The following is a 56,082-nucleotide window of genomic DNA, read 5'->3' as shown; positions in this document are numbered from 1 at the left end:
CGGCAAACGCGGGCCGCCGAGGATCTCGACGCCCCAGCGGCGCGACACGAACGCACCGAGCGTCGTCCCGGCCGGCATCGCGCCCGGCATCGCGCGCCGGCCGGCGGCCGCGCACAGCAGCCCGAGGCCGAAGATCGCGCCACGATGCGTATTGACGCCGCCGGTCGCGGCGAGCATCGCGTGCTCGGCACGCAGGCCGATCTTGCGCAGCACGGCCATGTCGGCGTCGCGTGCGCCCGCGTCGGCGAGTTCCGCGAAGTACGGCCGCAGCACGGCGGCGCTGCGCGCGAACGTCGCGGCATCCATGTCCGCGTGACTGCCGGTGTCGACGTGACTGACGAGGCCCGGCTTCGGATAGGTGTCGATCTCGAGCACGAGGCTGCGCTCGGCCAGCGCGGCGACGCGCTCGGCAGCCGACGGCACCGCCACGCGGCACGCACTCCGGGCGCTCATGCCGTGCCTCCGATGAATGCATCGGCGCGCATCAATTCGACGGCCATCGCGGTCTTCACCGCGACTTCGGGCAACCGCGCGTGCAGTTCGCGCCAGTTGACGCCAGCGCCGTCGTCGCGCAGCAGTTCGCCGTCGATGCGCATCGGCGCGTGCGCGTCGATCGCCGCAAGACCGTCGAGCAGCGGCGCGAGCGACGCGGCGTCCGGCAGCGGGAACACGATGTCGAGATCGGACGATGCGCTCAGGTACGGCTCGCCGGTCAGCGCCTGCCAGGCGAGGCTGCCGAACACGCGGCCCTGCGCGCCGCAGCGCGCGCCGAGCGCATCGAGCTCGCGCAGCGGCGCATGCCACGCGGCGGGCGCGGCGGCGAGTACGTCCGCCAACGCAGGCAGCGGGCCGACCGTCGCGAGCGCGTCGGCGGCCACGTTCAGCGCGATGCGCCGCTTGCCCGCCGACGGCGGCAGCGGCAGGCCGAGCGGCACGCGACCGGCATCGGCTTCATCCGGCGACGCGCGACGCACGATCAGCGGCCACCCGCGTTCGGCCCATGCGCGCAAGAACGACTCGCCCGCGAGCGCGGGATCGCGGGCAAAGGCCGCGTCCCACCCGGCCGCCGTCAGCGTGACGAGCGTGTGGCGGCGCAGCGGCAGCTCAGCGTGCGGCACGCGCGAGTGCCTCGACGCGGGCGGCGACGTCGGTCGCGACCGGCCGGCCGCGCGCCGCGCGCCGATCGACGCGCTCGGCCGGCTTGCCGAGCCACTCGCCGACCTGTGCGTCGAGCGCGTGGGACGGATCGAGCACGGCGTCGACGGCGCCCATCTTCACGAGGTTGTCGAGCCCCGGCGCGAACACCGCTGTCGAACGCGCCATCTCCTTCAGCACGTCGATCGGCAGCTTGGTGACGCGCGACATCGACGGCAGGTCCATCACCTCGGGCTCGGCGCCCGGCACCGCGAGCAGCGTGCGGGTCGCGAGCGCGGTCGCGATGAACGCGCCCGCGGCCGTGTGACCGTACAGCACGCCGATCGTCCGGTGCCCGGCGAGATCCGCATGCATCAGGCACTTCGCGAGATGCGACAGCCCCTCGTTCAGGCCGAGCAATTCGTCGCGCTTGCTCATCCGCTGGCTGTCGCTGTCGACCAGCACGACGATCGGCGTATCGCCGCCGCGCGCGACCGTGTCGAGCACGCGCGACGCGAGCGTCAGCGCCTCGTCGATGCCGAACGGCAAGCGGTCGGTCACACCGATCACGTCGACGCGCGTGCCGGCCAGTTCCGCGTGGCCCGTCAGCAGGCCACCATTGCGCGCAATCGAATGGCCTCGGGGAAACAGCGAGTTCAGTACTTCATCGAGCGTCATGCCGCGGCTCCTGCAGTTGATCGGCGAGCTTCGCAAATTCGTCGTCGGGCATCCCGGGGATCGCTTCCGGCGCGTCGGCCCCGAGCATGCGCCACACGTCGAGCGCATCCTTGCAGCCGCCGAACCGTTCGACCCGCGCGTCGAGACGCGCCTGCTCCGCGCGCAGCATCGCCGCATCGAACGTCGGCGCGCGATCGATCAGGTCGAGCGCCGCCGCGCGGAACGCGTCCGGCGTATCGGCCACGTACCGATCGGCACCGCCGATCAGCCGCCGGTGCTTGCCGCCCATCGTGCGCCAGATCAGCGCGCGATCCTTGGAGTCGAATTCCTCGACGCCGCGATTGGTCTCGATCACTTCAGGCCCCGACACGCTGATGCGCCCCTGCTCCGACACCGCGAGCGCCGAACAGCACGCGGCGAGCAAGCCGCCGCCGCCGTAGCAGCCCGCGCGGCCGCCGATCAGCCCGATCACCGGCACGCCGGCCGCACGCGCTTCGACGAGCGCGCGCATGATCTCGGCGATCGCGAGCTCGCCCGCGTTCGCTTCCTGCAGCCGCACGCCGCCCGTATCGAACAGGATCAGCACCGGCTTGCCGACTTCACGCGCGGCACGCAGCAGCCCGGTGAGCTTCGCGCCGTGCACTTCGCCGAACGCGCCGCCCATGAAACGGCCTTCCTGCGCGGCGACGAACACCGACTTGCCGTCGAGCCGGCCGTGGCCGACCACCATCCCGTCGTCGAACTGCTGCGGCAGGCCGAACAGCGGCAGGTGCGGGCTCGTCACGCGTTCGGCCGGCCCGAGGAATTCGCCGAAACTGCCCGCGTCGAGCAGCCCGTCGATACGCTGCCGCGCCGATGCTTCGTACCAGCTCGCCGCATTCGCGACGAACGCCGGTGCGTCGTGGATCGTGTCGCTCATCATGCATCCCCCTCGATCGCGCGCACGGCCTGCGCGAGCCGCAGCGACACCATGTCGGGCCGCGCGCCGCCGTCGTTGATCGACAGCTTCAGGCCGCCCGGCGTGCGCCGTTCGACGAAATCCGACACGACCGCCTGCCAGACCGCGCCGAACCCGACGGCCGCGGTGCGGATGTCGATCTCGCATTCGTTGCCCGGCAGCACGCGCTCGACGAGCACCTCGAGATTGCCGGACGCGACCACGCCGACGAGCGCCGCGGCCCGTTCGCCCTTCGCGCGTTCGCGCGCGGTGAAGCGATAGTTCAACTGTTCCATGCCCCTCTTCCTCACCAGTTGCGGAACCGGGCCGGCGGCGCATAGAGCCCGCCCGACCAGTGCACGAGATCCTTGATCGAACGCGCGGCGAGCCAGCGGCGGTCGGCGTCGAGCGGATCGATGCCGAGATCCTCCGGGCGGCGGATCACGCCGCGCTCGCGCAGCCGTTCGACCATCTTCCGGTCGCGGCCGCGGCCGACGTCCGTATAGCCGGCGACGCCGCGGATCGCGTGCTCGCGTTCGTCCTTGTCGCGGCACATCAGCAGGTTCGCGATGCCCTCCTCGGTGACGATGTGCGTGACGTCGTCGCCGTAGACCATGATCGGCGCGAGGTCGAGCTGCAGCTTGTCGGCAAGCTTCAGCGCGTCGAGCTTCTCGACGAACATCGGCACGTTCTTGTCGCCGAACGTCTCGCCGATCTGCACGACCAGCTTGCGGCCGCGCCGCAGCGCCGCCGGCGTGTCGGGGTCGGCTTCCGCGCCGGCCTTCAGCCACGGCTCGCTCGGATGGCGCCGGCCGCGCGCGTCGCTGCCCATGTTCGGCGCGCCGCCGAAGCCGGCGATGCGCTCGGCGGTGACCGTCGACGAATGGCCGGACAGGTCGATCTGCAGCGTCGAGCCGATGAACATGTCGCACGCATAGAGGCCGGCCGTCTGGCAGAACGCGCGGTTCGAGCGCAGCGACCCGTCGGGGCCCGTGAACCACACGTCGGAGCGCGCGCGGATGTAGTCGTCCATCCCGACCTCGGAGCCGAAGCAGTGGATCTGCTCGACCCAGCCCGATTCGATCGCGGGAATCAGCGTCGGGTGCGGATTGAGCGCCCAGTGCGTGCAGACCTTGCCCTTCAGCCCGAGCTTCGCGCCGTAGGTCGGCAGCAGAAGCTCGATCGCGGCGGTGTTGAAGCCGATCCCGTGGTTCAGGCGCTTGATCCCGTACGGCTCGTAGATGCCCTTGATCGCGAGCATCGCGGTGAGGATCTGCGTCTCGGTGATCGCGGCCGGATCGCGCGTGAACAGCGGCTCGACGTAGAACGGCCGGCCGGCCTCGACGACGAAATGCACGCGGTCGCCCGGGATGTCGACGCGCGGCACCTTGTCGACGATGCGGTCGACCTGCGCGATCACGATGCCGTCCTTGAACGCGGTGGCTTCGACGACGGTCGGCGTGTCCTCGGTGTTCGGGCCCGTGTACAGGTTGCCGTCGCGATCGGCGCTCACGGCCGCGATCAGCGCGACCTGCGGCGTGAGGTCGATGAAGTAGCGGGCGAACAGCTCGAGATAGGTATGCACCGCGCCGAGCGCGATCTTGCCGCCGAACAGCAGCTTCGCGATGCGCTGCGACTGCGGGCCCGAATACGCGAAGTCGAGACGCGTCGCGATGCCGCGCTCGAACACGTCGAGGTGCTCGGGCAGCACGACGCCCGACTGCACCATGTGCAGGCCGTGGATCTTGGCGCTGTCGACGTCGGCGAGCGCGGTGGCGAGCAGATCGGCCTGCTTCTGGTTGTCGCCTTCGAGGCACACGCGGTCGCCGGGCCGCAGCACCGCTTCGAGCAACGCGACGGTGTCGCGCGCGTCGACCCGCTTGCCCTGCGCGTACGCCGCGCCGGCCGCGACGCGTGCATCGCGCGCCTGCCGCGCGTGATTCCATCCGGTCATGAACAGTTCTCCGCTTCGATGGTTCAGCGGCATTCTAAGCCTGGCGCCGCCGCCGATTGATGATGTTGCAGAATGCGACTCAGAGGACGCCGCGATGGATGCGGCCCGCACGCGGGCCGCGTCGCATTGCCCTACGCGCCGACCAGCGCGCGCGTCGTGAAGAACAGCAGCGACGGCCCGAGCAGGCAGCCGACGCCGGTGTGGAACGTCGCAACCAGCGCGCCGTACGGCACGAGCCGGCGATCGGTCGCGGCGAGCCCCGCGCTCACGCCGCTGACGGTGCCGGCGAGGCCGCCGAAGATCATCGCGGAGCGCGGCGTCTTCAGGCCCATGAAGTTGGCCGCGACCGGCGTGCCGACCATCACGATGATCGCCTTCACGAGCCCCGTCGCGATGCTGAGCGCGATCACGTCGGAGCTCGCGCCGATCGCCGCGCCCGTGACGGGCCCGACGATGTAGGTGACGGCGCCCGCGCCGATCGTCGTCATGCTGACCGCGTCGGTATAGCCGAACGCGCGCGCGACGCACGCACCGACGATGAACGGCAGCACGGTGCCGAGCAGCAGCGACACGACGCCGACGAGCCCGGCCTTGCGCGCCTCGGTCGGCTGCACTTCGAACGCGGTCGCGACGATCGCGAAATCGCGCAGCATCGCACCGCCCATCAGGCCGATGCCGGCGAACAGCTTGACGTCGGCCAGCCCCTTCTCGCCACCGGTGAAGGCGCCGCCGACGTAGGCGAGCACGAGGCCGATCACGATCGCGATCGCCGAGCCGTGCACGCGGCCGAACGTGAGCTTGCGCGACGCGATCGACGACAGCCACATGATCAGGCCGACCAGCGCGAACGACGCGACGAGCCCGTTGTGGGCGACGGTTTTTTCGAGCATCTGCAGCATGGCGGCCTCCGTTATTGTTCTTCGAATTGCGGCACGCCCGCGAAGGCCGTGTCGTCGCGGCCCGTGCGCGCGAGTACCGCGATGCAGCATGCGCAGATCGCGACCGCGCCGACGGCGGCCAGCAGCGCGACCGGCCCGCCCTTGAGCGCGGCGACGACGTTCTGGTTCGCGGCCATCGCGACGACGACCGGGATATACATCGCGCCCCAGAAGCCGACGCCCGCCTCGGTCTCCTTCGGCAGCCAGCCTCGCCGGTGCAGCCACAGGCGCAGGCAGATCAGCAGCAGCATCGCGATGCCGACGCCGCCGACGTTGGTTTTCACGCCGATCGCGCTGCCGAGCAGGTCGCCGAGGAACAGTCCGGCCAGGTGGCAGAACGCCAGCAGCGCGGTTCCGTAGATGATCATGAGTCGTCTCCAGTCTCTTCGTGACGGGCGCCTGACGCGTGCGGGAGCCAGGCCCGCACGCCGATCCCGGGCGGACTGTGTGTCTCCTGCGGCGGGGCGCCGCGGCCCGGCGGCTCGTCGTGCGAGCGCGTTCTCGGGGTCGATGGGATGATGCGGGTTCGGGCCGGACGCCGGATGGCTTAGACTGATCGATGCAGCCGGCGGCGCGACACGGGCTACGCGTCCGGTGCCCCTCGTTCGCGGAGGCCGCACTGGCGCGTGATCCGATACTAGCGCCGCAAAATCCGGCCATTTATGAAGTTGTCGAAACCGATTCAGTGGATTTAGCAATGCGTCCGTTACCGCCCGAATTGCTGCGCAGCTTCGTCGCCGTCGCCCAGTCCGGCAGCTTCACCGCCGCGTCCGAGCGCGTGAACCTGTCGCAGTCGACCGTCAGCCAGCATATCCGCCGGCTCGAGGAGCTGCTCGACCGGCCGCTGTTCGAGCGCGACACGCGCAACGTGCACCTGTCGCAGCACGGCGACGCGCTGTTCCGCTACGCGGTGCGCATCCTCGAACTGATGGACGAGGCCGTCACGTCGGTATGCGGGCCGCCGCTGTCGGGCAAGGTGCGGCTCGCGATGTCGGAGGATTTCGCGTCGGCGCACCTGACGGCCGCGCTCGCGAGCTTCGTGCAGCGCAACCCGGACGTCGAGCTCGCGATCTCGACCGGACTGTCGGGCGACCTGTTCGACGCGCTCGACGAGGGCCGGCACGATCTCGTGTTCGCGAAACGCATCGCCGGCAGCCGGCGCGGCCGCGTGATCCGCAGCGAACCGCTGTACTGGTGCACCGGCCCCGATTCGCGGATCACCGGCCACGAGGCCGTGCTGCCGCTCGCGATGCATCCGGAGCCGAGCGTGTCGCGCCGCCGCGTGCTCGAATCGCTCGAGGCCATCGGGCGGCCGTACCGGATCGCCGTCGTGAGCAGCAGCATCGCGGTGCTGCGGGCGGCCGCGAGCGCAGGGCTCGGCGTCAGCGCATTCGCCGGCTACGTGATCCCGGCCGGGCTCGCGCGGCTCGACGCGGGGCTGCCGGAACTCGGCGAACTCGAATACGTGATCGATCGCCCGGCGGCCGCGTCGCGCTCGACGCTCGCGCTGGAAGCCACGTTGATCACGGCGGCGGCCGAGCTGTAACGGCACTGCGCGCGGGCGCGACCGCACCTGACAGCTTTGCCCGGAACGCGTCATCGTCCGCGCAGCACCCGCTCGCGACAATGGGCCCCATCCGGACGCACCGCGCATCGCCGCGCGCGCCGGTACCCCGTCCCCTCGATCGGAGCCCGCCATGAACAACGCCCTGCGATTCGCCGTCGCGACCGCTGCAGCCGCCTTGCTGTCCCCCGCCTTTGCCCAGACCGACGCGTCGGCCCCCTCACAACAGGGCCTGACGCGCGCCGAAGTCATCGACCAGCTCAAGCAAGCCTATCTCGACGGCGAACTGCCGACGAACGACGGCAACTACCCGCCGAACGCCGCGACCCGTGCACGCAACCGCGAACTCGTGCAGGCCGTGAGCCCCGCCTGGCTGGCCCACGTGCCGCCCGCCAGCCAGGCGACGTCGCAGCAATGACCGGCGCCGCCGTCGCGCCGGCGCGACGGGATCGGGATCAGGGCAGGAAGCTGCGGCGCCGCGCGTCGATCAGTTCGACGAGCAACCGGTCGCGCTCCGCCGCCAGTTCCTGCATCGAGCGCTCGCCCTGGATCGCGCGCAGCTCGTCGGTCAGCTTGCGATCGACTTCCGGATCGAACGACGGCGCGCCGAGGTCGTCCCACCAGCTCGTGATCGGCCCCGACAGGTGTTCGAGGAAATGCGCGATCCCGCCCGCGCCGCCGCCGAGGTGATAGGTCAGACACTGCCCCATCAGCCCCCAGCGCAGGCCGGGCCCCCACGCGACGGCCTTGTCCGCATCGGCGACGCTCACGACGCCTTCGCCGACGAGGTGATACACCTCGCGGAACAGCGCGGCCGCGAGCCGGTTCGCGACGTGGCCGGTCATCTCCTTGTTCAGCACGATCGTCTGCTTGCCGAGCGCATCGTAGAACTGCTTCACGCGCGCGATCACGTCGTGGGCGGTCGCGTCGCCGCCGACCAGCTCGACGAGCGGGATCAGGTGCGGCGGATTGAACGGATGCGCGATCAGGCAGCGCTCCGGATGCTTCGCGCACGCGGTCTGGATATCGGACATCTTCAGGCCCGACGAACTCGACGCGATCGGCACGTGCGCGGGCAACACGTCGTCCATCTGCCGGTAAAGCGCGCGCTTCAGGTCGAGCCGCTCGGGGCCGTTCTCCTGCACGAAGTCGACGCCGTCCAGCGCGCGCACGAGATCGGCGTCGAACGACAGCCGCGCGGAAAGTTCGGCGGCCCGCTCGCCGAGGAAGGCGGCAAGCGCGTCGCGCAGCCGCGCATCGGCTTGCGGCGCCGGGTCGGTCGCGACGACGTCGAAGCCTTGCGTCAGGTAGAAAGCGGCCCAGCTCGCGCCGATCACGCCGGCGCCGACGATCGCGATACGTCGAATGTCCATGGTTGTCCCGTGTAGTTTGGTCTGCGGATATGCCGCGGCGATTGTCGCATCGAATCCCCCGCGCACGCGTCGACGCGGATTGCATCCTGCCTCTTGAAATGCGCGGCGACGGCCACTAATTAAGCGTCGGCTGGCAGTGCCGCATGCAACGCACCGCCCCCGTATCGACCCCGTGGAGCCACCCGTCGCGCCCGCCGCAGGCGTCGCGCCGTCACGTCTCCCGCGTTCCCTGTTCAGGAGGACCAACATGAGCGGTATCCATCACGGCTATGACCTGTTCGACGAATTCGCCCGCCTGCAGCGGCAGATGACGAGCCTGCTCGGCGAACGTCCGTCCGGCATCCGCGCGGGGCGCGCCGGCACGTTTCCCGCACTCAACGTCGGCGCGACCGACGACGCGATCGAGATCGTCGCGTTCGCGCCCGGCATGGCCGCGGCCGACTTCGACGTGTCGATCGACAAGGATCTGCTGACGATCAGCGGCGAGCGCAAACCGGCGCCGCGCACCGAGGGCGACGACGTACGCACGTATGCGCAGGAGCGCTTTCACGGCGCGTTCCGCCGCGTGGTCGAACTGCCGCGCGACGCGGACCCCGACCAGGTCAGCGCCCGCTACGAGAACGGCTGCCTGCTGATTCGCGTCGGCCGGCGCGAAGCATCGAAGCCGCGTGCGATCACCATTCAGTAATCTTCAGGATACCGACATGAACACGAACCCGACCCTGGCCGAACGCCAACCGAGCACCGTTCACGCTGCCGCCGCCGAAGCCGTGCGCCGGCCCGCGATCACCCCGTCCGTCGACATCGTCGAGGACGCGCGCGGCGTCACGCTGCGGGCCGATCTGCCCGGCGTGCCGCGCGAGAACCTCGACGTGAAGGTGCACGACACGACGCTGACGCTCGAAGCCGCGACGCATATCGACACGCCGGCCGATCTGCGCGTGCGACACGCGGAAGTGCGCGCGACGCGCTATGCACGGTCGTTCGTGCTGAGCGCCGATCTCGACACGTCGAGGATCGACGCGAACCTGCGTGACGGCGTGCTGACGCTGACGATCCCGCGCCGCGAGGAAACGCGTCCGCGCCGCATCGACGTGACGGTCGGCAACGCGTAAGGGTCGACGCGTGTCCTGACGCGACGCGCATGAAAAAGCCCCGCTCCGGCACGATGCCGGGCGAGGCTTTTTTTGCATCGGGCCGTGCGCGCTCAGGCGCGCGGACGGCAGCTTCAATCGAAATCGAACAGATCGAACACCGACTTCTTGCGGCGCCGGCCGTCGTGCCGGTATCGCTCGTCGTGGGAGCGGTCGTCGTGCGAGCGGCTGTCGCGCCCCCAGCCGTCGTCGCGCTCGCGCGGCGCGTGCGCATCGTGTTGCGCCGGCGCGTCGCCGGTTTCGCGGGCGATCAGCTTGTCGAGTTCGCCGCGATCGAGCCACACGCCGCGGCAGGTCGGACAGTAGTCGATCTCGATCGACTGGCGCTCGGCCATCAGCAGGTCGGGCGTCTTGCAGACAGGACATTTCATCGCATTTCTCCTTTCCGTGCGAATGTCATCCGGATTCCGTATGAGGCGCGCGAGCCGCCGCCGCGGCGGCCGGCGTCACGCGCGCCGGCTCAGTCGCGCGCCACGTGCGCGGCCCGCTTCGCCTTCGCGCGCCGCGCCAGCATGTTCATGCCCTCGACGAACGCCGAGAACGCCATCGCCGCGTAGATGTACCCCTTCGGCACGTGCGAACCGAACCCTTCGGCGATCAGCGTCATGCCGATCACGACCAGGAACGACAGCGCGAGCATCACGATCGTCGGGTTGCGGTCGATGAAGCGTGCGAGCGGCTGCGCGGCGAACAGCATCACGCTCACGGCAACGATCACGGCGACGAACATGATCGGAACGTGCTCGGTCATGCCGATCGCGGTCACGATGCTGTCGATCGAGAACACGATGTCGAGCATCACGATCTGGCCGATCGCGGCCCACATCGTCAGGCCGGCCGCGCCGGCGGCCCCGCCCGCGCCGTCGCCGTCGTGCGACACGTGGTGATGGATCTCGGTGGTCGCCTTCCACACGAGGAACAGGCCGCCCGACAGCAGGATCATGTCGCGCCACGAGAACGCATGGCCGAACAGCGTGAACACGGGTTCGGTCAGGCTCGCGATCCACGCGACGCTGCCGAGCAGCGCGAGGCGCATCACCAGCGCGAGCGCGATGCCGAGGCGCTGCGTGCGGGCGCGCTGCGCTTCGGGCAGCTTGTTGCTGAGGATCGAGATGAAGATCAGGTTGTCGATGCCGAGCACGACTTCCATCACGACGAGCGTCAGGAGCGCGGCCCAGACGGCGGGGTCGGTGGCAAGCGTCAGCAGGTAGTCCATGGGATGGGCCGATACGAAAGTGGAAAGCCCGATGATATGACGACCCGAACTTCGGAAAAATCAGCGAGAATCTGAATCCAAGTTCGGTTTTTTCGATATGTCGCGCTCCGATGCTGAATTTTCGCCATCTGTACTATTTCTGGGTCGTCGTGAAGGAAGGCGGCTTCGCGCGCGCGGCCGGCCGGCTGGACATGGCCGTGCAGACGATCAGCGCGCAGGTGCGCGAGCTGGAGAAAGCGCTCGGGCACCCGTTGCTGCGCCCGGCCGGGCGCGGCGTCGCGATGACCGACGCCGGGCAGGCCGCCTTTGCGCGCGCGGAAATCATCTTCGAAATGGGCCGGCTGATTCCCGACGACGTGCGCGCGGCGGCCAGCCAGCCGACCGTGCGGCTCGCGGTCGGCCTCGCGGACGGCATCTCCAAGCTCGCCGCGCACGCGATCCTGGCCCCGGTGCTCGACACGCCCACGCTGCGGCTGTTGTGTCACGAAGGCGAGCACGACGCGCTGCTCGCGGAACTCGCGCTGCACCACCTGGATCTCGTGCTGGCCGGTCAAGGCGCGCCGTCCGGGTCGAACCTGCGCGTGACGAGCGAGCGGCTCGTCGCGTCGCCGGTCGACTGGTACGGGCCCGCGGCGCTCGTCACGCCGGCCGCGCGGCAGCGCTTTCCGCACTGCCTGGCCGAGCTTCCGGTGCTGCTGCCGACCGCGCATTCGGCATTGCGCGTGCGTCTCGACGTGTGGCTGGAAAGCGAGCGGATCATGCCGCGCGTGGCCGGCGAGTTCGAGGACAGCGCGTTGATGGCCGTGTTCGCGGCGCGCGGCCTCGGCGTGTTTCCGCTGAGCGAACTCGGCGCGAACGATGCGTCGCTGCTGCGCGGGCTCAGGCGGCTCGGGCGCGCGGGCGACGTGACCGAGGAGATCCACGCGATCCGCTCCCGGCGCGGCGAACATCATCCGCTGACGGCGCAATTGCTGGCCGCGGCGCGCGGCGCGCCGGCCGACTGAAGCGAGCGCGACATCAAACGAAACTATAATGTCGCCCCGGCCATACGAGATGTGCGCCGCATCAATCCGGGCACTCCCCTTGCGCCGCCTCTCGCCGAGCCTTCTGAAAGACGCCATGCACAACCGATTTCGCCTGTTTTCCGTTTCGTGCGCGCTCGCGGCCGCGACCGTGCTGGCGGCATGCTCGTCGCCGCCCAAGCCGATCTACCAGCAGGAACAGTTCGACGCGGCCACCAGCCCGTACGCGCATACGTTCCACGCGAAATCCGACGCGGCCTGCGAGGCCGCGCGGCGCGCGCTGCTGAGCCAGGGCTACGTGGTGTCGTCATCGCGCAACGACGCGGTCGACGGCAGCAAGAATTTCCAGCCGAGCAACGACATGCACGTCGTGATCGAGTTTCACGTCGTGTGCGCGGACGCGACCGCGGACGGCGCGTCGAGCATCGCGTACGTGAACGCGGTGCAGGACCGCTATACGCTGAAGAAATCGAATACGTCGGCCAGCGTGGGCCTCAGCGTGTTCGGCTCGCTGTCGCTGCCGATCGGGTCGAGCGACGACGCGCTCGTCAAGACCGCGAGCGAGACGATTCCCGCCGGCGTGTTCTATGAGCGCTTCTTCACGCTCGTCGACCATTTCCTGAAGATCGATCCGGCGCGCCGCGACCGCGCGACCGTGAAGGCCGCCGAGAAGGAGCCCGTTGCGCCGCTGCCGGAGCCGGCGCCGACCCCGCAGGGCGAACCGATGAAGATGACGACGCCGGTCGTGCCGACGCCGCCCGCGGCGCCGGTGCCGCTTTCGGCAACGGGTGTCGCGCCGGGTTCGGGCGCGAATGCCGTGCCGGCCGCGGCATCGGCCGTCGCGGCGCCGGCTGCGATGCGCGCTGCGGCGCCGACGACGGCGTCCGGGTCGGTGCCGGCTTCGGGAGCGGCCCCCGCGGCGGCTTCGGCACCCGCGCCGGCTTCGGCTGCTGGCCCGGCGCCTGTGTCGCCCCCTGCGCCGGCTCCCGCTTCGGCTGCTGCGCCGGCTTCGGCGCCTAAGCCGGTTTCCGGTCCGGCAACCGCGCCCGCACCTTCGTCGACCTCCGGTTCGACGGCCGCGCCGGCTTCCGCGCCCGCGTCTGCTTCGGCGCCAGCGGCAGCAGCGGCCACCGTTACGCCGTCCTCGTCCTCGGCCGCGTCTTCGTCAGCGACATCCACGTCCGCATCGACCTCGGCATCGCCGCCGTCAAGCGCATCGCCTGCGCCGGCTGCCGCCAACCCCGTCGCATCGTCCACGCCGTCCGGCGTGGGCGCACCCACCGCAAATTGATCGCGCTCCCGTACCGTTGCGCCCGGCCGCATGCGGCGCGGCGCGACGGTACGTCACCCTTCCGCATGATTCCCTGAGGTCGTTTCCGCCCATCCGGCCGTGCGCCGGCCGCGTATGTCCTGGCGGGATTGACGGTAAGGCAACGTCGACGCGTGACGGTTCGCCATGCACGCGCCAGGCTCGCCGCCACCGCGCGCGACAATCGCAAGCGATCCGCCGTCCCGCGACCGCGCCGCTCGCCGGCGCCCGCGCCTACCGCAACGTCGCGCGCAGCGTCTGCAGATCCTCGACGGTCGTGGTCACGCCGCCGCAGACGATCACAGCGATGTCCGCGGCCGACGCGAGCACCGGCACCGGCCGCTCCAGTGCGGCCAGCGCCGCGCCGCACGCGGGCTCGACGACGATCCTGTGTTCGTCGAGAAACCGCAGCGACGCAGCCACCGCGTCGGCATCGGACACGACGACCGGATGGATCGCGTGGCGTGTCGCCCATTCGACCGCCGCGTCGCACGGCCGCTTCGCGCCGAGCGTCGTCGCGATGCTCGAGATGGCCGCCAGTTCGACCGGGCGCCCCTGCGCGATCGAGCGCGCATAGCAGTCGGCGCCTTCCGTTTCAGCGGCGACGACCGGCACGTCGTGCCAGCCGTTGCGCGCGAGCCCTTCGAGCACGCCGCACAGCAGACCGCCGCCGCCGACCGCGAGCACGACCGCGTCGGGTTTCGGGCCGGCCGCCGCCATCTCGTCGATCATCGTCGCGTGGCCGTCCCACAGCACCCGATCGTCGAACGGATGCACGAACGCGTCGTGCGCGTCGAGCCCCGACTGCGCGAACGCGTTCGCCTCGGCCCAGCTCGCGCCGTGCACGACGAGTTCCGCGCCTTCGACGCGGATCAGCTCGCGCGCCCGCGCCGATGTGCTTTCCGGCACGACGACGCGCACCGGCACGCCGAGCTCGCGGCCGCAGTACGCGACCGCGATGCCCGCGTTGCCGCCCGACGACGACACGAATCGCCGCGCGCCGGCGGCGTGCCGTGCCTCGCAGACGGCGCCGATGCCGCGCAGCTTGAACGAACCCGACGGCTGCAGCGCCTCGAGCTTCAGCCGGATGGACGTGCCGAGCCGGCGGGACGCGATCGGCGAGCGGATATAAGGGGTCGGGATATGAAGCGGCATGGGACGGAACGCAATGAGGACGGGAGGAAACGCACGTGACGCGCGACGACGCGAATGCGGCAATGACGGTCATCGTACGGCAGGCCCGCCATGCTTTCCAATACCATCGGATGGCTTTTGATATGCTTCACAGGCATATCCACACCCCAGGCCCGACACCGCATGCGCCAGATTGAACTGCGTCACTTGCGCTACTTCGTCGCCGTCGCCCAGGCCGGCAGCGTGATGGCCGGTGCCCGCGCGGCCGGCATCGTGCAACCCGCGCTGTCGCGGCAGATCCGCGAGCTCGAGGACGCGATCGGCACGCCGCTGCTGATCCGTCGCGCGACCGGCGTCACGCTCACGGCGGCCGGGACGAGCTTCCTGCGCGATGCGACCGGCCTGCTCGCGATGCTGCAGGACAGCCGCGAGCGCGCGTTGCGCAGCGCGGCCGGCCAGCTCGGCGAACTGCGGCTCGGCGCGCTGCCGAACTGCCTGCCGTTGCCGGTCGTCGCGAATGTCCTCAAGGCGTTTCGCGACGCGTGCCCGGACGTGAAACTGTCGATCGCGCCGATGCTGTCGGCCGAACAGGCGAGCGCGCTGATGCGCGGCCAGCTCGACGCCGGGATCATGGCGTGGCGTCGGGAGGAAGCGCCGCACCTAACGGGCGTGCGGCTGCTGAGCGACCGCTTCGTGCTCGCGATGCCCGCGCCGCCGGGCGGCCGCTTCGTCGCGCCGCGCACGCTGGCCGACGTCGCGAACGAGCCGTTCGTCTGGTTCGATGCGCAGCGCTCCGCCGCGCACCACCGGTTCCTGATGACGCAATGCGAGCAGGCCGGCTTCACGCCGCGCATCGCGCAGGTCGGCAGCGACATCCCGACGCTGATCGGCCTCGTCGCGGCCGGAATGGGCTGCGCGTTCGTGCCGGAAAGCGCGTCGCCGACCTGCCCGCGCACGGTCCGGCTCGTCGCGCTCGACGCGCTCGCGAGCCGCTTCGACATCGAGTTCGTGTTCGACGGCGCGGCGGCGGCCCCGTCGCCCGTCGTCGCGCGGTTTCTCGCGGCGGTCCGCGACGCGGCCGGCGAACCGGGCTGAACGTACGCCGGGCGCATCGGCGCGCGGCCGGGCGACGCGACCGGCAGCGCCGGCCGATGGACGGAATCGCCTTTCCGCCATCTCGCCGTTTTCGCTGTTTTTGCACACTAAACGACACCGCCGTGTCACCGAAAAGTCTTTCAGAACGCCGACGGACGGCGTCACGACGACGCTATTTTCAAATTGACACCCAAAACGGCCGTTTAACGCCGATTCGAATCGTCCTGGCCCGAAATATACTGCCCGCGCATCCAACCCCTCGTGCCAAAGAGAGGATGCGTTTCCGCCCCGGCCACGGACCCCCTGTGGTCGGGGCTTTTTTGCTGTTGCGTGTCGAGTCACGCCCCACACGCCGCCCGCGCGCCGCATTGTTGACATGAAATCAAGATAATTTCGTCCGGATGCGGCTTTTTCCGCAAAAGTAATGCAGGCACACTTCGGGCTGACCTCAATGGCTTCGTGCCGTTGTCCCCCGCTTACAGGAGCCCGCCGCGTGAACCCCACGACTTCTTCTCCGTCCCGCCCGGGCGGCAGCGCCGCGCTGCCGCTGCTGGCGCTCGCCGCCGGCGCGTTCGGCATCGGCACGACCGAGTTCTCGCCGATGGGCCTGCTGCCCGTGATCGCCGACGGCGTGCACGTGTCGATTCCGCAAGCCGGCATGCTGATCAGCGCGTATGCGATCGGCGTGATGGTCGGCGCGCCGCTGATGACGCTGCTGCTCGCGCGCTGGTCGCGTCGTTCCGCGCTGATCGCGCTGATGTCGATCTTCACGATCGGCAACCTGCTGTCGGCCGCCGCACCCGACTACACGACGCTGCTGCTCGCCCGCCTCGTGACGAGCCTCAACCACGGCGCGTTCTTCGGGCTCGGCTCGGTGGTCGCCGCGAGCCTCGTGCCGCGCGAGAAGCAGGCCAGCGCGGTCGCGACGATGTTCATGGGGCTGACGATCGCGAATGTCGGCGGCGTGCCGGCCGCGACCTGGCTCGGCCAGATCATCGGCTGGCGCATGTCGTTCGCGGCGACCGCCGGCCTGGGCCTGGTCGCGATCGCCGGCCTGTTCGCCGCGCTGCCGAAGGGCGAAGCCGGCAAGATGCCGGACCTGCGTGCCGAACTCTCCGTGCTCACGCGCCCGGTCGTGCTCGGCGCGCTCGCGACGACGGTACTCGGCGCCGGCGCGATGTTCACGCTCTATACGTACGTCGCGCCGACGCTCGCACACCTGACGGGCGCCACGCCCGGCTTCGTGACCGCGATGCTCGTGCTGATCGGCGTCGGCTTCTCGATCGGCAACATCGCGGGCGGGCGCCTCGCCGACCGCTCGCTCGACGGCACGCTGATCGGCTTCCTGTTGCTGCTGATCGCGACGATGGCCGCGTTCCCGCTGCTCGCCGCCACCCATGCGGGCGCCGCCGTCACGCTGCTGGTCTGGGGGATCGCGACGTTCGCGGTGGTGCCGCCGCTGCAGATGCGCGTGATGCGTGCGGCCCACGAAGCGCCGGGCCTCGCGTCGGCCGTCAACATCGGCGCGTTCAATCTCGGCAACGCGGTGGGCGCCGCCGCCGGCGGTGCGGCGATTTCGGCCGGGTTCGGCTACGCGGCGGTGCCGCTCGTCGGCGCGCTGATCGCCGCCGCCGGGCTCGCCCTCGTCATGCTGCAGGTCACGCAGCGCCGCCGCTCGCCGGCCGCCGCGAATTCGTAAGCGCGGGCACGTCGGGACCATCCGGAACCGTCCGCACGCATTCTCACGGCCGCGTCATGCGGCCGTTTTCATTGTCGGCGCGCGGTCGGTTCGACGGCCCGGTCAGCGCCGAGCGGCGAACCCGCCGAAGAACGCGCGTGCGTTCGCGTCGAGACTCTCGAGGTGGTAACCGCCCTCCTGCACGATCACCGTCGGCAAGCCGAGCGCGCCGATCGCGCCGCCGAGTCGGCCGAACCCGTCGGTCGTGACCGCAACCTGCGATTGCGGATCGTCCTTGTAGATGTCGAAGCCGAGCGCGAGCACGAGCGCATCGGGCTGGAAGCGCGTGAGCGCGCGCAGCGCGTCGTCGAGCCGCGCGAAGAACGTCGACTCCGGCGCGCCGTGCGGCATCGGCAGATTGAGGTTGAAGCCGTCGCCGGCGCCCGCGCCCGTCTCTTCCTCGTAGCCCGCGACGACCGGGTAGAAGTTGGTCGGGTCGCCGTGAATCGATACGTACAGCACATCGTCGCGGCCGTAGAAAATCTCCTGCACGCCCTGCCCGTGATGCATGTCGGTATCGAGAATCGCGACGCGGCGATGGCGGCCGAGCAGCGCTTGCGCGGCGATCGCCGCGTTGTTCAGGTAGCAGAAGCCGCCGGCCGCGTCGCGGCGCGCATGATGGCCGGGCGGCCGGCACAGCGCGTAGGCTTCGCGTGCGCCGTCGTTGACGTCGGCCGCCGCGGCCAGCGCACCCTGCGCGGACCAGTACGCCGCGCGCCACGTATTCGCGCCCACCGGGCAACTACCGTCGGCGAGATAGCGCGCGGCTTTCGCGAGCACGCCGCGCAGCGGGTTCGGATCGCGCACGAACACGTTCGACATCACTTCGTCGCCCCAGTCGTCGGGCATCTGCTTCCAGTCGCGGTGCGCGTCCTCGAGAAAGCGCAGGTAGTTCATGTCGTGCACGGCCGCGATCGGCGCGGTGCCGCGGTCGGCCGGCTCGCGCACGTCGAAGTCGAGCGACCGGACGGCCGCGACGAGCCGCGCCGCGCGCTCGGGCACTTCCTGCGGTTCGCGCATCCGGCCGCGCGACAGGTAGCTGCGCGGATGGTGCAGCAATTGTTCGGGATGGAAATAGGTTTTCATCGTAGTCCTCGTCGATTCGCCGGATCAGGCGCCATGCGCGGCGGCCGCCGCGTCGACGCGCGCCGCGATGCCCGCGCGCGCCAGCACCGCATGGAGCAGTACGTTCGCGCCGCGCGTCACGTCGTCGGGCAACGCGTCCTCGGCTTCGTTGTGCGACAGGCCGTCGACGCACGGAATGAACACCATCGCGGTCGGGAAACGGCGCGCGAGCAGGATCGCATCGTGGCCGGCGCCGCTCACGATCCGCTCGTGCGTGTAGCCGAACGCGGCGGCCGCCCGCGCGACCAGCCCGACGCAATCGGGATCGAACGGCGTCGCCGGGCTGCGCCAGCAGGTGTCGATCGCCACCCGCACGCCGCGCACGACGGCGATGCGAGCGCACGCATCGCGCAGGTCGCGCTCCATCGCGTCGACTTCGGCATCGTCGTGATGACGCAGGTCGACCGTGAACGTCAGGTCGCCGGCGATCGTGTTGCGCGACGCGTTGCGGATGCCGACCTGCCCGATCGTCGCGAGCCCGCGCGGCGCATGGCCGGCGACGATCCGTTCGAGTTCGAGCGCGATCTGCGCACTCGCGAAATATGCGTCCTTGCGATACGGCATCGGCGTCGTGCCGGCGTGCGCGGCCACGCCCGTCACCGTCACGTCGAGCCAGCGGATCGCCTGCCCGCCGGTGACGATGCCGATCGTCGTGCCGTTCGCCTCGAGCACGGGCCCCTGTTCGATATGCGCCTCGAAATACGCGTCGACCGCGCCGCCCGTTGCGCGCGTGCCGCGATAACCGCATGCGTCGAGCGCCGCGCCGAGCGTGACGCCGTCGGCGTCCTGCTTCGCGAGCGCGTCGTCGAGCGGCAGCGCGCCCGTGAATACGGCCGAGCCGAGCATTGCCGGCGCGAAGCGCGCGCCTTCCTCGTTGGTCCACGACACGATCTCGAGCGGCTTGTCGGTCGCGATGCCCGCGTCGTTCAGCGTGCGCACGAGTTCGAGCGCGGCGAGCACGCCATAGACGCCGTCGAAGCGGCCGCCCTCGGGCTGCGTGTCGAGATGGCTGCCGATCAGCACCGGCGCGGCGTGCGCATCGGCGCCGTCGCGCCGCGCGAACAGGTTGCCGACGGCATCGACGCTCACAGTCAGCCCCGCGTCGCGACACCATTGCGCGAACAGGTCGCACCCGCGCCGGTCGTCATCGGTGAGCGCGACGCGCCGCACGCCGCCGCGCGGGGTCGCGCCGACGCGCGCCATGTCGGCCAGGCTCTGCCACAGGCGGGCGCCGTCGATTTCAAGCAGGTCGTTCATATGGATTCCCGATCGATCCATTCGTTGCGATTCAATGCGAGCCGAGCGCTTCGGCGGCGGCCGGCTGCGCGGCGCGGCGCGCATCGAGCGCGACGATGCAGAGCAGCGAGATGCCGGCGAGACACGTGTAGAACACCGCGAGCGGCCACCATTGGCCCGTGAAGCGATGCGCGAGCCATGTGCCGACGAGCGGCGTCAGGCCGCCCGCGATCGCGCCGCAAATCTGGTACGCGAGCGAGATCGCCGAATAGCGCACGTGGGCGGGAAACACGTCGCTGACGAAGCCCGCGATCACCGAATAGAAACCGGCCATGCAGACGACGGCGAGTGCGATGCCGGCGATCAGCGACGCGGACGTCCCGCCCTGCACGAGCATGAACATCGGATACGGCGACAGCATCGCGAGCAGCGCCGCGAGCTTCAGGAAGCGCGCGCCGCCGATGCGCTCCGCGATCCACGCCGCAAGCGGCTGCGCGAAGAACTGGATGATCGCGACCGCGAACAGGCTGTCGAGGATCAGCGAGCGCGACACGCCGACGTACTGCGTCGTGTACGCGATCATGAACGTGTTCGTGAAATAGACGCCCGCGATGCCGATCGTGTTCGCGCCGATGCAGAGCAGCACGGGCCCGGACGCGGAACGGAACACTTCCGCGACCGGCAGCTTCACCGTGCGGTTCGCTTCCTTGACCCGCGCGAATTCCGGCGACTCGTTCACGCCGAGCCGGATCAGGATCCCGACCACCAGCAGCACCGAGCTCGCGAGGAACGGCAGGCGCCAGCCCCACGCGAGGAAGTCGGCCTTGTCCATCGACGTGGCCGCCCGGAACGCGATCAGCGACAGGATCAGCCCGGCCGGGCTGCCGAGCTGCGCGAACGACGCGAAAAACGTGCGGCGCCCCTGCGGCGCATGCTCGCCCGCCATCAGCACCGCGCCGCCCCATTCGCCGCCGACCGCGATCCCCTGCACGATACGCAGCGCGACGAGCAGCACCGGCGCGAGAACGCCGACCTTCGAATAGGCGGGCAACAGCCCGACGCATACGGTCGCGACGCCCATCATCATCAGCGTCGTCATCAGCGCCTTCTTGCGGCCGATGCGGTCGCCGAGATGGCCGAAGATCACGCCGCCGAGCGGACGCGCGAAGAAGCCGACCGCGAACGTCGCGAACGACGCCATCGTGCTGACGAACGGATCGTGCGACGGGAAATAGAGTTCGCCGAACACGAGCGCGGCAGCGGTCGCGTAGATGTAGAAGTCGTACCACTCGATCATCGTGCCGATGAACGCGGCCGTCGCGGCGCGTGCCGGCTGGCGGGCGGAAGGAAGGGACTCAGTCATGCGGGCTCCTGACGCGCGCCGCGGCGGGCGGCACGCAATATCGTGAGGACGGCCGTCTGTCGCGGCCTCGCGCCGCACCGCTGCGGCGCCCCTCCTTTATCGGTGGCCGCAAATCATTAGTCAAATTTCAAGTTATTATTCACCATATAAGTTCAACTAATGCCCGCTCGCCGCCCGCCCGGAGACCCGATGCGCCCCGACCTCGCCCCGTTCCTCAACGATCGCCTCGACTGGAACCTGCTGCGCACCTACCTGGTGATCATGCAGGAGCGCAGCGTGAGCCGCGCGGCCGCGCGCCTGCACGTCACGCAGCCGGCCGTGAGCCAGGCGCTGCGGCGGCTCGAGGAGACGCTCGAGCGCCGGCTGATCGAGCGGCGCGGCGCGCACTTCGAGCCGACGCCGGCCGGCGAAGCCGTGTACCGGATCGCGAGCGACATCTACGGCGGCATCTCGCGCCTCGAAACCGAAATCGACGACAGTACGGCCGACCTGACCGGCTCGATCCGGCTGCTGACGGTGAGCCGTATCGAATCGCCCGTCTACGACGAATGCCTCGCGGATTTCCATCGCGCGTATCCGCGTATCGATCTGCAGATCGAAGTGATGCGCTCGTCGGACATTCTTTCCTCGCTGCTGCAGAAGACGGCCACGGCCGGGCTCGGCCTGTGCCGCACGCCGCACGACAAGCTGGAAATGCGGTGCTTCCTGCGCCAGCGCTATGCGATCTACTGCGGCCGCCATCACCGGCTGTTCGGGCAGACGCAATTGCGGATGGACGATCTGCTCGCGGAGAATTTCGTGTCGTTCACGAGCGACCAGATCGGCGACAGCCTGTCGCCGCTCACCGTGTTCCGCGACCAGAAGGGCTTCACGGGGCGCATCGTCGCGTCGTCGCCGAGCCTCGACGAAGTGCGGCGGCTGATCTTCGCGGGCTATGGCATCGGCTGCCTGCCCGAGCACATCGTGCGCGACGACATCGCGCAGCAGCGGCTGTGGCGGTTGCCGCCCGACGACGGGCTCGTCGATGTCGACGTGTTCCTGCTGTGGCATCGCGACCGCAAGATGAATGCGGCCGAGCATGCGTTTTTCGACGCGATGGAGCGCTGCATGCAGCGCTATTCGCTCGCGGAGCGGCTGGGGAAATGATGACGCGGGTGCGCCCGATGCACGCGCCGGGCACACGCGGCCCGGCGCATCGCGTGCGTCAGAAGCGATGCACGATGCCGAGTTGCACGCCGCGCGCATTCGCGCCCGGGTACGCGAGCGGCAGGCCGGGGTTCGCCGCGCCGGCGAGCGTGTAGTCGGCCTGGTTGCGGTTGCGCAGGTACGACAGCGCGCCGTAGAAGCTCGTGCGCTTCGACAGGTCGTACTCGTACATCAGCCCGAGCTGGTCCGCGTGATTGCCTTGCGACGACTGGTCGTGCAGGTACGCGTAGCCGAGCGCGATCGCATTCGCCGGGTTGAACTGATATTTGACCGACAGCCCGTACACGCGCGAATCGATTCCGAGGTCGGCCCACTTCACCGCGGAGAACCCGCCATACACGGTGGCCTTGCCGATTGTGTACGATGCGCCGGCCATGATCGTGCGATCGGTCGTGGTCGCCGCGGCGTTCTTCAACCACTGGCCCGCGACGAATGCGCCGAACGAGCCGTGCTCGTAGGTCAGGTCGAACTGCTGGCTGGAGCCGGCCGAGCGCACGCCGCCCGCCTCGCCGAACCCGAAGTACAGGCCGCCCTGGAAACCGGCGATCTCCGGGCTCTGGTACGACAGCGTATTGCTCGTGCGGAACGCGAACACGGTCAGGTTGTCCATGCCGGACGCCTGCGTGACGCCGCCGAACGCATCCTGTCCGCCCTGGTCGTTGAACAGCGGCGAATTCTGGCGGCCCGCACGCACCTTGCCCCACGGTCCCGCGATGCCGACCCACGCCTGCCGGTTGAACAGGCTGCCGGCGCTCGCGAGCGAGCCGTCGTTCGGATTGAAGCCGTTTTCCAGCGCGAACTCGATCTTCTGGCCGCCGCCGATCTCCTCGCCGCCCTTCAGTCCGAACCGGCTGCCCCACTGGCCGCCCGAGTTGATCGCGGCCGTATGGCCGTTGCCCGTATTCACGACCTGCGCGAATTCGTCGATCACGCCGTACAGCGTGACGCCGTCCTGCGCGAAGGCGGCTCCCGAACCGGCGACGCAAGCGGCCGCGACGGCCATCCGAAGACCGGCATGCGCCGGTCGCGCCCGGGTCATTTTCTTAGTCATGCTATTCAATGAAAGGTGAATGGAGCGAGGCCGGGCACGGTGGTCTGCCATGCCGGCATCGCGGATAACGAGGATGATGTGCGGTGCGGTTGCCGGTCGCGCCGGTTCGGCGCTATCGGGCCGCTCAGGCCGGCGGCAGACCGGCCCGCCGAACGACGTGATCCGTCGGTGTCAGACCTCGCCGCGTTCGAGCGGCAGGATCAGGCGCTCGGGAATGCTGCGCCGCGACGCGCGGGCGCCGACGTAATACAGCACGGCCGGCACGACGAGGCCGAGGATCCACGAGATGTCGGTGCCGCCGAGCGCATCGACGAGCGGCCCCGTGTAGATGTGCGTCGACATGAACGGCAGTTGCACCAGGATGCCGACCGCGTAGATCGCGATCGCCATCACGTTCCAGCGGCCGTAGCGGCCGTCGGGATCGGACAGCGCCGGCACGTCGTAGCGCGAACGCGTGAAGCAGTAGTAGTCGACCAGGTTGATCGCGCTCCACGGCGTGAAGAACGCGAGCAGGAACAGGATGAACGCGGTGAATTCCTTCAGGAACGAATGACGGCCCGCGAGCGCGATCAGCGTCGATACGCAGATCATCCCGAAGATGTACACGAGGCGGCTCTTCGACGATACCGCCCCCTTGCCGCGAAAGCCGCTGACGATCGTCGCCATCGACATGAAGCTGCCGTACGCGTTGAGCGCCGTCACCGTCACCTTGCCGAACGCGATGCTGAAGTACAGCAGCGCGGCCACGGCGCCCGTCGAGCCGAGGCCGACGATGTACGCCACTTCATGGTGCGCGAACTGGCTGCCGGCGAGCGCGGCCGCGAACACACCGAACACCATTGCCGCCTGTGCGCCGATCACCGAGCCGAGACCGACCGCGAGAAACGTCGCGACCGACGACGTCGAACGCGGCAGGTAGCGCGAATAGTCGGCCACGTACGGGCCGAACGCGATCTGCCACGACGCGGACAGCGACATCGCGAGCAGGAAGCTCGCGAGCGAAAAATGCTTGTTCGCGAGCAGCGCGCCGATGTCGTGGTTCGCGAACAACTGCGCGAACATGTAGACGAACGCGACGATGCCGACCACGCTCGCGATCCGGCCGACGAAGTGGATCGCGCGATAGCCGAACACGGTCAGCACGACGATCACGGCCGCGAACAGCAGGATGCCGGCCGCGTCGTCGACGTGCAGCAGTTGCGCGACGGCTTGCCCGGCCAGTACCGAGCCGCTCGCGGAAAAGCCGATGTACATGAGGCACACGAGCACGATCGGGATCATCGCGCCATACACGCCGAACTGCACGCGGCTCGAGATCATCTGCGGCAGCCCGAGCTGCGGCCCCTGCGCGCCGTGCAGCGCCATCACCGCGCCGCCGACGAGCTGGCCGAGCAGCAGCGCGACCAGCGACCAGAACACGTCGCCGCCGAGCACGACCGCGAGCGCGCCCGTGACGATGGCCGTGATCTGCATGTTCGCCGACAGCCACAGCGTGAACTGGCTCAGCAGGCCGCCGTGGCGCTCGGCGTCGGGAATGAAGTCGATCGAGCGTACCTCGATCAGTCCGCCGGCTTTTCCACTGGAATTCGTTGACACGGGTCAATCTCCAAAATACTCAGGACCACACATGGTTTGAACGGGACAGGAAGCTGCGAGCCGCCCTTTCGGCTCGGCGGATGCGGGGCGCCGTGGATCGCCGGCATGCGCCACGCACGCACGGTCTGCACGCTGGCGCGCAAGCGGCACGACGTGTGCCGACATTGCCAGCGGATGATCTTGTATATACAACTTGCGAGATATCGGTGATTACCCGGAATCAAGCGATTTTCGAAATCGTCCTAGTCATTGCGGCACGCCGGCGCAGCATTGCCGCAAGCCGGACGTCGGAAAAATGAAAGTTCGGCCTGCCCGGGGACCCGGTCGGGCGCAGCGGTCACCACACGGGAAACGCAGCCGATCAGCCGGACGGGCGCGCCCGCACCGCATCAGACCAGCCGCTCGGATGCGACGACCAGCCGCTCGGATGCGACGACCTGCACGCCCGGCCGTGCGTCGATCGCCGCGTCGAGCAGCGCGCGCGCAATCCGCGACGCGGGATTCACGCGCCACTTCGCCGGCAGCACCGGCGCGGCGGCGCTCAGCGCGAACACGAACAGCCGCTCGCCGAACCGGAACTCGTCGCGGCTGCCGCCGATCAGGCCCGGTCGCACATACGTGAGCGAATCGAACCCGACGCCGGCGAGCGCCTGCTCGACCTCGCCCTTCACGCGGTTGTAGAAGATCCGCGACGCAGCATCGGCGCCGAGCGCGGAATTCAGCACGTAGGTCCGCGTGCCGTGCCGGTGCGCGAGCCGCGCGACCGCGAGCGGATAGTCGTGATCGACGCGCCGGAAAGCCGCCTGCGAACCGGCGGCCCGCATCGTGGTGCCGAGCGTGCAGATCACGGCATCCGCGTGCCACCAGTCGGCCGTGTCGGGCAAATGGTCGAAATCCACTTCCAGCGCGCGCATCTTTGGATGCGGCGTCAACGGCCGGCGCGCGAGGACGATCACCTGATCGATCCGCGCATCGGCCAGCGCGACGTCGAGAACGTGGCGCCCGACGAGTCCGGTCGCGCCGACGAGCAGCAGTTTCATGTCGGTTTTTCCGTGTGGAGCCTGCGTTGGCGGACCGAGGCGGCCCGGTTTCCGGCTATCGACATGATCGTCGGCCGGCGCCACGCCGACAACCCTCCACTCGTCTCGAAAAATTACGGCGCTGTCGGGCGCGATCCCGCGCGAGCGGATGCCGATTGAAACAACATGAAGTCCATCAGACGCCGCAAGCGCCGCCGATACGTGCGTGACGCACCGGCGGCGCCCCGTCAGGCGATTACGTCAGATATGCAGCGCGTGTCCGAGTGCGCGCAACGCCGCTTCCTGCAGCGCTTCGCCGAGCGTCGGATGCGCGTGGATCGTGCCGCCGATGTCCTCCAGCCGCGCACCCATTTCGAGCGACTGCGAGAAAGCCGCAGCCAGCTCCGACACCCCGCGCCCGACCGCCTGCCAGCCGACGATCAGATGATTGTCGCGCCGCGCGACGACGCGCACGAATCCGTCGGTCGCCTGCAACGTCATCGCCCGCCCGTTCGCCGCGAACGGGAACGACGCGCTCAGACAATCGACGCCGGCCGCGTGTGCATCGTCCGGCGACCAACCGGCCGTCACGATTTCGGGATCGGTGAAACACACGGCCGGAATCGACGCGGGCGTGAACTGGCGACGCCGGCCGGCGATCAGCTCGGCCACCATCTCGCCTTGCGCCATCGCGCGATGCGCGAGCATCGGCTCGCCCGCGACGTCGCCGATCGCCCACACGTTGCGCATCGAGGTCCGGCATGTGTCGTCGATCCGCAGCGCGCGGCCGTTGCGATCGAGCATCAGCGACTCGAGCCCGAACCCGTCGACGCGCGGCCGACGGCCCACGGCAACCAGCACGCGGTCGGCCGGCAGCGTCTGTTCGGCGCCATCGGCCGCCTGCACGCGCACCGCGCCGTGCGCGTCCAGGCCGAGCACCTTGTGGCCGAGCCACAGCCGCACGCCGAGCCGCGCGAGCGAATCGGCAACCGGCCGCACGAGTTCGGCATCGTATGCAGGCAGCACGCGCTCGGCCGCTTCGACGACGCTGACGTCGACGCCGAGCTTCCGATAGACGGTCCCGAGTTCGAGCCCGATGTAGCCGGCCCCGACGACGACGAGCCGCTTCGGCAGCGTCGCGGGCGACAGCGCTTCGGTCGATGACACGACGTGCCCGCCGAACGGCATCGATGGCAGTTCGACCGGTTCGGACCCGGTCGCGAGCAACAGGTGCTCGCAACCTATCCGCACCGTATGGCCGCCGCCGACGACCTCGACGGTCTTGCCGTCGACCACGCGCGCTTCGCCGTGCAGCACGCGCACGCCGTTCTTCTTGAGCAGCGCGCCGACGCCGCGCGTCAGCCGGTCGACGATGCCGTCCTTCCATGCGACGCTTTTCGCGATGTCGATCTCCGGCGTGCGCACGCGGATCCCGAGCGCCCCTTCACCGGCATGGCCGCACGCCTGTTCGAACGCGTCGGCCACGTGGATCAGCGCCTTCGACGGAATGCAGCCGATGTTCAGGCACGTCCCGCCGAGCCGGTCGCGCTCGACGAGCACCGTCGGAATGCCGAGCTGGCCCGCGCGGATCGCGGCGACGTAGCCGCCCGGGCCGCCGCCGATGACGAGCAGTGTGGTGTGTTCGTTCTTCATCGGCTCACTCCACGAACAGCAATGCCGGGCGTTCGAGCACTGCGCGCACGGCCTGGATGAATTCGGCCGCGTCCGCGCCGTCGACGACGCGATGATCGAACGACGACGACAGGTTCATCATCTTGCGCGCGACGACCGCGCCGTCGCGGATCATCGGCCGCTCGACGATCCGGTTCACGCCGACGATGCCCACTTCCGGATGATTGATCACCGGCGTCGACACGATGCCGCCGAGCGCGCCGAGGCTCGAGATCGTGATCGTCGATCCGCTCAGCTCGTCGCGCTGAGCACGGTTCGCGCGCACCGCGTCGGCGAGCCGCGCGATTTCCGCCGAGATCGACCACACGTCGCGCGCTTCCGCATGGCGCAGCACGGGCACCGTGAGGCCGCCGTCCGTCTGCGTCGCGACGCCCATGTGCACCGCACCGTAGCGCGTGACCACACCCGCTTCGTCGTCGAAGCGCGCGTTGATCTGCGGGAAGTCGCGCAGCGCGATCACCATCGCGCGGATCAGCAGCGGCAGCGGCGTGAGCTTGCCGCGCGTGTCGCCGTGGCGGCGGTTCAGTTCCGTGCGCAACGATTCGAGCTCGGTCACGTCGATTTCCTCGACGTAGCTGAAGTGCGGAATGCGGCGCTTCGCTTCCTGCATCTTGCGCGCGATCGCGCGCCGCAGGCCGATCACCGGCACTTCGGTTTCGTCGTGGCGTTCGTCGTAGCCGCGCGGTTGCGATGCGCGCGCCGTGCCGCCGCCGGACCCTGCATACGCATCGAGATCCGCGTGCAGGATCCGGCCGGCCTCGCCGGTGCCGCGTACGTAGCGCAGCTCGATGCCCATGTCCCACGCGCGCTGACGCACGGCCGGCGACGCGAGCGGCCGTTCGCCCGGCGCGCGCGCCGCGCGCGGCTGCGCGGCCGGTTCGTCGCGGCGCGGTTTTGCCGGTGCGCGAGGCGCTGCGGGCTGCACAGGAGGCTCGGCCGGCACATCCGCCACCGGCTTCGACGGCGTCGCCGCCGCGACCGGTGCGGTTGCTACCTTTGTTTCCCGCACCGGTGCCGCGGCCTTCAGGTTGCCGTCGCCTTCGACTTCCAGCCGAATCAGCTCGCTGCCGACCGCCATCATCTCGCCGATCCGGCCGCCCAGTTCGATCACCTTGCCCGTCACCGGCGACGGAATCTCGACCGCCGCCTTGTCGGTCATCACGTCGGCGAGCGGCTGGTCTTCCTTGATCGTCTGCCCGACTTCCACATGCCAGGCCACCAGCTCGACCTCGGCGATCCCTTCGCCGATATCCGGCATCTTGATGACATGAATCCCCATCTCACGCCTCCATCACGCGTCGCAACGCTTCACCGACCCGGGTCGGCCCCGGAAAGTACGCCCATTCCTGCGCATGCGGATACGGGGTGTCCCAGCCCGTCGTGCGCTCGACCGGCGCTTCGAGGTGGTAGAAGCAGTGTTCCTGGACCAGCGACACGAGCTCCGCGCCATAGCCGCAGGTGCGCGTCGCCTCGTGCACCACGACGCAGCGCCCGGTCTTGCGCACCGACGCGACGACCGTGTCGAGATCGAGCGGCCACAGCGTGCGCAGGTCGATCACTTCCGCGTCGATACCCGTCTCCTCCGCCGCGGCGAGCGACACGTGCACGGTCGTGCCGTAGGTGAGCACGGTCACGTCGTTGCCGGGCCGCACGACGGCGGCCGTATCGAGCGGCACCGTGTAGTAGCCTTCCGGCACCGCGCTCGCCGGATGCTTGAGCCACGACGTGACGGGCCGTTCGTGATGGCCGTCGAACGGCCCGTTGTACAGCCGTTTCGGTTCGAGGAAGATCACCGGATCGTCGTTCTCGATCGACGCGATCAGCAGCCCTTTCGCGTCGTACGGATTCGACGGCATCACCGTGCGCAGCCCGCACACCTGCGTGAACATCGCCTCCGGGCTCTGGCTGTGCGTCTGCCCCCCGTAGATCCCGCCGCCGCACGGCATCCGGATCGTCATCGGCGCGGTGAACTGGCCGGCCGATCGATAGCGCAGCCGCGCGCCTTCCGACACGATCTGGTCGGATGCCGGGTAGAAATAGTCGGCGAACTGGATCTCGCAGACGGGCCGCAGTCCGTACGCGCCCATCCCGACCGCCGCGCCGACGATTCCGCCTTCGGAGATCGGCGCATCGAACACGCGCGATTTCCCGTATTTGTTCTGCAGTCCTTCGGTGCAGCGGAACACGCCGCCGAAATAGCCGACGTCCTGCCCGAACACGACCACATCGCTGTCGCGCCCGAGCATCACGTCCATCGCGGAGCGCAGCGCCTGGATCATCGTCATCGGCTGCGTGGCCGTCCCTGTCTCGTATTGCGCCATGATCACGCTCCCAGTTCCTGACGCTGACGGCGCAGGTGCGCGGGCAGCTCCTTGTAGACGTCGTCGAACATCGAGGCCGGCGACGGAATCCGGTCGTCGGCCAGCGTCCCGTATTTCTCCGCTTCCTTCTGCGCGACGATCACCTCGGCCTCGAGCTCGGCCGTCAATGCGTCGTGCGCGCTGTCCGACCAGATGCCCTTGACGATCAGGTGACGCTTGAAGCGCTCGATCGGATCGCCGAGCGGGAAATGGGACCAGTCGTCGCTCGGCCGGTACTTGGTCGGATCGTCCGACGTCGAATGCGCGCCCGCGCGGTAGGTCACCCACTCGATCAGCGTCGGGCCGAGGTTGCGGCGCGCGCGTTCGGCCGCCCAGCTCGACGCCGCGTAGATCGCGAGGAAGTCGTTGCCGTCGACGCGCAGCGATGCGATCCCGCAGCCGACGCCGCGCCCGGCGAAGGTCGTGCCCTCGCCGCCCGCGATCGCCTGGAACGTCGAGATCGCCCACTGGTTGTTGACCACGTTCAGCACGACCGGCGCGCGGTACACGTGCGCGAACGTCAGCGCGGTATGGAAATCGGCTTCGGCCGTCGCGCCGTCGCCGATCCACGCGGACGCGATCTTCGTGTCGCCCTTGATCGCCGACGCCATCGCCCAGCCGACCGCCTGGATGAACTGCGTCGCGAGGTTGCCGGAAATGGAGAAGAAGCCGGCTTCGCGGTCCGAGTACATCACCGGAAGCTGGCGCCCCTTCAGCGGATCGCCTTCGTTCGACATCAGCTGGCAAATCATCCGCTCGAGCGGCACGTCGCGCGCGATCAGGATGCTCTGCTGCCGGTAGGTCGGAAAGCACATGTCGCCATCGCGCAGCGCCATCGCGTGCGCGGTGCCGATCGCCTCCTCGCCGAGGCTCAACATGTAGAAGGAGATTTTCTTCTGGCGCTGCGCGATCATCATGCGCGCGTCGAAAATGCGGGTCTTGAGCATCGCGCGCAGCCCGGCGATCAGCCGCGCATCGTCGAGATCGGGGGCCCACGGGCCGACGGCCTTGCCGCTGTCGTCGAGCACGCGCACGAGGCTGCGGGCGAGATTGGCGGTGTCCGCCGCGGCTACGTCGATCGGCGGGCGGCGGACGGCGCCGGCCGGCGATAGATGCAGATAGGAAAAGTCCGTCTTGCAGCCCGGACGCCCGGTGGGCTCCGGCACATGCAGACGCAATGGCTCTGACAGGCTCATCGTGTCGTCTCCACGCTCGATTGTGTCTCACGCTGTTTGGGAACGCGGGGGCCGGTTGCCGGCCCGCGCGCGAGCTGACGCGCGGATAAGCGCATCAACCTTGGAAATCTATGCCTGGCAGCGGCGCACGTCGATGCCCAAGCCGCTCGTTCGTCGTGAGCAGATTTGCCATGGCCGATCGAGGCGTCGCGTGAGTGCGGCGGGGAGTGGGCGCGGGACGGGTTTGCTGCGGTGCAGGGTCGCCGGGCCGGCGAAGAGCGGGCCTCGGGGGCGCGAACGGATCGGCGTGTCCCGATCGTGTGAGGGTACGAAGCCAAAGACCCCGCGAAATCCTGGATCTTCGCGAGGTCTTGCGTCGGGTGCGGGTGCCTGTGCGCGTGGTTTGCCTGTCTGCTGCGACGCGCGATCGATCACGCGTCGGGACGGAAGAGGTCGAAGCGGCTGTCGGGCGTCACGTGCACATAGGCCGACGGGCCGCCCGCGCGAAGAATGATGCCCGCGCCGAACGTGTCGAAGATGCCGTCCTTCAGCAAGTCATGGCGGATATGAACCGCGACGACCTCGCCCAGCACCAGCGTGGCCGGCGTCTCGACACCGTGATGATCGCGCAGCCGGATCACGTCGGTCACCTTGCATTCGAAGTTCACGCCGCTTTCCGCGACACGCGGCACGTCGACGAGCCGTGACGGCACCGCAGTCAGGCCGCCGAGTTCGAACTCGTTTACGTCGTACGGCACGGCGGCGCAGGTCTGGTTCATCCGTTCGGCCAGATCGCGCGTCGCGAGGTTCCACACGAACTCGCCGGTCTCCCGCACGTTGCGCACGCTGTCCTTCGCGGCGGTGCTCGAAAAGCCGATGATCGGCGGCCGATAGTTGAACGCGTTGAAGAAGCTGTACGGCGCGAGGTTCAGCGTGCCGTCGCTGCCGCGGGATGAAATCCAGCCGATCGGGCGCGGGCCGATGATCGCGTTCAACGGGTCGTGCGGCAGGCCGTGGCCTTGCGACGGTTCGTAATAGTGATGGGTCGAGTCGGTCATGACGGGTGGTCTTGCGAGACGCAAACGATGAGGAAGGCTGTCAGCGGAACGCGCCGGCCGTGGCGACGCAGGCGTCCGGTGCGACGTGCGTGCCAGTATCACATGGCGCGGTTTTCCGCGCAGTGAAGCGCATCGCGAGCCGCGCGGGCGTGCCGCTGCATGTGCGTGCGCCCAATAAAAAACCCGCGAGCGCTGCATTTCTCGCGGGTTTTTTACGCCTTCGTCGAATCGAATCGCGTCGCATCAACGCAATCGATGGTGCCGGGGACCGGACTCGAACCGGCAAGCCAGTTAAGGCGGCGGATTTTCGTCACACTGCTTCTTTCAAAGCCGGCGTCGCGGGCGCGAGCCGTTCGTGCGCTGGACTATGCCTTCACCGTCGCGCGCGGGCGTGACCGCTGCCCGTGCGCCTTAGGCGCCCCCCGTCTAGTCTCTACACCTTCCTCGCGGATGCCGCGAGGCTTGGCTCGGCGTTGCCTCGATGCACACATCAGGGGTTTCGCCGAATTTGAAGGGTTCTGCACCGACCGTTTCCGACCGGGCACTCAATCGTTTAAGTCCGCTATGTTTACCAATTTCATCACCCCGGCAAGAGGGCGGACGCGATTCTACCATTGCTTGCGCATGCGTTCCCTTATTCCGCCGCGCCGCATCGCGATACCGGCCGTCATCGCGTCGCTTGCTCCCCGGCGTTCGACGCCGATACCGCACCGACACCCCACGGCCCGCCGATTTCGTCCCGCGCCGCGACCTGCCCCGATACAATCGACCGCGCGTCGTCCGACGACCTCAACCGTCTGACATTTGTGTCGTGCTTTTCGCGAAACAAGCGTCGCGTGCGTCATCGCGAAGTCACAAACGTTTTCGATAATTCCCCGGCCGAAAACGTTTACATCGCATGACTTCATGACCTCGACCATCAAGGACGTCGCCGCCCTCGCGGGCTTCTCGATCGCCACCGTTTCGCGTGCGATCAACGCGCCGCATACCGTCAGCCCCGCCACGCTGCAGACGATCCGCACCGCCATCGACACGCTGCAGTTCCGCCCGAGCCCGCTCGGCCGGCAACTGCGCGGCGAGCGCACGCGGCTCGTCGGCGTCGTCGTGCCGACGCTGTCGAACCCCGTGTTCGCCGACTGTCTGCAAGGCATCGACGAACTCGCGACCGCGGCCGGTTTCAAGCTGATCCTGATGACGACCGAATACGACGCGGCGCGCGAGCGTCATGCGATCGAGACGCTGCGCGAGCAGCGCGTCGAAGGGCTGATCCTCACCGTCGCCGATGCGGACACGCATCCGCTGCTCGACATGCTCGACCGCGACGGCCCGCATTACGTGCTGATGCACAACGACACGCAGCGCCGTCCGTCGGTGTCGGTCGACAACCGCGTTGCCGCGTATGACGGCGTGCAACGGTTGACCGCGCACGGCCATCGCCGCGTGCTGATGCTGGCCGGCTCGCTCGCCGCGTCGGACCGGGCGCGCCAGCGTCATCTCGGTTATGCGCAGGCGCTGGAGGAAGCCGGCGTGGCGCCGCTGCCGCCCGTCGAAGTCGACTTCAACGCACCCGAGCTGCCCGATGCGGTGCTCGCGCATCTGACCGCGCACGCCACGCGCCCGACCGCCCTCTTCTGCAGCAACGACCTGCTCGCGATGGTCGTGATGCGCGGCCTGCGCCGCGCGGGTTTCTCGATTCCCGACGACCTGTCGGTGCTCGGCTTCGACGGAATCGCGATCGGCGAGCTGCTTGCGCCGCCGCTCGCGAGCGTCGCGACGCCGAACCGCGACATCGGCCGCCACGCGTGGCAGCGTCTCGTCGAATGCATCGACGGCGCCGCGATCGACCGCACGTCGATGATCCTGCCGCATGCGGTGCGCGACGGCGCGACGATCGCACCGCCGGCCACCGACCTGCACCTGCGCAAGGCCTGATCGCAACACACGCGCGCCACGCACACCGATCACCACACCACCCCAGCGCCACCCTACTCGCCCGGAGATTCACCGTGTCCTTTCGCCTGACCTCGCTGCTGCGCGCGCTTGCCGCGCCGCTCGCCCTTGCCGCGCTCGTCGCCGGCGCCCCCGCAGCCCATGCCGACGAAACGGCGATCTGCTACAACTGCCCGCCCGAATGGGCCGACTGGGCCGCGCAGATCGCCGCGATCAAGCAGAAGACCGGCATCCGCGTGCCGTCCGACAACAAGAACTCCGGCCAGGCGATCGCGCAGCTGATCGCCGAGCAGAAGAGCCCGGTGGCCGACGTCGTCTACCTCGGCGTGTCGTCGGCGTTCCAGGCGAAGGACAAGGGCGTGATCGCGCCGTACAAGCCCGCGCACTGGAACGACATCCCCGCGAACCTGAAGGACCCGCAAGGCTACTGGTTCGCGATCCACTCGGGCACGCTCGGCTTCTTCGTGAACAAGGACGCGCTCGACGGCAAGCCGGTGCCGCGTTCGTGGGCCGACCTGCTGAAGCCCGAATACAAGGGCATGGTCGGCTATCTCGATCCGTCGAGCGCGTTCGTCGGCTACGCGGGCGCGGTCGCCGTCAACCAGGCGCTCGGCGGCAGCCTCGACAACTTCAAGCCGGGCCTCGACTGGTTCCGCAAGCTGAAGGCGAACGCGCCGATCGTGCCGAAGCAGACGGCCTATGCGCGCGTGCTGTCCGGCGAGATTCCGATCCTGCTCGACTACGACTTCGATGCGTATCGCGCGAAATACAAGGACAACGCGAACGTCGAGTTCGTGATTCCGAAGGAAGGCACGATCGCGGTGCCGTACGTGATGAGCCTCGTGAAAGGCGCGCCGCACGATGCGAACGGCAAGAAGGTGCTCGACTTCGTGCTGTCCGACGAAGGCCAGAAACTGTGGGCCAACGCCTACCTGCGCCCGGTACGCGCGCAGACGCTCGGCGCCGACATCGCCGCGAAGTTCCTGCCGGCGAGCGAATACGCGCGGGCGAAGCCGGTCGACTTCGGCAAGATGGCGGCCGGCCAGCAGGCGTTCGGCCAGCAGTACCTGCAGATCATGCAGTAAGCCGCGGGACGCAACCGATGCTCGACCTGACTTTTCCGCTGCGCTGGCGCATCGCGCTCGTCGCGCCGGCGCTGGCGGTATTCGCCGCGTTCTGGCTGCTGCCGATGGCTTCGCTCGTGCAGGTATCCGCCGACGGCGCCTTCTTCTCGCACTACACGGCGCTGCTCGGCAATGCGCGCTACATGAAGAGCCTCGGCGAGACGGTTGCGCTGTCCGCGGGCGTCACGCTCGCGACGCTCGCGCTGTCGACGATCTCGGGCCTCCTGCTCGCGCGCCGCGAATTCGCCGGCAAGCGCGTGCTGCTCGCGCTGCTGACGTTTCCGCTCGCGTTCCCGGGTGTCGTCGTCGGCTTCATGGTGATCATGCTCGCCGGACGCCAGGGGCTGATCGGCATGCTGTCGGCGAAGCTCACCGGCGACAAATTCGTGTTCGCGTATTCGGTGGCCGGCCTGTTCATCGGCTACCTGTACTTCTCGATTCCGCGCGTGATCGTCACCGTGATCGCGGCCGCGTCGAAGCTCGACGCGTCGCTCGAGGAAGCCGCGCGTTCGCTCGGCGCGTCGCCGTGGCGGATCTTCGTCGACATCGTATTGCCCGCGCTCGCGCCGGGCCTGATCGCGGCCGGCGCGATCTGCTTCGCGACCGCCATGGGCGCGTTCGGCACAGCGTTCACGCTCGCCACCGACCTGAACGTGCTGCCGATGACGATCTATACCGAGTTCACGCTGAACGCGAACATCGCGACGGCGGCCGGCCTGTCGATCGTGCTCGGCATCGTCACCTGGGCCGTGCTCGCGCTCGCGCGCCGCTTCACCGGTCACACCGCCGCCGCCGCGGCCTGAGGATTTACGCATGCAATCGCTTTCCGGCTCTTCCGCGCCGTCGCCGGCACCCGCTCCAGCTCCAGCTCCGTTGCACCCGGCACGCGCCGCCCGGCATGCGCCGCGCGTCGCCGGCGCGCGGGCGATCGCCGCGCTCCAATGGGGCGTCACGCTGCTGCTGTGCGCGTTCCTGATCGTGCCCGTCGTGATGTCGGTGCTCGCGGGGTTGACCGTCAACTATTTCCGCGGCCTGTCGAGCGGCCTCACGCTGCGCTGGCTCGAACAGGTGTGGCAGCAGTATCACGGCTCGGTCGCGCTGTCGCTCTACGTCGCGTTCGCGACGCTCGCGATCGTGCTCGTCGTCGGCGTGCCGGCCGGCTATGCGCTCGCGCGCAGCAAGAGCCGCATCGCGCGTGCGATCGAAGAAGCGCTCGTGCTGCCGGTCGCGCTGCCGGGGCTGGCTTCGGCGCTCGCGCTGCTGGTCGTGTACGGCGGCTTCACCGCGTTCCGGATGAGCCTGTGGTTCATCGTCGTCGGCCACGTCGTGTTCACGCTGCCGTTCATGGTGCGCGCGGTCGCAGCGGTTGCGGCCGGCGCCGACCTGCGCACGCTCGAGGAAGGCGCGGCGAGCCTCGGCGCGTCGTTCGTCACGCGCTTCGTCACGATCGTGCTGCCGAACCTGCGGCCGGGCATCGTCGCCGGTGCGCTCGCGGTGCTCACGCTGTCGATCGGCGAGTTCAACCTCACGTGGATGCTGCATACACCCGACACCAAGACGCTGCCGGTCGGGCTCGCCGATACCTATGCATCGCTGCGCCTCGAAGTCGGCAGCGCGTACACGATCCTGTTCCTGCTGATGACGCTGCCGCTGCTCGTCGCGATGCAGTGGCTTGGCGTCGATCCGTCCGGTACGCGCGCGCTCAAAAAGCGCCCGCGCTGAAATTTTCGCAGACATGAAACTCGATTCCACTCCCATTACCCTGACCGGCTGCGCGAAGACGTTCCGCGGCACACGCGTGCTCGAACCGCTCGACCTGTCGATCGGCGCCGGCGAAACGCTCGTGCTGCTCGGGCCGTCGGGCTGCGGCAAGACCACCACGCTGCGCCTGATCGCGGGCCTCGACACGCCGGACGCCGGCGGCACGATCGCGTTCGGCGACGACGACGTCACCGCACTGCCGATCGAGCGCCGGCAAGTCGGCATGGTGTTCCAGAACTACGCGCTGTTTCCGAACCTGACGGTGCGCGGCAACGTCGGCTACGGGCTGAAGATCCGCAAGACCGAACCGCGTGCGCTGCGCGAACGCGTCGACGAACTGCTCGCGATGATGCGGCTCGACGCACATGCGGACAAACCGGTCGACCAACTGTCGGGCGGCCAGCGCCAGCGTGTCGCGCTGGCGCGCGCGCTCGCGGTGCGGCCGCGCGTGCTGCTGCTCGACGAACCGCTGACCGCGCTCGACGCGAAGCTGCGCGACGTGCTGCGCCGCGACATGAACGCGCTGCTGCGCGAGCTCGGCGTGACGACCGTCTACGTGACGCACGACCAGGCCGAAGCGATGGAGCTCGGCGACCGGATCGTCGTGATGGGCGCGGGCCGCATCGAGCAGATCGGCACGCCGCGCGAGATCTACTACCAGCCCGCGAACCGCACGGTCGCGCAGTTCATCGGCACGCTGAACCGGCTGGCGGGCCGGTGGCGCGACGGCGCGCTCGCAACGACCGGCGGCGCGATCGTTACGCCGCATGCGGCCGACGAGTGGTTCTTCCGCCCCGAGGATGCGCAGCTCGCCGATCCCGCGCATGCGCCGCTGCGCGGCGCGGTCGGCGCGTGCGCGTTCCTCGGCGAACGCACGCGGCTCACGATCGAGCATGCGGCGCCCGACGCGCTCGTGATCGACGTGCCGGGCCGCATCGCGCTCGCACGCGGCACGGCGGTCGGCCTCACGATCGCGCCGGAAGGCCTGATCGCGCTCGGCGCGTAAGCCGTCGATCCGGCATCATCCAGGCAGCACCCCACGCGGCGCACGCCGCCGCGACAACAACCCGACGATTCCGAGGAACGACGATGCTGCTTGCTCAAATCAGCGATCTCCACATCAAGCGGCCGGGCCAGCTCGCGTACCGGCGCGTCGACACGGCGGCCGCACTCGCGCGCTGCGTCGAGAAACTGAACGCCCTCGTGCCGCGCCCCGACGCCGTGCTCGTCACCGGCGACCTGACCGACTTCGGCCACGACGAAGAGTACGGCAACCTGCGCGGGCTGCTCGACGCGCTCGAGATTCCGTATTACCTGATGATCGGCAATCACGACGACCGCGCCGGTTTGCGCCGCGCGTTCGGCGATCGTGCCGAGCTGCAGGACGGCGAATTCGTGCAGTACGCGCTCGACGTCGGCGCGGTGCGCGTGCTCGCGCTCGATTCGCAGGTGCCGGGCGCGAGTCACGGCGACCTGTGCGACGCCCGGCTCGCGTGGCTCGCCGCGCAACTCGACGCCGCGCGCGACCGGCCGGTGATCGTCGCGCTGCATCACCCGCCGTTTGCGTCTGGCATCGGGCACATGGACAAGCTGCGTCTCGCGCCCGCCGCCGCAGCGAAACTCGATGCGCTGCTGCGCGGCCATCCGAACGTCGAGCGCGTGCTCTGCGGTCACGTGCACCGCACGATGTTCACACGCTTCGGCGGCACGCTCGCGTGCGCGGTGCCATCGCCCGCGCACCAGGTCGCATTCGACTTGCGAGTTGATGGGCCGTCCGCGTTTCGGCTCGAACCGCCGGCGTTCGCGGTTCATCGTCATGCACCCGATACGGGGATGATGTCGCATCACGTCTATGTGGACGAAGGCGCGGGACCGTATCCGTTTTACGAGCCGACGGGCGAGCTGGTCGACTGACGACGTAAAGCGCGTACCGTGGCGGGCGGCCGGTTATGCCGGTTATGCCGGTTATGCCGGTTATGCCGCCGGCAGGATTCGCGTCGCTCCGGTATGATCGGCAGCCTCGACCGGCGCCCGGCCTGACTGCGCACCCGATGCGTGCGCCGCCTGCCGCGCCGCCCACTCCGTTGCCGCCGCCATGTCCACCGCCTCCACCGACCGTCCGACCGACGCCCCCTCGCCCCACTATTCGCGCAGCCTGCTGTTGCTGCTCGCGACGATCGCGGGTGTATCGGTCGCGAACATCTACTACAACCAGCCGTTGCTCGACAGCTTCCGCGCGTCCTTTCCGGACGGCGCGTCATGGATCGGCGTGGTACCGACCGCGACGCAGCTCGGCTATGCGGCCGGCATGTTCCTGCTCGCGCCGCTCGGCGACCGCTTCGATCGCCGCGGGCTGATCCTGCTGCAGATCGCCGGGCTGTCGATCGCGCTGATCGCGGCGGCCGCCGCGCCGTCGCTCGTCGTACTCGCGTTCGCGAGCCTCGCGATCGGCATCCTCGCGACCATCGCGCAGCAGGCCGTGCCGTTCGCCGCCGAAATCGCGCCGCCGGCCGAACGCGGCCACGCGGTCGGCACCGTGATGAGCGGCCTGCTGCTCGGCATCCTGCTCGCGCGTACCGCCGCCGGCTTCGTCGCCGAGTATTTCGGCTGGCGCGCGGTGTTCGCCGCCTCGGTCGCGGCGCTCGTCGCGCTCGCCGTCGTGATCGTGCTGCGGCTGCCGCGCAGCTCGCCGACGTCGACGTTGTCGTACGGCAAGCTGCTCGGCTCGATGTGGCATCTGGCCGCCGAACTGCGCGGGCTGCGCGAGGCATCGCTGACGGGCGCCGCGCTGTTCGCGGCGTTCAGCGCGTTCTGGCCGGTGCTCACGCTGCTGCTCGCCGGCGCGCCGTTCCATCTCGGCCCGCAGGCAGCCGGCCTGTTCGGGATCGTCGGAGCCGCGGGTGCGCTCGCCGCACCGTATGCGGGCCGCTCCGCGGACACACGCGGCCCGCGCGCAGTCATCTCGCTCGCGATCGCGCTGCTCGCGCTGTCGTTCGTGATCTTCGCGTTGTCGGGTTCGAGCCTCGTCGGGCTCGTGATCGGCGTGATCGTGCTCGACGTGGGCGTACAGGCCGCGCAGATCTCGAACCAGTCGCGCATCTATGCGCTGAAGCCGGAGGCGCGCAGCCGCGTGAACACGGTGTACATGGTGTGCTATTTCATCGGTGGCGCGCTCGGCTCGTCGGTCGGCGTCGCCGCATGGCGCGCGTTCGGCTGGACCGGCATGTGCGCGGCCGGCCTGCTGTTTACCGCGCTCGCCGGCTGGTCCCACCATCGCGGCGGCCGGCGCGGCTGAGCGCGGCCGGCCGCCGCTGCGTCACGCGTCGGTGCGCGAGGCGGCCGTCTCGGCGGTGGCGGGCGGCGGCGCGAACGCCGGGGCCGGGTCGATCACCGCGGCGGGATCCATCACCGCCGCGGGCGTCGGCACCGCGAGCGGGACAGCGGACGGCGCGAGGATGGGCGTCGCATCCGGCGTGGCGATCGGCTCGGCGACAGCAGAAGCGTCCGCCGTCACCGCCTGCTCGGCCGCCACGGCCGGCGAACTGGCAGCCGCGGCGGCGGCGGCCGGCCGGCGCGCCGGATCGAACACGAACGACAACCCGACGCTGCCGAGGATCGCGACGGTCGCGACGACCGTCGCCATCGTCACCGGCTCGCCCAGCAGCAGCGCACCGAGCGCGACCGCGACGATCGGGTTCACGTACATGCAGCTGCTTGCGATGATCGGGCTCGTGTGGCGGATCAGGTAGCCGTACGCGACGTACGCGGCCATCGTGCAGAACACCATCAGGTACACGAACGCGAACACCGGCCCGACTGCCAGCTGTTCGACGCGTTCGCCGAGCAGCCACGCGACGATCGTCGACATCAGGCCGCCGAGGCCGATCTGCAGCGACGTCGACAGGAACAGGTCGGACGGCAGCTTGAGCCGCGTCGCGAGATGCGCGCCGCCCGCCCAGAATAGCGCGCCGGCCAGCACGCAAATCGTGCCGAGCGCCGAGTTCGAGGCGGCCGAACCGCCCGAATTCAGCACGACGATGCCGACCATCCCGAGCGCGACGGCCGCCCATTCGCCCTTCGTCACCGGCCGCCCGGCGACCGCCGCGATCACGGTCGCGAACAGCGGCACCGTGGCGACCATCACCGCGGCCGACCCGCTGCTGACCGTGCGCATGCCGAGCGCGATCGTGCCGGACGACAGCGCGACGAGCATCGTGCCGACGATCGCCGAGTTGCGGATTTCCAGCAGCGTCGGCCGTTCGGGCTTGCGCCGCAGCGCGAAGATGAACAGGCCGATCCCGCCGAGCAGGTTGCGCAGCCCCGACAGCAGCAGCGGCGGGAACGACTGCAGCGCGAAATGCAGCCCGCTGTAGGTCGAACCCCAGACGAAATAGATGAAGACGAGGGCCAGCGCCACGCGGCCGCCGCGGCTTTGCGGCAGGCGCAGCGGATGGCGGGCGAAGAAATCGAGAAATCGATCGAGCGGGCCCATCGTCAGCCTGCCCGCGCGGCGCGCCGCGTGCCCCGCTTAAAGACGCCGGGACAACCGGCAAATGGCCCGGACGGGGCCAGGACAGCGGGGGCAAGCGTGCGGAACGACATGACAGTGCGAACGGCGACGAAGTAAACCGGCGGGACCGGCGGCAGAGGAAAAAAGTGCGCAACCGCTGCGGCTGCGCACGCCTGGCATTATGGCATCAAGGATTCGAAAGGAAGCGGGCGCCCTGCCTGAAAGCTTGTCGACTGACGTTTCGGCGCGACACCGGGGCCGGCACGGCGCTCGGCTAACGAACCATCTCGACCTGCACCACCGCGCCGCCATCGTCGGCCGACTGCACGGTGATGCGCCGCCCGGACACCGTGTCGACGAGCGACTTGCCCGGCATCAACGGCGCGTCCTTCATGCCGTCCTTGCTGCCCGGCGTCGCATCGACGAGCGTGTTCTGAATACCGCTGCCCGGATAGCGGACGATCCGCACGGCCACGCCATTGACGAATGGCGACGTGTCGGGCCAGTCCTCGTACGTGCCCTTCGCCCCCCGCGGGCGACGAAATTCGAGCAGCAGGTAGGAGCCGTCGCCGCGCGGCAGGCGATAGCCCTGCTTGCCCGGCAGTGCACTCCAGAGCGGCGCGAGGCGGTACGTGCCCGGCTTGACGAGCAGCGGCACGTCGGCCTCGTCAAGCCACCCCGCGAACAGCTGGTAATCGACGGGATACATGCGCCGGCCGCCACCGCCCACCGTATCGGCCGGATCGTCGATGCCGCCCTTCGCGCAGCCGCCGCCGAGCATGACGGCGCCGCCCTCGATCGGGCAATTACGCAGCGAATCGGGATGCCCCGCGCCCAGCCCGTGACCGAATTCGTGCGCCCACATCCAGTACGCGTGGCCCGAGCCGTTCGACAGAATCCATTGCCCCGGCCGCGCCGCCAGTCCGGCGAACTTGCATTCGCTCGAGTACGGGAAATCGACGAACAGGTAGTCGAACGCGCCGGGATCGACGCCTCGCACCCGCGCGGCGGCCCTCGCCCGCTCGAGGATGGCGCCCGAATTGCAGCCGGCCGGGAATGCGCCGAGATCGACGTCCTCCAGCATCCTGCCGCCGAGCGTCAGCTTGCCGCGCGACGCCAATCCGACATAGTGCGCGAGCGAACCGTAACTCGCGCCGTCACCAAACACGGCCTTGCGAATCGGCTCGGCAGGATTCGCCGTCTGGCCCGTGAAGTGCGCGGACATCAGCAGCACCCGGCGATCGCCCGTCACGATTCGCATCGGCGACGGCAATTCGCCATCGTAGGTCCAGTATGCGGCTGGCTGTTCGGCGGCCGGCAGCATGGCGAGCGTGCGGTCCGTCGCTTGCAGCGACGCGCCCCTGCCGACATCCGACCAGTGCTTGTTGCGCATCGTGAACGAGCCGCTCATGTCGACGTCCGCGCGCCACATCCGCGTCGTCGGATAGTCCGTGCCGTCGCACGGCCACATGTTGACCGTGCCCGGGTTCGACGGGGCCGCGCGCAGGCAGACGCCCCGGCCCTGCGATTCGGCGAGCACGTTCTTCACCCTGAAATAGCCGTTGCCGGCCTGCACCATCCGCCAGCGCTGCGCGTCGGCTCCCGAACACGCGTCGAACCCGACATCCGTGCCGTTGCTTGTCGAAACGGACAGGCAAAGGTTCTCACCGGCTGCGTGGTTCCTGATGGCGAGGCTCGTGTCGACCGGTGCGGGCGGATCGGGCGGCGACGGTTCTTCCTTCTCGGGCGGTTTCGGCGCAGGCGGCGCTTCCTTCTCCGGCGGATGAGGTACCGGCGGCGGCTCCGGCGACTGCGGGTACACCGGATCCGGAGGCGCTCCCGGCTCGTCGGATACCGCGACGGTATCCGCAACGACCTCTTGCTCCTGCGGCACTTCCTTTTCCTGCGCGACCACGGCGGGCGAGTCGGAATCCCCCCCTCCGCACGCCGACAACGTCACACTCGCGACCACGCAAAGCAAACTGAACGACCACCCACGCCGAAATACGACAAGACTCATGTTCGATGACCCATTATTGGACAGGGAATCCGCGCGCGAACCGACCAGCCCGGGCACGCCGGCCCGGGCTTCGATTCGCAGTGCATAAAGAAATGGAGAATGCCGCGGCAATGAGCACGGCACAGGCGGCTGGTGCGAACGCGTCGCGACCGCGGAAGGCCAATGCTAGATTCAAGGCACTTCGCGGACAATGAGACATGTACGAAATTCGTAAATATGTACGAACCTCGTTTCGGTATTCCCGCGCAAAGCCACGGCAATCGCGTGAGCTGTCACGAGCGTAGAGCGGCCGCACGGCAGGCATCATCGGCGCCCGCCTTGAATCGCCGATTCTCGATGCCTGCCCGGTAGCGCCGACCGGTCGTCCTGGCGAGCAAGCGGCCCGCGTGCGCGACGCCTACGATCCGCCGAACCAGTTGTAGCCCTGATCGACCCAGTAGCCGCCGGGGAACGTATCGGTCACGAAGATTTCCATGATGTGCTTCGGGTTCTTGTAGCCGAGCTTGGTCGGCATCCGCAGCTTCATCGGGAAACCGTACTCGGGCGGCAGTGGGTGACCATCGTACTCGAATGCGAGCAGCGTCTGCGGATGCAGCGCGGTCGGCATGTCGATGCTTTCGTAGTAGTCGTCGGCGCACTTGAAGCCGACGTATTTCGCCCGCGTGTCCGCGCCGGCGCGCGCGAGGAATGCGCCGAACGGCGTGCCGCCCCAGCGGCCGATCGCACTCCACCCTTCCACACAGATGTGTCGCGTGATCTGCTCGGCGTGCGGCAGCGCGCGAAGCTCGTCGAGCGTCCACACGCGCTTGCCCGTTACACGGCCGGACAGCACGAGGCGGTAGGTCGACTCGTCGACGTGCCGTACTTCGTCGATCCCGTAATACGCGTTGAACGGAAACGGCCGCGTGATGTCGGCTTCGGTATAGGTCGGCGCGAGCTGGTTCGGGTTGAACAGCCACGCCTGCACGCGATCGTTCATGCGCGACACTTTCTCGAGGAACGTGTTGACCGACGCGTCGTCCTGCAGCGTGCAGCCGGTCAGCATCGCGAGGCCGCCGAGCGTCAGCACGCGCCGATTGAACAGCCGTCGCGACGGCATCTCGAGTTCGCGGCGCACGTCGAGTTCGAGCGATTTCCGGTCGAGCGTCCAGCGCGGCTCGCCGCGGATTTTTTCGGATTCCGACATGATGATTTCCTTCGCCCGCCAAGCGGGTCAGCGGCCGCGCAGCATCGCGAGCAGCGAGCGCGGCACCAGCAACGCCATCGCGACGTGGACGGCAACGAATGCGACCAGCAGCGCCATCGCCCAGAAGTGCACGATGCGCGCGTTGTCGTAACCGCCGAACAGCTCGCGCAGCAGCGGAAATTGCACCGATTTCCAGATCGTGAGCCCCGACAGCACCAGGACGACGAGATCGACGATCGCGGTCAGGTACGCGGCACGCTGCACCGCGTTGTAGACGCTCAGGTCGTCGTGCGACAGCCGCCCGCCGAGCGCGGCGCGCACGTCGCGCCACACCGACGCGGGCGTCACGGGCAGCAGCTTGCGTGCGAAGCGCCCCGTCGCGATCGACATCGCGAGATAGAACAGCCCGTTGCCGACCAGCAACCACATCGCCGCGAAATGCCATTGCAGCGCGCCGCCGAGCCAGCCGCCGAGCGTGATGCCGTGCGCGAACGTGAACGACGGATAGATCGGCGACGCGTCGTAGATGCGCCAGCCGGACAGCGCCATCAGGATCGCCGCGAGCGCGTTGAGCCAGTGGCTCGCGCGCACCCACCGCGGATGGATCGTCGGTGCGGGCGGCGGCGCGCTCGTGCGATCCGTGACAGGAACCGTTTGCATGATGATGACTCCCGCAATGGTGCGACGGGACGCGACGCGCGCCGATGACCGGCCGCCCGCGCCCCGCACGCATTCGTCAGTTCGACGGGCTCATGGCGTCCTTCTTCATCGCGTCGCCCTTCTTCATCGCGTCGTGGCCCATCGCATCCTTCTTCATCTCATGCTTCTTCATGCCGTCCTTCTTCATCGCGCCGTCCTTCGCCATCGCGTCGTGGCCCATCGCGTCTTTCGACATCGACATGCCGTCCTTCGACATCGCGTCGTTCTGCGCATGGGCGCCCGTTGCGATCGTGGCGAGTGCGGCGACACAGGCGGCAAGGAATACGTTTTTCATGACATCTCTCCGATACATGGGTTTGGGAGCCGAATAGACGGAGGACGCCGCAGGAAATGACAGCGATGTCGAAAATTTTTTTCGAAGCAGGAAACAACGGACGGAAATGCTGCACCGCCCGCCGCTTCTGTCCCTGGCGACACGGCGGACAGACGGCAGCGCCTGCTGCGGCGCACCGCAATGCGCGTCGGCGTCCGCGCCCCCCGCTGCCCGCCGACGTCGGCTTCGCACCCGGTTGAAACCACCGCCAAGCCGGTGTATCGTGTGCCCTTGCTAACGCGGGGGTCCTGCAATGCGTTCGGTCAAACAACCGGCATTGCGGGTGAGAAATACCCTTTGAACCTGATCTGGATAATGCCAGCGCAGGGAAGCGTACGGATTTCGCCGCCATCCTTCTGACGAAATCCGCCGCCTCACCAAGCCTCGTCTCCTGCTTAGCTCGAGCCCCACATTCGTCAAGGGCTCCGGGCAAGCGCCGACGCGCCTGTCCGGCGCCCGCACAGGAGATTGCATGAACGCCAATCCGAAGTTTCTGTCTGCCGACGCCCATGTCGACGCCGCCGCCGTCGCGCCGCTGCCCAATTCGCGAAAGGTTTATGTAACCGGCTCGCAGCCCGACATCCGCGTGCCGATGCGCGAGATCACGCAGGCCGACACCCCGACCGGCTTCGGCGGCGAGAAGAATCCGCCGATCTACGTGTACGACACGTCGGGCCCCTACACCGATCCGGACGCGAAGATCGACATCCGCGCGGGCCTGCCCGCACTGCGCCAGCGCTGGATCGAAGCGCGCGGCGACACCGAGGTGCTCCCCGGCCTGTCGAGCCAGTACGGCCTCGAGCGCGCGGCCGACCCGGCCACGGCCGACCTGCGCTTCCCGGGCCTGCACCGCAACCCGCGCCGCGCGCAGCCCGGCAAGAACGTCACGCAGATGCACTACGCGCGTCAGGGCATCATCACGCCGGAAATGGAATACATCGCGATCCGCGAGAACCAGCGCCGCGCCGAATACATCGAGAGCCTGAAGTCGAGCGGCCCGAACGGCGCGAAGCTCGCCGCGATGATGGGCCGCCAGCACCCGGGCCAGGCGTTCGGCGCCGCGGCCTTCGGCGCGAACGCGCTGGCCGAGATCACGCCGGAATTCGTGCGCGACGAAGTCGCGCGCGGCCGTGCGATCATCCCCGCCAACATCAACCACCCGGAATCCGAGCCGATGATCATCGGCCGCAACTTCCTCGTGAAGATCAACGCGAACATCGGCAACTCGGCCGTCACGTCGTCGATCGGCGAGGAAGTCGACAAGATGACGTGGGCGATCCGCTGGGGCGGCGACACGGTGATGGACCTGTCGACCGGCAAGCACATCCATGAAACGCGCGAGTGGATCATCCGCAACAGCCCGGTGCCGATCGGCACGGTGCCGATCTACCAGGCGCTCGAAAAGGTCAACGGCAAGGCCGAGGACCTGACCTGGGAAATCTTCCGCGACACGCTGATCGAACAGGCCGAACAAGGCGTCGACTATTTCACGATCCACGCGGGCGTGCGCCTGCAGTACGTGCCGCTCACCGCGAACCGGATGACGGGCATCGTGTCGCGCGGCGGCTCGATCATGGCGAAGTGGTGCCTCGCGCATCACAAGGAAAGCTTCCTGTACGAACACTTCGAAGAGATCTGCGAGATCATGAAGGCGTACGACGTGAGCTTCTCGCTCGGCGACGGCCTGCGTCCCGGCTCGATCTACGACGCGAACGACGAAGCGCAGCTCGGCGAACTGAAGACGCTCGGCGAACTCACGCAGATCGCGTGGAAGCACGACGTGCAGGTGATGATCGAAGGCCCCGGCCACGTGCCGATGCAGTTGATCAAGGAGAACATGGATCTCCAGCTCGACTGGTGCAAGGAAGCGCCGTTCTATACGCTCGGCCCGCTGACCACCGACATCGCGCCGGGTTACGACCACATCACGTCGGGCATCGGCGCCGCGATGATCGGCTGGTTCGGCACCGCGATGCTGTGCTACGTGACGCCGAAGGAACACCTCGGCCTGCCGAACAAGGACGACGTGAAGGAAGGGATCATCACGTACAAGCTCGCCGCGCACGCGGCCGATCTGGCCAAGGGCCACCCGGGCGCGCAGGTGCGCGACAACGCGCTGTCGAAGGCGCGCTTCGAGTTCCGCTGGGAGGACCAGTTCAATATCGGTCTCGACCCGGACAAGGCGCGCGAATTCCACGACGAGACGCTGCCGAAGGATTCGGCGAAGGTGGCGCACTTCTGCTCGATGTGCGGCCCGCATTTCTGCTCGATGAAGATCACGCAGGACGTGCGCGAGTTCGCGGCGCAGCAAGGCGTGTCGGAAACCGAGGCGCTGAAGAAAGGGATGGAGGTCAAGGCGGTCGAGTTCGTGAAGACGGGCGCCGAGATCTACCATCGTCAGTAAGCGCGCGCAGCGGGCCGCGCCGGCTCGTATCGCGATGTGCGAAGCCCGCTTTCGAGCGGGCTTTTTTGCGCATGCCGTGTGCCTGCCGGCCGATGCGAAACAATTGATTACGAAACCGCGCGAGCCTTAACAAGTCCTTACAGCAGCAGCGCGGGACGGCGCGTAGATTGGGGACATGCACGGCCGCCAGCCGGTCGTGCGCCTTCCGTTCACTACCACAAGGACAACGATCATGAATTCGATTCGGCGTTTTGGGGTATGCGCGCTCCTCGTCGCGACAGTGGCCAGCCTGTCGGCCTGCGATTCGATGTCGCGACGCCAGCGCGATACGGCAATCGGAGCGGGTGTCGGCGGCGTGGCCGGCGCGGCGATCGGGGGCAATGCGCTGTCGACGCTGGGCGGCGCGGCGGCCGGCGGCATCATCGGTAACCAGGTCGGCAAGTAAGCCAGCCGACACCGGCCGGTTGGGCATCGTCGCCCAGCCGCGGGCCGGGCGGTCCAACGGCGTTTCCGCGGTGCGGAAGCGCCGTTTTCGTATGTCCTGCCGCAACCGGCGCGGCCGCTCCGCCCGGAAATGATCGGTTACCGTTTTTCATGCCGTGTCATCGGTACTCGGCCTAAGCTACAAGCATCTGCCGATAGCCGGCTCCGCCGGAGACACATCATGAACAGGACCTTCGTCGCCGCGGCGCTTGCCTGCACGACGCTTGCGGGCTGCTACTACCCGTACGGCTATATCCCGGCGGGCTATTACACGGCTGCGCCGGTACCGGCGCAGCCCGCGCCCGTGTATGTCGATCCCGCTCCCGCGTACTACTATCCGGCGCCTGCGTATGCGCCCGCGTGGGGCGGTTATTGGGGCCCGGCGCTGTCGCTCAATTTCGGCTTCGGCGGACGCGGCGGCTGGCGTCATCACTGATTCTGCCCGGCCGCGCCGCACGCGCTCGGCGTCCGCCGCCCGGCGGCAAACCGGCGGAATTCCCGTTTCTTGTCGTTTCATCCGATCATGAAACGACGGGGCGGTAACGCGGTGTAAGATTCCTCGCATCCCGTCCCCGCCCTCGCCGATCGATGTCACCCAAGAACGCTTTCCTGCTGACCGTACTCGCCGCCCTGTGGGGCGCATCCTTCTTGTTCATCCGAGTCGGCGTCGTCGATTTCGGGGTCGCGCCGCTGATGGCGCTGCGCGTGGGCATCGGCGCGCTGTTTCTCGCGGGCTTCGCGCTGACGCGCTTCAAACCCGCCGATCTCGGCGCCCGGCTGCGCCGTCATGCGTGGCCGCTGTTCGTCGTCGGCGCGCTGAATTCGGGCATCCCGTTCTGCCTGTTCGCATTCGCCGAGCTGACGCTGTCGGCCGGCGTGACGTCCGTGATCAACGCGACGACGCCGCTGTGGGGCGCGCTCGTCGCTTACCTGTGGCTGAAGGACAAGCTGTCGCTGCCGCGCGCACTCGGCCTCGTCATCGGGTTTGCCGGCGTGCTCACGCTCGTGTGGGACCAGGTCGCGAACGCGCACGGCGACACGGGCGCCGGCGCGACCGCGCTCGCCGCGGCGGCCGCACTCGGCGCGACGCTGCTGTACGGCATCGCGGCCAACTATACGAAACGCAAGCTCAGCGGCGTCGATCCGCTCGTCAACGCGGCCGGCAGCATGATCGGCTCGACCGTGCTGCTGGTGCCGTTCGCGATCGCGACGTGGCCGGCCGCGCCGGTCGGCGTGCACGCCTGGGGCGCGGTGCTCGCGCTCGGCGTCGCGTGCACCGGCATCGCGTATTTCATCTTCTTCTACCTGATCGCGCATGTCGGGCCCGCCCGCGCGATTACCGTCACGTTCGTGATCCCCGTGTTCGGGCTGCTGTGGGGCGCGCTGTTCCTCGGCGAACACGTGTCGGCCGTGATGATCGAAGGCTGCGTGATCGTGCTCGTCGGCACCGCGCTCGCAACCGGCGTGATCAAGCGGATTCCCGGCGTCCGACCGCGCGGCGGCGAGGCGACCTGACGATCGGCGCGCCGGGCGCGCACGAACCGCCGCCGGTCGCCCGTGGCCCGTGGCCGCCGCGCGGCGATGCCGGTGACGACGCGACGCGGGTTGGCCGGCCCGCCCCCGATCGCACCGCGGCACGCGGGCATTCGTCTCATTCGTCTGACGGCGGCAGCCGGCCACCGGAATGTCCCGTATCGGGCCGCGCATCGCGCGGCAGCAACGCACGGTCGTACCGCCGCGCTGCCGCGGGATCGTCATCTGTCGCCGTCAAGCGCTTCGTTTCGCGACGGTCATGCACCGGACGCATGCACGCGGCGCCCGTCGCCGCGCCGCCGCGTACGGGCGGAATCGCGGTGTACCGTTTGCGTCTGGAGTTACCCTGATACGCGCGCCGCGGCAATCCCGTTACACTCGGAAAACTCATCCGCAGAAGGCGTTTCGATGCCCTACGTTCTTTCGCGTCCGCCTGCGCATGCGGCTGCATCGGCGTGGCGGGGCGTCGGCGCCCCGCCGCCCGCTTCCGGGCACCGTTGACATGAAGCCCGCTCGCGACCTGTCGCTCGACGCCCTGCTCGAACGCCTCACGCCGACACCCCACGGCTGGCTCGCCACCTATCGCACCACGACATTGCGCAGCGTGTTCCAGCCCGTGCTGTCGATCACGCACAAGCGCGTCGTCGGCTACGAGGCGCTGCTGCGCGTCGTCGATGCGAACGGTGCGCTGGTGTCGCCCACCGCCCTGTTCGACAAGACGCGCGGCGACGCCGACGCACTGCTGCTCGACCGGCTCGCGCGCTGCCTGCACACCGCCAACTTCGTCACGCAAGGCATCGGCGACGGCTGGCTGTTCCTGAACGTGACGCCGCGCGTGCTCGACACGGGCCTCGTGCAGCGCGAGTTCGTCGAGGCGCTGTGCCGGCATTTCGCACTGCCGCCAAACCGCATCGTGCTGGAAGTGATCGAACAGCCGGCGCGCGACGAAGCCGCGCTCGCCCGCACGATCGACATGATCCAGCATCGCGATTTCCTGATCGCGATCGACGATTTCGGCACCGGCTTCTCGAACTTCGACCGCGTGTGGCGGGCGCGGCCCGACATCGTGAAGCTCGACCGCTCGCTCGTCGAGCGTTCGACCGGCTCGGCCGACGATCGCCGCATCATGCATCACCTCGTGTCGATGCTCCACCAGGCCGGCGCGATGGTGCTGGCCGAAGGCGTCGAAAGCGACGACGCACTGCAGGCGCTGATGGAAGCCGACATCGATTTCGTGCAGGGTTTCCAGTTCGGCCAGCCCGACGCATCGATCGCGCACGCGAGCGCGGCGGCGCCCGCGATGCTCGACGCCGCATGGCGGCGCTTCATCGCCCGCCGGCACACGCCGGTGGCCGCCGAGCAGCCGGGCTTCGACGCGATCGAACGGCTCGTGCTCGGCGGCGCGGCCGCGTTTTCGGCGAGCGGCAACCTGCAGGACGCCGCGCAACGCGTATTCACGGTGCCGGCCGCGCGTCGCGTGTTCGTCACGGACGAGACCGGCGAACAGTTCCTGCCGTCGATCGGCGCACCGCCCGACGACAGCCAGGCGAGCGTCACCCGTCTCGCCCCGCTATTCCCCGAGACCCACAGCAACTGGTCGCGCCGCCCGTATTTCCAGCGCGCGATCGCCGCCCCCGGCCGCGTCGCGCTGATGGGCCCGCACTTCTCGCTGACGGAAGGCCGCGACTGCTATACGGCTGCCGTCGCGATCCGCGCGCAGAGCCGGCTCGTCGTGTTCTGCGTCGACTTCGTGCTCGACAGCGCGGGAACCGTGATGCGATAGCCGGCGCGCACGGCGGACGTTCGCTCGCCTGCGACAGGCACCGACCCTTCGTTCGTCAGTCGACCACCTTCCCGCGCCCTGACTTCACCACGCTGCGGCGCGACTTGTGCTCGAGCCGCCGCTCCTTCGACGCGCGCGTCGGCCGCGTCGCGACCCGGGCGCGCGGCGTGTACGCGACGCTGCCGATCAGCGCATCGAGCCGAGCGAGCGCGGCCTCGCGATTCTTCTCCTGCGTCCGATATTCCTGCGACTTGATCACGACGATGCCTTCGCGCGTGATGCGCTGGTCGGACAGCGCGAGAAGCCGCTCCTTGAGGACCGGCGGCAGCGACGACGCGCGGATGTCGAAGCGCAGATGAATCGCGCTCGACACCTTGTTCACGTTCTGCCCGCCCGCGCCCTGCGCGCGCACGGCCGTCCATTCGACCTCGGCCGGATCGAGCGTGTAACGGATCATCATCGCGAAGCCTCCATGCGGTGCCGCGCAAGCGCCTCGTCGACGCGGGCCGCGAGCCCCGAATCGCGCTGCGTGCGCGTCGCGACCGCCTGCGCCAGCACACGCCGCGGCCCGATCACCTGCACGCGCGTGCGCGCGCGCGTGACGGCCGTATAAACAAGCTCGCGCGTCAGCACCCGACCGAACGATGCGGGCAACACGAGCGCCGCTTCGTCGAATTCCGAGCCCTGCGACTTGTGCACCGTCAGCGCGAACGCCGTTTCGTGCGGCGGCAGCGCGGCCGGGGACACCGCGCGCGCGGTGCCGTCCGCGCGCCGGAACCACACGCGCAGCACGCCGTGCGCGTCGGGCAGCGCGATGCCGATGTCGCCGTTGAACAGCCCCAGCGCATAGTCGTTGCGCGTGACCATGATCGGCCGCCCGGTGAACCAGTGCGCGCCGACCGCGAGCGGCACGCGCGCCGCATGCCGCACGTGCGCGGCCACCAGCGCGTTGACGTGTTCCGCGCCGCGCGAACCGCTGCGGGTCGCGCACAGGATCCGGAACCGGTTGAGCGCGTCGAACAGCGGCAGCGGATCGGGCACCGGCGCGGCCAGCGCGTCGCGCAACGCGTCGAGGTAGGCGCCGAAGCGCCGTGCGAGCCGCTCGACCGTCGACGACGCCAGCGTGTCGCCCGCATCCTCGTGAAACGACGCGGCGGCCGACTCGTCGGCGGGCAGCGCATCGAGCGCCGCCTGCACGTCGCCGCGACGGATCGCGAGCGACAGCCGCCCGATCGGCGAATCGAGACCGAAGCGGTAATTGCGTTCGAGCCACACGACGCAGTCCGCGAGCGGCGCCGGAGCGGGCGTGCCGGCGAACGCGGCGACGGCTTCGCCGGTCAATGGCGATGCGGCCGCCGTCGCCGATGCAAGCGCCGCGTCGCCTGCATCGAACGGCGGCAGCTCGACGGTGTCGAGCCATGCGAGTTCGTCGGCCTCGATCCAGGCGGGCGCATTGCCGTCTGGTGCGCCAGCATCATCGGCCAGTGCGGACTCCGTGGGCTGCGGCGGCGCGATGTCGATGTCGGCCGGCGACACTTCGTCATCCTGCGGTTCGTCGTCGAAGAGCGACGCCTGTCGCGCATCGACTTTCGACCGACGCGACGATTTGCGCGAAACGTGAGCAGACGCCGATGGCGACGCCGGAGCACCTGCGGACGCAGGAACCGGAGGCCCGGCTGGAACCGCTGCCGGCGGCGCAGCTTCGTCCGGCACCGGCAACGCCGCGACGAATGCCGCCTCGTCGACGCCCAGCGCCTGCGCGATGCGCGTGCGTGCCGCGACGGTGAACGCCGGCCGCGCGCTCAGCTCCGCGAACACGGCGCCGGCCTCGACCGCGGCCAGTTGATCCTTGTCGCCGAGCAACACGAGCCGCGCACCCGGCGCAAGCGCGTCGAGCAGATGCGCGGCGAGCGCGACGTCGATCATCGACGCCTCGTCGACGACGATCAGGTCGTACGGCAGCGGATTGTCGCGATGATGCCGGAAGCCGGCCGCCCCGCCGCTGCCCAGCAGCCGATGCAGCGTATACGACGTGTCGGGCAGGCGCGCCGCGAGCTCGGGCGGCAGATCGCCGGCGCGCGCGTGCAGCGCCTCCTGCATCCGCTGCGCGGCCTTGCCGGTCGGTGCGGCCAGCGCGATGCGCAGCCCCGGGTGCGCGTCGAGCAGACAGGCCAGCACGCCGACGACGGTCGTCGTCTTGCCCGTGCCCGGCCCGCCGCTGACGATCGTCACGCGGCCCGTCAGCGCAACGATCGCCGCGACGCGCTGCCAGTCGACTTCGCCGGTAGCCGGCCCGAAGTAACGGGCGAGACTGTCGCGCAAGCGCTCGGGCGACAGGCCTTCGTCCGGCGCGGCGACGCCGGCCTGCGCGACGAGCGCATCGGCGAGCCGCCGTTCGTAATCGAAATAGCGCGACAGGTACAGGTGATCGAGCCGATCGACGATCAGCGGCCGCTCGTCGCCGCGAGCGAGCGTGCCGAACGCGACCACGCCGCTCGCGGCGAGCGCGGCGCGGACGTCGTCGAGCGGCGCTTCGTAACGCTGCGCGAGCGCGGCGAGCGCGACGCACACGTGCCCACCGGCGGTCGCGCGGCTCGTCGCGAACGCGGCGCGCGCCGCCCAGCGCGCCGACGCGGACGGCGCACCGGCACGCCGCGCGAGGTCGCCAATGCGGCGCGCGAAGCCTTCCGCGAGCGCGATGCCGAAGTCGGCCGGCTCGGGCAGCCGCGCGACGAGACCGCCGGTGAATTCGAGCATGTCGTCGGACGCGGTCATGCGCGCCCCCCTTCCATCATCCGGTCGAGCGCGTCGACGAGCGCGCGGGCGGGCCGCCGCGCATGCACGCCGGCCGGCTCGCCGCCGCTGCGCCAGCCGGGCCGCACGCCGCGCACGAACAGGTACAGGTAGCCCGCGATGTGCGTGTCGTAGTCGTAATCGGGCAGCCGGCCGCGCAGGTAACGATGCAGCGCGACCGTATAGAGCAGCGCCTGAAGGTGATACGCGTGATCGGCCATCGTGACGTCGAGCGCGCGCGGGCCATAGGCATCCGGCGTCGTGCCGAGGTGGTTCGACTTCCAGTCGACGATCCAGAAACGGCCGTCGTGTTCGACGATCATGTCGATGAAACCCTTGATGAAACCGGCGAGCGTACCCGCCTCCAGTGCAACGTCCGGATAGCCGTGCGCGACCAGCAGCCGGCGCAGCGCCAGCAGGTCGAGCGACGGCGCCGGGAACAGGAAGCCCATTTCGTCGAGCCGCTTCGCCGGATCGAGATCGGCGAGCCGCATGCCCGGCACGAGTTCGGTGTGCACGACGTCGTCGACAAGCCGCGCCATCATCGCCGGCAGACGCGTCGCAAGCGCCGGCTCGGCCTCCACCGGCCGGTCATGCAGCGCGCCGAGCGCGGCCTTGTGCCACGATTCGGGCTCCGTGAACCGGCTGAGCTCGAACAGGCGGTGCAGACATTCGCCGGCCGCCGCGCCGCGCGGGAACGCGAGGATGTCGTCGTCCGGCGGGTCGGCCGCGACCGTATCGGCCGGCATCGGTTCACCGTCCGGCGTCACCGCGACCAGCGCATCGTGATCGGGCCGCAGTTCGTCGTCGGGCACGGCCGCGACCCCCGCCTCTTCGCGCGCCATCGACGCGGTCAGCGAGCTGAAGCTCGCCATTCGCCAAGCATCGCGCAGCACGCGCGTCGCATGGCGCGCCGCGAGCGTCTGCGACGCGTCGTGCCCGGCCGCGAGACGCTCGCGGCGCGCAGGCACCGGCAGCGGCGCGACGCTCACGGGGCCGCCCGCAAGCGCGCGCCACGCCGCATCGAGCGCAGCTTCGTCGGGTGGCTCGTCGAGCCACGCATCGAACGCATGGCCGGCGCCCGCGACGAGCCAGTTGAGCACGCTACGCCGCGCTTCGCGCGTCGAGCGCGACGACAGGTAGGGCCCGGCCACGACATAGCAGCGATAGACCGCGCGCGTGAGCGCCACGTAGACCAGCCGCGCGCGCTCCGCGGCCTGCTCGCGCAGCGCCTGCCGCGCCGCGTGCGCGGCCGCTTCGTCGTCGCATCCGTAATGCAGCACCGCATCGCCCGCGTCGTCGTGATACTCGCGCGCATCGGGCAGCGCGGACGACGGCGGCTCGCGCAGCCCGCCGTCGTTCAGGAACGGGCAGA

At 69.2% G+C, this 56,082-nt stretch carries 52 protein-coding genes and 1 riboswitch (2 of these 53 running past the window's edge); of the genes, 21 read left to right on the top strand and 31 right to left on the bottom strand.

Going from position 1 to position 56,082, the window contains the following annotated elements:
* From mdcB to madL, 8 genes are all read right to left on the bottom strand, one after another.
* Positions 1 to 453, bottom strand: the 5' portion of a protein-coding gene (gene mdcB, locus CFB49_RS06200) for a triphosphoribosyl-dephospho-CoA synthase MdcB (protein WP_069617094.1). The gene continues 414 nt to the left of window position 1, outside the view; 453 of the gene's 867 nt are visible here — the first part of the coding sequence; the start codon lies at positions 451 to 453; the stop codon falls past the left edge of the window.
* Positions 450 to 1,118 carry a malonate decarboxylase holo-[acyl-carrier-protein] synthase gene (gene mdcG, locus CFB49_RS06195; protein WP_069617093.1) on the bottom strand — a complete coding sequence of 223 codons (669 nt, stop codon included), beginning with the start codon at positions 1,116 to 1,118 and terminating at the stop codon, positions 450 to 452. Before mdcG ends, mdcB begins: the two co-directional genes overlap by 4 nt.
* Positions 1,105 to 1,812, bottom strand: coding sequence for a biotin-independent malonate decarboxylase subunit gamma (gene mdcE, locus CFB49_RS06190; protein ID WP_069617092.1), 708 nt, complete (start codon positions 1,810 to 1,812; stop codon positions 1,105 to 1,107). The genes mdcG and mdcE overlap by 14 nt, the downstream gene beginning before the upstream one ends.
* On the bottom strand, positions 1,799 to 2,734 hold the full coding sequence (locus CFB49_RS06185) for a biotin-independent malonate decarboxylase subunit beta (RefSeq protein ID WP_089434813.1): 936 nt from the start codon (positions 2,732 to 2,734) through the stop codon (positions 1,799 to 1,801). The genes mdcE and CFB49_RS06185 overlap by 14 nt, the downstream gene beginning before the upstream one ends.
* Entirely contained in the window at positions 2,731 to 3,045 is a 315-nt protein-coding gene (mdcC, locus tag CFB49_RS06180; protein WP_069617090.1) for a malonate decarboxylase acyl carrier protein, read from the bottom strand. The genes CFB49_RS06185 and mdcC overlap by 4 nt, the downstream gene beginning before the upstream one ends.
* A gap of 11 nt (positions 3,046 to 3,056) precedes the next feature.
* Positions 3,057 to 4,703, bottom strand: coding sequence for a malonate decarboxylase subunit alpha (mdcA, locus tag CFB49_RS06175; protein WP_089491423.1), 1,647 nt, complete (start codon positions 4,701 to 4,703; stop codon positions 3,057 to 3,059).
* 131 nt (positions 4,704 to 4,834) lie between these two features.
* Positions 4,835 to 5,602: a malonate transporter subunit MadM gene (gene madM / locus CFB49_RS06170; protein WP_027808885.1), complete on the bottom strand. Its 768-nt coding sequence runs from the start codon at positions 5,600 to 5,602 to the stop codon at positions 4,835 to 4,837.
* Between the two features lie 11 nt (positions 5,603 to 5,613).
* Entirely contained in the window at positions 5,614 to 6,009 is a 396-nt protein-coding gene (gene madL / locus CFB49_RS06165; protein WP_006485307.1) for a malonate transporter subunit MadL, read from the bottom strand.
* 329 nt (positions 6,010 to 6,338) lie between these two features.
* Between madL and CFB49_RS06160 the strand changes: the two genes are divergently transcribed.
* Together CFB49_RS06160 and CFB49_RS06155 are read left to right on the top strand one after the other, a co-directional pair.
* Positions 6,339 to 7,187 carry a LysR substrate-binding domain-containing protein gene (locus CFB49_RS06160; protein ID WP_069617088.1) on the top strand — a complete coding sequence of 283 codons (849 nt, stop codon included), beginning with the start codon at positions 6,339 to 6,341 and terminating at the stop codon, positions 7,185 to 7,187.
* Between the two features lie 151 nt (positions 7,188 to 7,338).
* Positions 7,339 to 7,623, top strand: coding sequence for a DUF4148 domain-containing protein (locus CFB49_RS06155; protein WP_069617087.1), 285 nt, complete (start codon positions 7,339 to 7,341; stop codon positions 7,621 to 7,623).
* A gap of 37 nt (positions 7,624 to 7,660) precedes the next feature.
* Here the strand turns inward: CFB49_RS06155 and CFB49_RS06150 are convergent, their stop codons facing one another.
* Positions 7,661 to 8,578: a 3-hydroxyacyl-CoA dehydrogenase NAD-binding domain-containing protein gene (locus tag CFB49_RS06150; RefSeq protein WP_069617086.1), complete on the bottom strand. Its 918-nt coding sequence runs from the start codon at positions 8,576 to 8,578 to the stop codon at positions 7,661 to 7,663.
* Between the two features lie 247 nt (positions 8,579 to 8,825).
* Between CFB49_RS06150 and CFB49_RS06145 the strand changes: the two genes are divergently transcribed.
* On the top strand, positions 8,826 to 9,266 hold the full coding sequence (locus tag CFB49_RS06145; RefSeq protein WP_069617085.1) for an Hsp20/alpha crystallin family protein: 441 nt from the start codon (positions 8,826 to 8,828) through the stop codon (positions 9,264 to 9,266).
* A gap of 16 nt (positions 9,267 to 9,282) precedes the next feature.
* The gene (locus CFB49_RS06140; protein WP_089490904.1) at positions 9,283 to 9,693 is read left to right on the top strand and encodes an Hsp20/alpha crystallin family protein; all 411 of its coding nucleotides are present in this window, start codon (positions 9,283 to 9,285) and stop codon (positions 9,691 to 9,693) included.
* A gap of 113 nt (positions 9,694 to 9,806) precedes the next feature.
* On the opposite strand, the gene CFB49_RS06135 is transcribed toward CFB49_RS06140, so the two are convergent.
* Both CFB49_RS06135 and CFB49_RS06130 read right to left on the bottom strand, forming a co-directional pair.
* On the bottom strand, positions 9,807 to 10,103 hold the full coding sequence (locus CFB49_RS06135; RefSeq protein ID WP_089490903.1) for a TFIIB-type zinc ribbon-containing protein: 297 nt from the start codon (positions 10,101 to 10,103) through the stop codon (positions 9,807 to 9,809).
* An 89-nt stretch (positions 10,104 to 10,192) separates the two neighbouring features.
* On the bottom strand, positions 10,193 to 10,948 hold the full coding sequence (locus CFB49_RS06130) for a TerC family protein (protein WP_089490902.1): 756 nt from the start codon (positions 10,946 to 10,948) through the stop codon (positions 10,193 to 10,195).
* Positions 10,949 to 11,058: 110 nt separating this feature from the next.
* Between CFB49_RS06130 and CFB49_RS06125 the strand changes: the two genes are divergently transcribed.
* Both CFB49_RS06125 and CFB49_RS06120 read left to right on the top strand, forming a co-directional pair.
* Positions 11,059 to 11,952 carry a LysR family transcriptional regulator gene (locus CFB49_RS06125; RefSeq protein WP_089434808.1) on the top strand — a complete coding sequence of 298 codons (894 nt, stop codon included), beginning with the start codon at positions 11,059 to 11,061 and terminating at the stop codon, positions 11,950 to 11,952.
* A 115-nt stretch (positions 11,953 to 12,067) separates the two neighbouring features.
* A complete protein-coding gene (locus CFB49_RS06120) occupies positions 12,068 to 13,261 on the top strand; it encodes a DUF2242 domain-containing protein (protein ID WP_089491422.1) in 1,194 nt (397 codons plus the stop codon).
* A gap of 252 nt (positions 13,262 to 13,513) precedes the next feature.
* Here CFB49_RS06120 and CFB49_RS06115 read toward each other — a convergent pair whose 3' ends face one another.
* On the bottom strand, positions 13,514 to 14,434 hold the full coding sequence (locus CFB49_RS06115; RefSeq protein WP_089490901.1) for a pyridoxal-phosphate dependent enzyme: 921 nt from the start codon (positions 14,432 to 14,434) through the stop codon (positions 13,514 to 13,516).
* 162 nt (positions 14,435 to 14,596) lie between these two features.
* Here CFB49_RS06115 and CFB49_RS06110 point away from each other — a divergent pair, with 162 nt between their 5' ends.
* The gene (locus tag CFB49_RS06110) at positions 14,597 to 15,508 is read left to right on the top strand and encodes a LysR family transcriptional regulator (protein WP_069617078.1); all 912 of its coding nucleotides are present in this window, start codon (positions 14,597 to 14,599) and stop codon (positions 15,506 to 15,508) included.
* Positions 15,509 to 16,001: 493 nt separating this feature from the next.
* Positions 16,002 to 17,207: an MFS transporter gene (locus CFB49_RS06105; protein ID WP_089434805.1), complete on the top strand. Its 1,206-nt coding sequence runs from the start codon at positions 16,002 to 16,004 to the stop codon at positions 17,205 to 17,207.
* 102 nt (positions 17,208 to 17,309) lie between these two features.
* On the opposite strand, the gene CFB49_RS06100 is transcribed toward CFB49_RS06105, so the two are convergent.
* The 3 genes from CFB49_RS06100 to CFB49_RS06090 are packed head-to-tail and all read right to left on the bottom strand — an operon-like array spanning position 17,310 to position 20,970.
* Positions 17,310 to 18,332 (bottom strand): histone deacetylase family protein, encoded by a 1,023-nt coding sequence (locus CFB49_RS06100; protein ID WP_069617076.1) that lies wholly within the window; start codon positions 18,330 to 18,332, stop codon positions 17,310 to 17,312.
* Between the two features lie 24 nt (positions 18,333 to 18,356).
* Positions 18,357 to 19,628, bottom strand: coding sequence for a Zn-dependent hydrolase (locus CFB49_RS06095; RefSeq protein WP_089491421.1), 1,272 nt, complete (start codon positions 19,626 to 19,628; stop codon positions 18,357 to 18,359).
* 31 nt (positions 19,629 to 19,659) lie between these two features.
* Positions 19,660 to 20,970 (bottom strand): MFS transporter, encoded by a 1,311-nt coding sequence (locus tag CFB49_RS06090; RefSeq protein ID WP_069617074.1) that lies wholly within the window; start codon positions 20,968 to 20,970, stop codon positions 19,660 to 19,662.
* A 189-nt stretch (positions 20,971 to 21,159) separates the two neighbouring features.
* Between CFB49_RS06090 and CFB49_RS06085 the strand changes: the two genes are divergently transcribed.
* Positions 21,160 to 22,116, top strand: a complete 957-nt coding sequence (locus tag CFB49_RS06085) for a LysR family transcriptional regulator (RefSeq protein ID WP_089490900.1) — start codon at positions 21,160 to 21,162, stop codon at positions 22,114 to 22,116.
* A 58-nt stretch (positions 22,117 to 22,174) separates the two neighbouring features.
* Here the strand turns inward: CFB49_RS06085 and CFB49_RS06080 are convergent, their stop codons facing one another.
* From CFB49_RS06080 to CFB49_RS06040, 8 genes are all read right to left on the bottom strand, one after another.
* Positions 22,175 to 23,227, bottom strand: coding sequence for a porin (locus CFB49_RS06080; RefSeq protein ID WP_089490899.1), 1,053 nt, complete (start codon positions 23,225 to 23,227; stop codon positions 22,175 to 22,177).
* 171 nt (positions 23,228 to 23,398) lie between these two features.
* A complete protein-coding gene (locus CFB49_RS06075; protein ID WP_069617071.1) occupies positions 23,399 to 24,823 on the bottom strand; it encodes a purine-cytosine permease family protein in 1,425 nt (474 codons plus the stop codon).
* A gap of 389 nt (positions 24,824 to 25,212) precedes the next feature.
* Positions 25,213 to 25,863 carry an NAD(P)H-binding protein gene (locus CFB49_RS06065; RefSeq protein WP_089490898.1) on the bottom strand — a complete coding sequence of 217 codons (651 nt, stop codon included), beginning with the start codon at positions 25,861 to 25,863 and terminating at the stop codon, positions 25,213 to 25,215.
* 240 nt (positions 25,864 to 26,103) lie between these two features.
* Entirely contained in the window at positions 26,104 to 27,495 is a 1,392-nt protein-coding gene (lpdA, locus tag CFB49_RS06060; RefSeq protein ID WP_089490897.1) for a dihydrolipoyl dehydrogenase, read from the bottom strand.
* Positions 27,496 to 27,499: 4 nt separating this feature from the next.
* The gene (locus CFB49_RS06055; RefSeq protein ID WP_089490896.1) at positions 27,500 to 28,813 is read right to left on the bottom strand and encodes a dihydrolipoamide acetyltransferase family protein; all 1,314 of its coding nucleotides are present in this window, start codon (positions 28,811 to 28,813) and stop codon (positions 27,500 to 27,502) included.
* Between the two features lies 1 nt (position 28,814).
* The gene (locus CFB49_RS06050; RefSeq protein ID WP_089490895.1) at positions 28,815 to 29,855 is read right to left on the bottom strand and encodes an alpha-ketoacid dehydrogenase subunit beta; all 1,041 of its coding nucleotides are present in this window, start codon (positions 29,853 to 29,855) and stop codon (positions 28,815 to 28,817) included.
* Between the two features lie 2 nt (positions 29,856 to 29,857).
* Positions 29,858 to 31,090 carry a 3-methyl-2-oxobutanoate dehydrogenase (2-methylpropanoyl-transferring) subunit alpha gene (locus tag CFB49_RS06045; protein WP_089490894.1) on the bottom strand — a complete coding sequence of 411 codons (1,233 nt, stop codon included), beginning with the start codon at positions 31,088 to 31,090 and terminating at the stop codon, positions 29,858 to 29,860.
* Positions 31,091 to 31,500: 410 nt separating this feature from the next.
* On the bottom strand, positions 31,501 to 32,127 hold the full coding sequence (locus CFB49_RS06040) for a flavin reductase family protein (protein ID WP_089490893.1): 627 nt from the start codon (positions 32,125 to 32,127) through the stop codon (positions 31,501 to 31,503).
* 906 nt (positions 32,128 to 33,033) lie between these two features.
* Between CFB49_RS06040 and CFB49_RS06025 the strand changes: the two genes are divergently transcribed.
* From CFB49_RS06025 to CFB49_RS05995, 7 genes are all read left to right on the top strand, one after another.
* Positions 33,034 to 34,059, top strand: coding sequence for a LacI family DNA-binding transcriptional regulator (locus tag CFB49_RS06025; protein WP_089490892.1), 1,026 nt, complete (start codon positions 33,034 to 33,036; stop codon positions 34,057 to 34,059).
* Positions 34,060 to 34,133: 74 nt separating this feature from the next.
* Positions 34,134 to 35,162 (top strand): ABC transporter substrate-binding protein, encoded by a 1,029-nt coding sequence (locus CFB49_RS06020; protein ID WP_089434789.1) that lies wholly within the window; start codon positions 34,134 to 34,136, stop codon positions 35,160 to 35,162.
* Between the two features lie 17 nt (positions 35,163 to 35,179).
* Positions 35,180 to 36,004, top strand: coding sequence for an ABC transporter permease (locus CFB49_RS06015; protein WP_089434788.1), 825 nt, complete (start codon positions 35,180 to 35,182; stop codon positions 36,002 to 36,004).
* A 10-nt stretch (positions 36,005 to 36,014) separates the two neighbouring features.
* On the top strand, positions 36,015 to 36,923 hold the full coding sequence (locus tag CFB49_RS06010) for an ABC transporter permease (RefSeq protein ID WP_089490891.1): 909 nt from the start codon (positions 36,015 to 36,017) through the stop codon (positions 36,921 to 36,923).
* Positions 36,924 to 36,936: 13 nt separating this feature from the next.
* Positions 36,937 to 37,968: an ABC transporter ATP-binding protein gene (locus tag CFB49_RS06005; protein ID WP_089490890.1), complete on the top strand. Its 1,032-nt coding sequence runs from the start codon at positions 36,937 to 36,939 to the stop codon at positions 37,966 to 37,968.
* Positions 37,969 to 38,051: 83 nt separating this feature from the next.
* Positions 38,052 to 38,876, top strand: a complete 825-nt coding sequence (locus CFB49_RS06000; RefSeq protein ID WP_089434785.1) for a phosphodiesterase — start codon at positions 38,052 to 38,054, stop codon at positions 38,874 to 38,876.
* A gap of 181 nt (positions 38,877 to 39,057) precedes the next feature.
* The gene (locus CFB49_RS05995; protein WP_089490889.1) at positions 39,058 to 40,257 is read left to right on the top strand and encodes an MFS transporter; all 1,200 of its coding nucleotides are present in this window, start codon (positions 39,058 to 39,060) and stop codon (positions 40,255 to 40,257) included.
* A gap of 21 nt (positions 40,258 to 40,278) precedes the next feature.
* Here CFB49_RS05995 and CFB49_RS05990 read toward each other — a convergent pair whose 3' ends face one another.
* The 5 genes from CFB49_RS05990 to CFB49_RS05970 all read right to left on the bottom strand — a co-directional run bounded on the left by CFB49_RS05990 (position 40,279) and on the right by CFB49_RS05970 (position 45,672).
* Complete coding sequence (locus CFB49_RS05990) at positions 40,279 to 41,454, bottom strand: EamA family transporter (protein WP_089490888.1); 1,176 nt, start codon at positions 41,452 to 41,454, stop codon at positions 40,279 to 40,281.
* Positions 41,455 to 41,746: 292 nt separating this feature from the next.
* Complete coding sequence (locus tag CFB49_RS05985; protein WP_256975952.1) at positions 41,747 to 43,366, bottom strand: RICIN domain-containing protein; 1,620 nt, start codon at positions 43,364 to 43,366, stop codon at positions 41,747 to 41,749.
* 523 nt (positions 43,367 to 43,889) lie between these two features.
* On the bottom strand, positions 43,890 to 44,678 hold the full coding sequence (locus CFB49_RS05980) for a molybdopterin-dependent oxidoreductase (RefSeq protein ID WP_089490887.1): 789 nt from the start codon (positions 44,676 to 44,678) through the stop codon (positions 43,890 to 43,892).
* Between the two features lie 27 nt (positions 44,679 to 44,705).
* A complete protein-coding gene (locus tag CFB49_RS05975; RefSeq protein WP_069617056.1) occupies positions 44,706 to 45,338 on the bottom strand; it encodes a cytochrome b/b6 domain-containing protein in 633 nt (210 codons plus the stop codon).
* A 76-nt stretch (positions 45,339 to 45,414) separates the two neighbouring features.
* Complete coding sequence (locus tag CFB49_RS05970; RefSeq protein WP_089490886.1) at positions 45,415 to 45,672, bottom strand: pentapeptide MXKDX repeat protein; 258 nt, start codon at positions 45,670 to 45,672, stop codon at positions 45,415 to 45,417.
* A 270-nt stretch (positions 45,673 to 45,942) separates the two neighbouring features.
* A riboswitch (TPP riboswitch) is annotated at positions 45,943 to 46,059 on the top strand.
* A gap of 124 nt (positions 46,060 to 46,183) precedes the next feature.
* On the opposite strand from CFB49_RS05970, the gene thiC reads away from it, so the two are divergent.
* The 5 genes from thiC (at position 46,184) to CFB49_RS05940 (ending at position 51,914) form a co-directional block, all read left to right on the top strand.
* Positions 46,184 to 48,115 carry a phosphomethylpyrimidine synthase ThiC gene (gene thiC / locus CFB49_RS05965; protein ID WP_060965798.1) on the top strand — a complete coding sequence of 644 codons (1,932 nt, stop codon included), beginning with the start codon at positions 46,184 to 46,186 and terminating at the stop codon, positions 48,113 to 48,115.
* Between the two features lie 232 nt (positions 48,116 to 48,347).
* Entirely contained in the window at positions 48,348 to 48,560 is a 213-nt protein-coding gene (locus tag CFB49_RS05960) for a glycine zipper 2TM domain-containing protein (protein WP_011545020.1), read from the top strand.
* 219 nt (positions 48,561 to 48,779) lie between these two features.
* Positions 48,780 to 49,034: a hypothetical protein gene (locus tag CFB49_RS05955; RefSeq protein WP_089490885.1), complete on the top strand. Its 255-nt coding sequence runs from the start codon at positions 48,780 to 48,782 to the stop codon at positions 49,032 to 49,034.
* Between the two features lie 152 nt (positions 49,035 to 49,186).
* Positions 49,187 to 50,113 carry a DMT family transporter gene (locus tag CFB49_RS05950; RefSeq protein ID WP_089490884.1) on the top strand — a complete coding sequence of 309 codons (927 nt, stop codon included), beginning with the start codon at positions 49,187 to 49,189 and terminating at the stop codon, positions 50,111 to 50,113.
* A 520-nt stretch (positions 50,114 to 50,633) separates the two neighbouring features.
* Positions 50,634 to 51,914: a sensor domain-containing phosphodiesterase gene (locus CFB49_RS05940; RefSeq protein ID WP_069617052.1), complete on the top strand. Its 1,281-nt coding sequence runs from the start codon at positions 50,634 to 50,636 to the stop codon at positions 51,912 to 51,914.
* A 55-nt stretch (positions 51,915 to 51,969) separates the two neighbouring features.
* Here the strand turns inward: CFB49_RS05940 and arfB are convergent, their stop codons facing one another.
* The 3 genes in view from arfB to recB are tightly spaced (each overlapping or abutting the next) and all read right to left on the bottom strand, a layout consistent with a single transcriptional unit that may run on beyond the window.
* Entirely contained in the window at positions 51,970 to 52,374 is a 405-nt protein-coding gene (gene arfB, locus CFB49_RS05935; RefSeq protein ID WP_069617051.1) for an alternative ribosome rescue aminoacyl-tRNA hydrolase ArfB, read from the bottom strand.
* Complete coding sequence (locus CFB49_RS05930) at positions 52,371 to 54,689, bottom strand: AAA family ATPase (RefSeq protein WP_089490883.1); 2,319 nt, start codon at positions 54,687 to 54,689, stop codon at positions 52,371 to 52,373. Before CFB49_RS05930 ends, arfB begins: the two co-directional genes overlap by 4 nt.
* Positions 54,686 to 56,082: the 3' portion of an exodeoxyribonuclease V subunit beta gene (gene recB / locus CFB49_RS05925; RefSeq protein ID WP_089490882.1), read on the bottom strand. It continues 2,308 nt past the right edge of the window; 1,397 of the gene's 3,705 nt are visible here — the last part of the coding sequence; its start codon lies off the right edge, out of view — the gene reads right to left on this strand; the stop codon is at positions 54,686 to 54,688. The genes CFB49_RS05930 and recB overlap by 4 nt, the downstream gene beginning before the upstream one ends.

Origin of the sequence: Burkholderia sp. AU17457, assembly GCF_002223255.1 — a bacterium.
Lineage (GTDB): Bacteria > Pseudomonadota > Gammaproteobacteria > Burkholderiales > Burkholderiaceae > Burkholderia > Burkholderia sola.
This window is presented reverse-complemented; position numbering and strand designations above follow the sequence as displayed.

Excerpts from the sequence above, each read along its gene's own strand:
- mdcE (WP_069617092.1), bottom strand. The coding sequence starts at position 1,812 with ATGACGCTCGATGAAGTACTGAACTCGCTGTTTCCCCGAGGCCATTCG.
- CFB49_RS06185 (WP_089434813.1), bottom strand. The coding sequence starts at position 2,734 with ATGATGAGCGACACGATCCACGACGCACCGGCGTTCGTCGCGAATGCG.
- mdcC (WP_069617090.1), bottom strand. The coding sequence starts at position 3,045 with ATGGAACAGTTGAACTATCGCTTCACCGCGCGCGAACGCGCGAAGGGC.
- mdcA (WP_089491423.1), bottom strand. The coding sequence starts at position 4,703 with ATGACCGGATGGAATCACGCGCGGCAGGCGCGCGATGCACGCGTCGCG.
- madM (WP_027808885.1), bottom strand. The coding sequence starts at position 5,602 with ATGCTGCAGATGCTCGAAAAAACCGTCGCCCACAACGGGCTCGTCGCG.
- madL (WP_006485307.1), bottom strand. The coding sequence starts at position 6,009 with ATGATCATCTACGGAACCGCGCTGCTGGCGTTCTGCCACCTGGCCGGA.
- CFB49_RS06160 (WP_069617088.1), top strand. The coding sequence starts at position 6,339 with ATGCGTCCGTTACCGCCCGAATTGCTGCGCAGCTTCGTCGCCGTCGCC.
- CFB49_RS06155 (WP_069617087.1), top strand. The coding sequence starts at position 7,339 with ATGAACAACGCCCTGCGATTCGCCGTCGCGACCGCTGCAGCCGCCTTG.
- CFB49_RS06150 (WP_069617086.1), bottom strand. The coding sequence starts at position 8,578 with ATGGACATTCGACGTATCGCGATCGTCGGCGCCGGCGTGATCGGCGCG.
- CFB49_RS06145 (WP_069617085.1), top strand. The coding sequence starts at position 8,826 with ATGAGCGGTATCCATCACGGCTATGACCTGTTCGACGAATTCGCCCGC.
- CFB49_RS06140 (WP_089490904.1), top strand. The coding sequence starts at position 9,283 with ATGAACACGAACCCGACCCTGGCCGAACGCCAACCGAGCACCGTTCAC.
- CFB49_RS06135 (WP_089490903.1), bottom strand. The coding sequence starts at position 10,103 with ATGAAATGTCCTGTCTGCAAGACGCCCGACCTGCTGATGGCCGAGCGC.
- CFB49_RS06130 (WP_089490902.1), bottom strand. The coding sequence starts at position 10,948 with ATGGACTACCTGCTGACGCTTGCCACCGACCCCGCCGTCTGGGCCGCG.
- CFB49_RS06125 (WP_089434808.1), top strand. The coding sequence starts at position 11,059 with ATGCTGAATTTTCGCCATCTGTACTATTTCTGGGTCGTCGTGAAGGAA.
- CFB49_RS06120 (WP_089491422.1), top strand. The coding sequence starts at position 12,068 with ATGCACAACCGATTTCGCCTGTTTTCCGTTTCGTGCGCGCTCGCGGCC.
- CFB49_RS06115 (WP_089490901.1), bottom strand. The coding sequence starts at position 14,434 with ATGCCGCTTCATATCCCGACCCCTTATATCCGCTCGCCGATCGCGTCC.
- CFB49_RS06110 (WP_069617078.1), top strand. The coding sequence starts at position 14,597 with ATGCGCCAGATTGAACTGCGTCACTTGCGCTACTTCGTCGCCGTCGCC.
- CFB49_RS06100 (WP_069617076.1), bottom strand. The coding sequence starts at position 18,332 with ATGAAAACCTATTTCCATCCCGAACAATTGCTGCACCATCCGCGCAGC.
- CFB49_RS06095 (WP_089491421.1), bottom strand. The coding sequence starts at position 19,628 with ATGAACGACCTGCTTGAAATCGACGGCGCCCGCCTGTGGCAGAGCCTG.
- CFB49_RS06090 (WP_069617074.1), bottom strand. The coding sequence starts at position 20,970 with ATGACTGAGTCCCTTCCTTCCGCCCGCCAGCCGGCACGCGCCGCGACG.
- CFB49_RS06085 (WP_089490900.1), top strand. The coding sequence starts at position 21,160 with ATGCGCCCCGACCTCGCCCCGTTCCTCAACGATCGCCTCGACTGGAAC.
- CFB49_RS06080 (WP_089490899.1), bottom strand. The coding sequence starts at position 23,227 with ATGACTAAGAAAATGACCCGGGCGCGACCGGCGCATGCCGGTCTTCGG.
- CFB49_RS06065 (WP_089490898.1), bottom strand. The coding sequence starts at position 25,863 with ATGAAACTGCTGCTCGTCGGCGCGACCGGACTCGTCGGGCGCCACGTT.
- lpdA (WP_089490897.1), bottom strand. The coding sequence starts at position 27,495 with ATGAAGAACGAACACACCACACTGCTCGTCATCGGCGGCGGCCCGGGC.
- CFB49_RS06055 (WP_089490896.1), bottom strand. The coding sequence starts at position 28,813 with ATGGGGATTCATGTCATCAAGATGCCGGATATCGGCGAAGGGATCGCC.
- CFB49_RS06050 (WP_089490895.1), bottom strand. The coding sequence starts at position 29,855 with ATGGCGCAATACGAGACAGGGACGGCCACGCAGCCGATGACGATGATC.
- CFB49_RS06045 (WP_089490894.1), bottom strand. The coding sequence starts at position 31,090 with ATGAGCCTGTCAGAGCCATTGCGTCTGCATGTGCCGGAGCCCACCGGG.
- CFB49_RS06040 (WP_089490893.1), bottom strand. The coding sequence starts at position 32,127 with ATGACCGACTCGACCCATCACTATTACGAACCGTCGCAAGGCCACGGC.
- CFB49_RS06025 (WP_089490892.1), top strand. The coding sequence starts at position 33,034 with ATGACCTCGACCATCAAGGACGTCGCCGCCCTCGCGGGCTTCTCGATC.
- CFB49_RS06015 (WP_089434788.1), top strand. The coding sequence starts at position 35,180 with ATGCTCGACCTGACTTTTCCGCTGCGCTGGCGCATCGCGCTCGTCGCG.
- CFB49_RS06010 (WP_089490891.1), top strand. The coding sequence starts at position 36,015 with ATGCAATCGCTTTCCGGCTCTTCCGCGCCGTCGCCGGCACCCGCTCCA.
- CFB49_RS06005 (WP_089490890.1), top strand. The coding sequence starts at position 36,937 with ATGAAACTCGATTCCACTCCCATTACCCTGACCGGCTGCGCGAAGACG.
- CFB49_RS06000 (WP_089434785.1), top strand. The coding sequence starts at position 38,052 with ATGCTGCTTGCTCAAATCAGCGATCTCCACATCAAGCGGCCGGGCCAG.
- CFB49_RS05995 (WP_089490889.1), top strand. The coding sequence starts at position 39,058 with ATGTCCACCGCCTCCACCGACCGTCCGACCGACGCCCCCTCGCCCCAC.
- CFB49_RS05990 (WP_089490888.1), bottom strand. The coding sequence starts at position 41,454 with ATGGGCCCGCTCGATCGATTTCTCGATTTCTTCGCCCGCCATCCGCTG.
- CFB49_RS05980 (WP_089490887.1), bottom strand. The coding sequence starts at position 44,678 with ATGTCGGAATCCGAAAAAATCCGCGGCGAGCCGCGCTGGACGCTCGAC.
- CFB49_RS05975 (WP_069617056.1), bottom strand. The coding sequence starts at position 45,338 with ATGCAAACGGTTCCTGTCACGGATCGCACGAGCGCGCCGCCGCCCGCA.
- CFB49_RS05970 (WP_089490886.1), bottom strand. The coding sequence starts at position 45,672 with ATGAAAAACGTATTCCTTGCCGCCTGTGTCGCCGCACTCGCCACGATC.
- thiC (WP_060965798.1), top strand. The coding sequence starts at position 46,184 with ATGAACGCCAATCCGAAGTTTCTGTCTGCCGACGCCCATGTCGACGCC.
- CFB49_RS05960 (WP_011545020.1), top strand. The coding sequence starts at position 48,348 with ATGAATTCGATTCGGCGTTTTGGGGTATGCGCGCTCCTCGTCGCGACA.
- CFB49_RS05955 (WP_089490885.1), top strand. The coding sequence starts at position 48,780 with ATGAACAGGACCTTCGTCGCCGCGGCGCTTGCCTGCACGACGCTTGCG.
- CFB49_RS05950 (WP_089490884.1), top strand. The coding sequence starts at position 49,187 with ATGTCACCCAAGAACGCTTTCCTGCTGACCGTACTCGCCGCCCTGTGG.
- CFB49_RS05940 (WP_069617052.1), top strand. The coding sequence starts at position 50,634 with ATGAAGCCCGCTCGCGACCTGTCGCTCGACGCCCTGCTCGAACGCCTC.
- arfB (WP_069617051.1), bottom strand. The coding sequence starts at position 52,374 with ATGATGATCCGTTACACGCTCGATCCGGCCGAGGTCGAATGGACGGCC.
- CFB49_RS05930 (WP_089490883.1), bottom strand. The coding sequence starts at position 54,689 with ATGACCGCGTCCGACGACATGCTCGAATTCACCGGCGGTCTCGTCGCG.